The 57,671-nt window shown below is 68.8% G+C and carries 41 protein-coding genes, 6 pseudogenes and 2 riboswitches (2 of these 49 running past the window's edge); of the genes and pseudogenes, 27 read left to right on the top strand and 20 right to left on the bottom strand.

Going from position 1 to position 57,671, the window contains the following annotated elements; all coding sequences use genetic code 11:
• Both ACF088_RS05900 and ACF088_RS05905 read left to right on the top strand, forming a co-directional pair.
• Nucleotides 1–91: the 3' portion of a class I SAM-dependent methyltransferase gene (locus ACF088_RS05900; RefSeq protein ID WP_392374170.1), read on the top strand. The gene continues 470 nt to the left of window position 1, outside the view; the window shows 91 of its 561 coding nt (coding positions 471–561); its start codon lies off the left edge, out of view; its stop codon occupies nucleotides 89–91.
• 32 nt (nucleotides 92–123) lie between these two features.
• Nucleotides 124–501: a hypothetical protein gene (locus ACF088_RS05905; RefSeq protein WP_392374171.1), complete on the top strand. Its 378-nt coding sequence runs from the start codon at nucleotides 124–126 to the stop codon at nucleotides 499–501.
• A gap of 405 nt (nucleotides 502–906) precedes the next feature.
• On the opposite strand, the gene ACF088_RS05910 is transcribed toward ACF088_RS05905, so the two are convergent.
• Nucleotides 907–1,359: a VOC family protein gene (locus ACF088_RS05910; RefSeq protein ID WP_392374172.1), complete on the bottom strand. Its 453-nt coding sequence runs from the start codon at nucleotides 1,357–1,359 to the stop codon at nucleotides 907–909.
• A 632-nt stretch (nucleotides 1,360–1,991) separates the two neighbouring features.
• On the opposite strand from ACF088_RS05910, the gene ACF088_RS05915 reads away from it, so the two are divergent.
• Nucleotides 1,992–2,669, top strand: a complete 678-nt coding sequence (locus tag ACF088_RS05915) for an HdeD family acid-resistance protein (RefSeq protein ID WP_392374173.1) — start codon at nucleotides 1,992–1,994, stop codon at nucleotides 2,667–2,669.
• 145 nt (nucleotides 2,670–2,814) lie between these two features.
• On the opposite strand, the gene ACF088_RS05920 is transcribed toward ACF088_RS05915, so the two are convergent.
• Nucleotides 2,815–3,603, bottom strand: a complete 789-nt coding sequence (locus ACF088_RS05920) for a calcium-binding protein (protein ID WP_392374174.1) — start codon at nucleotides 3,601–3,603, stop codon at nucleotides 2,815–2,817.
• A 318-nt stretch (nucleotides 3,604–3,921) separates the two neighbouring features.
• Between ACF088_RS05920 and ACF088_RS05925 the strand changes: the two are divergent.
• A pseudogene (locus tag ACF088_RS05925) lies at nucleotides 3,922–4,084 on the top strand (site-specific integrase); the annotation flags it as partial.
• 130 nt (nucleotides 4,085–4,214) lie between these two features.
• On the opposite strand, the gene ACF088_RS05930 reads toward ACF088_RS05925, so the two are convergent.
• The 5 genes from ACF088_RS05930 to ACF088_RS05950 form a co-directional block, all read right to left on the bottom strand.
• Nucleotides 4,215–4,514, bottom strand: coding sequence for a transposase (locus ACF088_RS05930; protein WP_392374175.1), 300 nt, complete (start codon nucleotides 4,512–4,514; stop codon nucleotides 4,215–4,217).
• Between the two features lie 153 nt (nucleotides 4,515–4,667).
• The gene (locus tag ACF088_RS05935) at nucleotides 4,668–5,066 is read right to left on the bottom strand and encodes a VOC family protein (protein WP_392374176.1); all 399 of its coding nucleotides are present in this window, start codon (nucleotides 5,064–5,066) and stop codon (nucleotides 4,668–4,670) included.
• 117 nt (nucleotides 5,067–5,183) lie between these two features.
• Nucleotides 5,184–5,669 (bottom strand): VOC family protein, encoded by a 486-nt coding sequence (locus ACF088_RS05940; protein ID WP_392374177.1) that lies wholly within the window; start codon nucleotides 5,667–5,669, stop codon nucleotides 5,184–5,186.
• 224 nt (nucleotides 5,670–5,893) lie between these two features.
• Nucleotides 5,894–7,513, bottom strand: coding sequence for a benzoylformate decarboxylase (gene mdlC, locus ACF088_RS05945; RefSeq protein WP_392374178.1), 1,620 nt, complete (start codon nucleotides 7,511–7,513; stop codon nucleotides 5,894–5,896).
• An 878-nt stretch (nucleotides 7,514–8,391) separates the two neighbouring features.
• Nucleotides 8,392–9,477 carry a Gfo/Idh/MocA family protein gene (locus ACF088_RS05950; protein WP_392374179.1) on the bottom strand — a complete coding sequence of 362 codons (1,086 nt, stop codon included), beginning with the start codon at nucleotides 9,475–9,477 and terminating at the stop codon, nucleotides 8,392–8,394.
• Nucleotides 9,478–9,621: 144 nt separating this feature from the next.
• Between ACF088_RS05950 and ACF088_RS05955 the strand changes: the two genes are divergently transcribed.
• Nucleotides 9,622–10,017, top strand: coding sequence for a winged helix-turn-helix transcriptional regulator (locus ACF088_RS05955; protein ID WP_392374180.1), 396 nt, complete (start codon nucleotides 9,622–9,624; stop codon nucleotides 10,015–10,017).
• A 288-nt stretch (nucleotides 10,018–10,305) separates the two neighbouring features.
• A complete protein-coding gene (locus ACF088_RS05960; protein WP_392374181.1) occupies nucleotides 10,306–11,505 on the top strand; it encodes a hypothetical protein in 1,200 nt (399 codons plus the stop codon).
• 279 nt (nucleotides 11,506–11,784) lie between these two features.
• Here the strand turns inward: ACF088_RS05960 and ACF088_RS05965 are convergent, their stop codons facing one another.
• Nucleotides 11,785–13,053, bottom strand: a complete 1,269-nt coding sequence (locus ACF088_RS05965; protein ID WP_392374182.1) for an FAD-dependent monooxygenase — start codon at nucleotides 13,051–13,053, stop codon at nucleotides 11,785–11,787.
• 311 nt (nucleotides 13,054–13,364) lie between these two features.
• Here ACF088_RS05965 and ACF088_RS05970 point away from each other — a divergent pair.
• Nucleotides 13,365–13,472, top strand: a pseudogene (locus tag ACF088_RS05970) (IS5/IS1182 family transposase); the annotation flags it as partial.
• Nucleotides 13,473–13,599: 127 nt separating this feature from the next.
• Here the strand turns inward: ACF088_RS05970 and ACF088_RS05975 are convergent.
• Nucleotides 13,600–13,803, bottom strand: a pseudogene (locus ACF088_RS05975) (dihydropteroate synthase); the annotation flags it as partial.
• A gap of 197 nt (nucleotides 13,804–14,000) precedes the next feature.
• On the opposite strand from ACF088_RS05975, the gene metF reads away from it, so the two are divergent.
• Nucleotides 14,001–14,912, top strand: a complete 912-nt coding sequence (metF, locus tag ACF088_RS05980) for a methylenetetrahydrofolate reductase [NAD(P)H] (RefSeq protein WP_392374183.1) — start codon at nucleotides 14,001–14,003, stop codon at nucleotides 14,910–14,912.
• 508 nt (nucleotides 14,913–15,420) lie between these two features.
• Here the strand turns inward: metF and metE are convergent.
• Nucleotides 15,421–17,739, bottom strand: a complete 2,319-nt coding sequence (gene metE / locus ACF088_RS05985; RefSeq protein WP_392374184.1) for a 5-methyltetrahydropteroyltriglutamate--homocysteine S-methyltransferase — start codon at nucleotides 17,737–17,739, stop codon at nucleotides 15,421–15,423.
• 165 nt (nucleotides 17,740–17,904) lie between these two features.
• Nucleotides 17,905–18,133: riboswitch (cobalamin riboswitch) on the bottom strand.
• A gap of 185 nt (nucleotides 18,134–18,318) precedes the next feature.
• Nucleotides 18,319–18,520 (bottom strand): annotated as a pseudogene (locus ACF088_RS05990) (malate synthase A); the annotation flags it as partial.
• Here ACF088_RS05990 and ACF088_RS05995 point away from each other — a divergent pair.
• The 8 genes and pseudogenes from ACF088_RS05995 to ACF088_RS06030 form a co-directional block, all read left to right on the top strand.
• Nucleotides 18,510–18,671, top strand: a pseudogene (locus ACF088_RS05995) (short-chain fatty acyl-CoA regulator family protein); the annotation flags it as partial. The pseudogenes ACF088_RS05990 and ACF088_RS05995 overlap by 11 nt on opposite strands.
• Before the next feature lie 99 nt (nucleotides 18,672–18,770).
• A riboswitch (cobalamin riboswitch) is annotated at nucleotides 18,771–18,957 on the top strand.
• Nucleotides 18,958–19,154: 197 nt separating this feature from the next.
• Nucleotides 19,155–20,654, top strand: a complete 1,500-nt coding sequence (locus ACF088_RS06000) for a CoA-acylating methylmalonate-semialdehyde dehydrogenase (protein WP_392374185.1) — start codon at nucleotides 19,155–19,157, stop codon at nucleotides 20,652–20,654.
• A 5-nt stretch (nucleotides 20,655–20,659) separates the two neighbouring features.
• A complete protein-coding gene (locus ACF088_RS06005; RefSeq protein ID WP_392374186.1) occupies nucleotides 20,660–21,808 on the top strand; it encodes an acyl-CoA dehydrogenase family protein in 1,149 nt (382 codons plus the stop codon).
• Complete coding sequence (locus ACF088_RS06010) at nucleotides 21,805–22,890, top strand: enoyl-CoA hydratase/isomerase family protein (protein WP_392374187.1); 1,086 nt, start codon at nucleotides 21,805–21,807, stop codon at nucleotides 22,888–22,890. The genes ACF088_RS06005 and ACF088_RS06010 overlap by 4 nt, the downstream gene beginning before the upstream one ends.
• On the top strand, nucleotides 22,887–23,840 hold the full coding sequence (gene mmsB / locus ACF088_RS06015) for a 3-hydroxyisobutyrate dehydrogenase (RefSeq protein WP_392374188.1): 954 nt from the start codon (nucleotides 22,887–22,889) through the stop codon (nucleotides 23,838–23,840). The genes ACF088_RS06010 and mmsB overlap by 4 nt, the downstream gene beginning before the upstream one ends.
• Entirely contained in the window at nucleotides 23,837–24,628 is a 792-nt protein-coding gene (locus ACF088_RS06020) for an enoyl-CoA hydratase (RefSeq protein ID WP_392374189.1), read from the top strand. The genes mmsB and ACF088_RS06020 overlap by 4 nt, the downstream gene beginning before the upstream one ends.
• Before the next feature lie 295 nt (nucleotides 24,629–24,923).
• Nucleotides 24,924–25,184 (top strand): trypco2 family protein, encoded by a 261-nt coding sequence (locus ACF088_RS06025; protein WP_392374963.1) that lies wholly within the window; start codon nucleotides 24,924–24,926, stop codon nucleotides 25,182–25,184.
• A 704-nt stretch (nucleotides 25,185–25,888) separates the two neighbouring features.
• Nucleotides 25,889–26,035, top strand: coding sequence for a hypothetical protein (locus ACF088_RS06030; RefSeq protein ID WP_392374190.1), 147 nt, complete (start codon nucleotides 25,889–25,891; stop codon nucleotides 26,033–26,035).
• A 3-nt stretch (nucleotides 26,036–26,038) separates the two neighbouring features.
• Here the strand turns inward: ACF088_RS06030 and ACF088_RS06035 are convergent, their stop codons facing one another.
• A complete protein-coding gene (locus tag ACF088_RS06035; RefSeq protein ID WP_392374191.1) occupies nucleotides 26,039–26,269 on the bottom strand; it encodes a hypothetical protein in 231 nt (76 codons plus the stop codon).
• 209 nt (nucleotides 26,270–26,478) lie between these two features.
• Here ACF088_RS06035 and ACF088_RS06040 point away from each other — a divergent pair, with 209 nt between their 5' ends.
• Nucleotides 26,479–28,527: an N-6 DNA methylase gene (locus tag ACF088_RS06040; RefSeq protein WP_392374192.1), complete on the top strand. Its 2,049-nt coding sequence runs from the start codon at nucleotides 26,479–26,481 to the stop codon at nucleotides 28,525–28,527.
• Between the two features lie 73 nt (nucleotides 28,528–28,600).
• Here ACF088_RS06040 and ACF088_RS06045 read toward each other — a convergent pair whose 3' ends face one another.
• Entirely contained in the window at nucleotides 28,601–30,112 is a 1,512-nt protein-coding gene (locus tag ACF088_RS06045) for a serine/threonine-protein kinase (protein ID WP_392374193.1), read from the bottom strand.
• Between the two features lie 180 nt (nucleotides 30,113–30,292).
• Here ACF088_RS06045 and ACF088_RS06050 point away from each other — a divergent pair, with 180 nt between their 5' ends.
• The 5 genes from ACF088_RS06050 (at nucleotide 30,293) to ACF088_RS06070 (ending at nucleotide 43,444) form a co-directional block, all read left to right on the top strand.
• Nucleotides 30,293–32,059, top strand: coding sequence for a PD-(D/E)XK nuclease family protein (locus ACF088_RS06050; protein ID WP_392374194.1), 1,767 nt, complete (start codon nucleotides 30,293–30,295; stop codon nucleotides 32,057–32,059).
• Nucleotides 32,056–33,246, top strand: coding sequence for a hypothetical protein (locus tag ACF088_RS06055; RefSeq protein ID WP_392374195.1), 1,191 nt, complete (start codon nucleotides 32,056–32,058; stop codon nucleotides 33,244–33,246). Before ACF088_RS06050 ends, ACF088_RS06055 begins: the two co-directional genes overlap by 4 nt.
• On the top strand, nucleotides 33,239–36,946 hold the full coding sequence (locus ACF088_RS06060) for a hypothetical protein (RefSeq protein WP_392374196.1): 3,708 nt from the start codon (nucleotides 33,239–33,241) through the stop codon (nucleotides 36,944–36,946). Before ACF088_RS06055 ends, ACF088_RS06060 begins: the two co-directional genes overlap by 8 nt.
• A 77-nt stretch (nucleotides 36,947–37,023) precedes the next feature.
• A complete protein-coding gene (locus ACF088_RS06065) occupies nucleotides 37,024–40,083 on the top strand; it encodes a pPIWI_RE module domain-containing protein (RefSeq protein WP_392374197.1) in 3,060 nt (1,019 codons plus the stop codon).
• A gap of 778 nt (nucleotides 40,084–40,861) precedes the next feature.
• On the top strand, nucleotides 40,862–43,444 hold the full coding sequence (locus tag ACF088_RS06070; RefSeq protein WP_392374198.1) for an ATP-binding protein: 2,583 nt from the start codon (nucleotides 40,862–40,864) through the stop codon (nucleotides 43,442–43,444).
• Nucleotides 43,445–43,663: 219 nt separating this feature from the next.
• Here the strand turns inward: ACF088_RS06070 and ACF088_RS06075 are convergent, their stop codons facing one another.
• Nucleotides 43,664–43,750, bottom strand: coding sequence for a group II intron maturase-specific domain-containing protein (locus tag ACF088_RS06075; protein WP_392374966.1), 87 nt, complete (start codon nucleotides 43,748–43,750; stop codon nucleotides 43,664–43,666).
• An 838-nt stretch (nucleotides 43,751–44,588) separates the two neighbouring features.
• On the opposite strand from ACF088_RS06075, the gene ACF088_RS06080 reads away from it, so the two are divergent.
• A complete protein-coding gene (locus tag ACF088_RS06080; protein WP_392374199.1) occupies nucleotides 44,589–46,058 on the top strand; it encodes an MDR family MFS transporter in 1,470 nt (489 codons plus the stop codon).
• 314 nt (nucleotides 46,059–46,372) lie between these two features.
• The gene (locus tag ACF088_RS06085) at nucleotides 46,373–46,507 is read left to right on the top strand and encodes a hypothetical protein (RefSeq protein WP_392374200.1); all 135 of its coding nucleotides are present in this window, start codon (nucleotides 46,373–46,375) and stop codon (nucleotides 46,505–46,507) included.
• A gap of 245 nt (nucleotides 46,508–46,752) precedes the next feature.
• Here the strand turns inward: ACF088_RS06085 and ACF088_RS06090 are convergent, their stop codons facing one another.
• The 4 genes from ACF088_RS06090 to ACF088_RS06105 form a co-directional block, all read right to left on the bottom strand.
• The gene (locus ACF088_RS06090; RefSeq protein WP_392374201.1) at nucleotides 46,753–47,979 is read right to left on the bottom strand and encodes an MFS transporter; all 1,227 of its coding nucleotides are present in this window, start codon (nucleotides 47,977–47,979) and stop codon (nucleotides 46,753–46,755) included.
• Between the two features lie 464 nt (nucleotides 47,980–48,443).
• Nucleotides 48,444–49,526 carry a hypothetical protein gene (locus tag ACF088_RS06095; protein ID WP_392374202.1) on the bottom strand — a complete coding sequence of 361 codons (1,083 nt, stop codon included), beginning with the start codon at nucleotides 49,524–49,526 and terminating at the stop codon, nucleotides 48,444–48,446.
• A gap of 142 nt (nucleotides 49,527–49,668) precedes the next feature.
• On the bottom strand, nucleotides 49,669–50,856 hold the full coding sequence (locus ACF088_RS06100) for a cupin domain-containing protein (protein ID WP_392374203.1): 1,188 nt from the start codon (nucleotides 50,854–50,856) through the stop codon (nucleotides 49,669–49,671).
• A gap of 83 nt (nucleotides 50,857–50,939) precedes the next feature.
• On the bottom strand, nucleotides 50,940–51,080 hold the full coding sequence (locus ACF088_RS06105) for a hypothetical protein (RefSeq protein ID WP_392374204.1): 141 nt from the start codon (nucleotides 51,078–51,080) through the stop codon (nucleotides 50,940–50,942).
• 812 nt (nucleotides 51,081–51,892) lie between these two features.
• On the opposite strand from ACF088_RS06105, the gene ACF088_RS06110 reads away from it, so the two are divergent.
• The 3 genes from ACF088_RS06110 to ACF088_RS06120 all read left to right on the top strand — a co-directional run bounded on the left by ACF088_RS06110 (nucleotide 51,893) and on the right by ACF088_RS06120 (nucleotide 55,212).
• Nucleotides 51,893–52,552, top strand: a complete 660-nt coding sequence (locus tag ACF088_RS06110) for a YceI family protein (RefSeq protein WP_392374205.1) — start codon at nucleotides 51,893–51,895, stop codon at nucleotides 52,550–52,552.
• A gap of 718 nt (nucleotides 52,553–53,270) precedes the next feature.
• Entirely contained in the window at nucleotides 53,271–54,083 is an 813-nt protein-coding gene (locus tag ACF088_RS06115) for a GntR family transcriptional regulator (RefSeq protein ID WP_392374206.1), read from the top strand.
• Between the two features lie 358 nt (nucleotides 54,084–54,441).
• Nucleotides 54,442–55,212: a glycosyltransferase family 2 protein gene (locus ACF088_RS06120; protein ID WP_392374207.1), complete on the top strand. Its 771-nt coding sequence runs from the start codon at nucleotides 54,442–54,444 to the stop codon at nucleotides 55,210–55,212.
• 671 nt (nucleotides 55,213–55,883) lie between these two features.
• On the opposite strand, the gene ACF088_RS06125 is transcribed toward ACF088_RS06120, so the two are convergent.
• Together ACF088_RS06125 and ACF088_RS06130 are read right to left on the bottom strand one after the other, a co-directional pair.
• Nucleotides 55,884–57,233 (bottom strand): alpha/beta fold hydrolase, encoded by a 1,350-nt coding sequence (locus ACF088_RS06125; RefSeq protein WP_392374208.1) that lies wholly within the window; start codon nucleotides 57,231–57,233, stop codon nucleotides 55,884–55,886.
• 18 nt (nucleotides 57,234–57,251) lie between these two features.
• Nucleotides 57,252–57,671 (bottom strand): annotated as a pseudogene (locus ACF088_RS06130) (transposase); its annotated part runs 79 nt beyond the window's last position; the annotation flags it as partial.

Consider the following 57,671-nt stretch of genomic DNA (forward strand, 5'->3'; position numbering starts at 1 on the left):
CCTGGCCTCGGGAGCCTGGGACGAGAAATACGGCTTTCACCGTACGCAGCCCGAACTCCACGGGGCGGTACGGCTGATCGTCGGGCGCTGACTACTCACCCCTCACCCCTCACCTCTGGCCCCTTGGCCCCCGATCCTCTGCCCGCCCCGCGAGCCCCGCTCACATGGGCAGCCGGAGTGACGCTGGCCGAGGACCTCTGCACCCGGCAGCCCCTTCCGGCCTTCGACCCCGCGGCCATGGATGGCTACGCCGTTGCCGAACCAGGCCCCGTGGCGGCTGCCGGCTGGTGCGGTGCGCGCGAGCGCCGCCGAGGGGCCCCCGGGGACTGGCCGAGGGTGAGGCCGTGGAGATCTCCACCGACGCGCTGGTGCCAGCGGCGCCGAGGCGGTGATGCCGCTGGAGCACGCAGTGCGGGCCGGGGCGCGACGGAACGCGGCCCGGTGCAGGCCCCGGGGAGGCACATCCGCCGGGCGGGCGAGGACGCTTCGACGGGTGCTTAGGCGGCTGCTGGCCGAGCACGGTGCCGGGTGGGTGGTGGACGCGGTCCCCGTCCGCCCCGGACATCCGCAACTGCTCGCCCAACTCCCCAACGACCACTGGGATCGTGGGCCTGCCCGGCAACCCGTACGCGGCCCGGACCGCTGCCCGCACCTTGCTTGCCCCGCTCCTGGCCGGCCTCACCGGACGTCCGATGCCGCGCTGCCCCGCATCCCGCCGGCCGGAGAGGTCCGCCGAGAAGCCGGACCGGTACGGGATCTCGATGCCTGGTGGCCTTGGCCTGTGCGCACCGGAGAGCCGGCAGCGTGACGGAACATTCCTGGGTGGGCAGCGCCATGGACCTGCGGACCTGCGGACCTGCCGAGCTGCCGACCTGCGGACCTGCCGAGCTGCCGAGGGAGGGTGAACTACCCGGAATCGGTGTCGGTGCGGGCGAAAATACCTTCCAGCATTCCGGTGGCCTGCCCGACCTCGATCAGGTAGCCATCAGGATCGCGCAGGTAGCAGCGGACCTCGGCACGCCGGTCGATCGGCGGAGTCAGGAACTCCGCTCCCTTCGCGCTCCATTGGGCGTAGCAGGCCTGGATGTCGGCGACCCGCAGGTTCATGAAGCTGGAGACGGTGTGCGGCTCATCGGGTGGGACCAGCGTCACATCGGGCTTGTCCGGGGTGGGGCCGCCGCCCGGATTCATGATGATCCAGCTGTTGGCGAGCTTGACGATGCAAGGATTCTCCTCCAGGACGACCTGCCCGCCCATCACCTCGCTGTAGAAGCGGCGCGAACGCGCCACATTACGCACCGTCAGGAAATGTGTCATCAGCAGCCCCTCACTCGGGGCCGGAATACCGTCGTTGCCCATCTCCAGCCTCTCTCCACTGACCGCGATATCCGGATATCCGGCGCATTGTCAATTTCACGATCCCGACGCCGCCGGTGCACACCACTGCGGGCACCGTTCCGCCCGTACAGCCCCCGCCCGTACAGCCCCCGCCCGTACAGCCCTCGCCCGTACAGCCCTCGCCCGTACAGACCGGTGCCGTCCAGGGCGCGTTTCCCCTGGTCGGGTCGACCGACCGGGCCGTGCCGGTTGATGGAGGCACCGCGACAGGGCGTCGGCATCCCTCGGGGGAACTCGGGGGAACTCGTCAGCGCCCACCAGCGGGAGACCGGCGGCGGCGCACCCATTCACCGGGACGGAGAGAGCTCAAGGTGACCGACATGCTTTGGCGATGGCAGTGAGCCCCGTGGCGGCGCTTCTTTTACGGACAGCCGAGACGGCCGCTGCCTTCCATGTCATCGCGCCACGGTGCCCGCTGCAACCCGTGGACGCGCGGCCGGAGCCCAAGCGGCCTTTCTGTCCCCTCGGGGACGGTATGGCGCCCGGCGGTACCGACGGGACCTGTGAGCGCCCGCCAGGCGGGACGGGGCCAGGCGGGTGACGATGTAACTGGATCCCTCTGACCGTGCTCTTTCCTGGAGGAGGCAGACGGCATGACATACCCCTCCGATTCCGCAGGTACCGGCCCTCCGCACGGCACCGAGCCCAGAGATGTCCCCCCGGCCGGGGGCCTGGGCGCCCTGGCGAACATGGGATGGCAATTCCTGCTCACCATGGGCCTGGCCGCGATCGCCCTGGGCGTCGTCGCCCTGGCCTGGCCCAGCCAGACCCTGCGGGTCGTCGGCGTGCTCTTCGGCATCTACCTGCTGGCCACCGGTGTCTTTCAGCTGGCCGCTGCCTTCGGCACACACGTTCCTCGGCACCTGCGGGTGTTGCATTTCGTCGCGGGCGCGCTGTTCATCCTGCTGGGCCTGGTCTGTTTCCGGGGCACCCTGGAATCGATTCTGTTGCTCGCGCTGTGGATCGGCTTCGGCTGGCTGCTGCGCGGCATCATGGTGACCGCCACAGCGGCATCCTCCGAGGAGATACCGGCGCGCGGCTGGCAGATCTTCTCGGGGATCATCACCACTTTGGCGGGCGTCGTGCTGATCGTGTTGCCGTTCGGCTCGATCGCCGCGCTGACCTTGGTGGTGGGCATCATGGCCATCGTCGTGGGTGCAGTCGAGGTCTTCCACGCCATCAAGATGCGCGTCGAACTCGGCCGCCTCACCCAGGGCACCGCCACCAAGCGGCGGCCCATGTTCCACTCCCGCCCCCACCCCCAGCACTGAGTCGGTCTTCTTCTCCTGCGTCTCCAGGGAGAGGGAGACGGCAACGCGCAGGGAACGGGGGAGCGGACTCACGACGGCGAAGCATTTCCATCTCTCCGGCCTGAGCCTTCTGCGCTTGCTGGAGGATGGATGACCCTTCCGAGGGTTACTTCACGTCGACGTAGTCCGCCGCGGAGGCGACCGCCGGGGCGGTGGACGTGCCTGCGAAGGAGTAGCGGAAGTAGCCGTCCGCCGTGGCCTTTGTCGTCGTCCTCAGGTTGCCCTTGCTGTCCGTCGTGACGGTCTTGAGGGTCTTGTAGGTGCTGGTTCCCTTCTTCTTGAACTGGAGCTTCACCGGCTGCTTGGTGTAGCCCCCGTACTTGTAGGTCTCCCAATTGGCGCGGTTCAGGGCGCCTGCGACGGTGATCGTATTGTTCTTCTTCACCGGTTCCGGCGAGGCGTTGACGCTCAGCCTGGAGTTGCGCAGGACCTTCGCCTTCGCGGCGGAATCCTTGGTGATGTAGTCACCGTCGTTGGCCAGGGCGTGGGCTCTCACGGTCCAGGTCCCGGCCGTGGTGTTGTCCTGGGGATGGATGCGCGGGTTGATTTTCAGCGTGTAGGTGCAGGTGGTCGTGGTGAAGCTCTGGCGCACGCACTTGCCCGCGATGGTGTCGGGCGTCACGAGACCGTAATAGTCGCCGTTCGGGAGGGGGGTGTGCCACATGACCGGGAAGGTCCTTCCGACCTCGATGCCCGAGTTGTCCGTGGCCGTCACCGAGATGCTGAACGTCTTCACGTCCGTGGTCCCCAGGACGATGTCCTTCCCTCCGTTGACGACCACCTTCGTGATCTCGATGTCACCCGAGAAGTCATCCGCCTGGGCGGTCGCCGGAATCGTGAGCGCGGACAGGGCGAGTGCCCCGGCGAAACCTGCCACGGTGGTGCGGTGATGCATGAAGGTGTCTCCCCCATGTTCCAGCGCCTCAGGTACGTCCCAAGGCGGAGCTGACAATGCCCCCCAGTACGGGTGTGGCACGGACATGACCATCAGGTCGCAGGAATGGTTGCCCATCGATCACACGGCTGTCAGGACGAGCGCGGGGCTCACGCCATCTTCCGGCCTCGGTTTACTGGTGTGCTCTCGTATGCAACTGTCACCAGTTCACCGAGGAACCCGGCCTGTTGGTGACCGTGTGTGAACGCCAGCGATGTATCGGCTCCATGCCGGCCCCGGTGTCCTAACTCAGAACCAGCCGCGAAGCAGGCCGGGACGCGACCGCTTGCGACCGTGGCCGGCGAGGAGATCGGCGAGGCGCTGGAGCTGCTCTGGGGCAGTTCTGCAGTGAACACCTGGAACGCCCGCCGGGCGGGCGGTACTCTCCTGGCTCGCCTGGTGCCGTGAGCGCGGCCACGACGCACCCGTGGTGCCGGCCTTCAAGGCGGGTGACCTCGTGGATGGCGTCGGCTCACCTTCGCCTGCGCGGAGAGGACGGGCGGGAACCTCGGCGGTCTCTACTGCCGGAAGGCTCACCTCCGCCTGCGCGGAGAGGACTCTAGGGTCCGTCTTCAAACGGGTCTTGCCCAGAGCAGGAACGACGCGAGGGTGACCGCTGTTTCGTAGGAGGTGGCGGTCCTGTCGTATCTGGTGGCGATCCCGCGGAAGCCCTTGAGGTGGTTGAAGCAGCGTTCGAAAGTGTTGCGTCGACGGTAGATCTCCCGGTCGAAACCGGGCGGCCGGCCGCCGAGACTGCCACGGTTTCGGCGGTGCTTCTTCTGGTCGTCCTTCTCGGGGATCGTGGCGGCGATGCCGCGTCGTCGCAGGGAGTCGGCGTGGCAGTGGGAGCGCCTGGAGGCCGTGTTGCTCAAGTTTGCCGGTGATGGGACCTAAAGCCCAGGGACCGGCGGTTGGCACGCCTGGAACTACGGCCGCAGCCTGTGCGCCGCCCACCGCTCGCATCCCTGCCCGTTCCGCCCGGACGGGGTATGAGCCATTGCTGTGGATTCTGCGTCGCTCCACCGTCACTCGGGCAGGTTCAACTGCCAGGAGACGCCGAAGCGGTCGTTCACCCAGCCGAACTTGGCGCTGAAGCCGTACGAGTCCAGCGGCATGAGCTCCGTGCCCTGTTCGGCGAGGGCGCCGTAGAGGCGGTCGAGCTCGGCCTCGGTGTCGCACTCGACGAACAGGGATACCGCCGGAGTGAACCCGAAATTGTGCTTGACATGGCTGTCGATGCACATGAACCGCTGTCCGGCGAGCGAGAACGTGGCGCGCTGGACAGTGCCGGCCTCGCCGGGGCCGGCGGCGCCGTAGCGGGAGATGTCGACGACCTCGGCGTCCTCGAACAGCGACAGGTAGAAAGTCAGTGCTTCCTCCGCCCTGCCCTCGAACATGAGGAAAGTGGTGATCTTCTGTGGCATCGAGGCCATGGTGCTGCCCTCCGGGTGCTGGCGTTAGTCCTTGGAGGATGAGGCTAGGACCTACCTCTGGCACCGGCCCCACGGACACTACGTAGTCGGGACCTCCGGTCGGGCTGCCTACGGCGAGGCGGGCCGCACCTGCTCGGCGCTTTCCTGCGGGTCCACCATGCGCATGACCTCGCCGGGCTCGCCCGAGGTGTGTTCCTCGATGGTGTAGAAACGCACCTCGTGACCGTCGGGGTCGTGCAGCCGTGGCAGCATCCATCCGCGCAGACCGCGCCAGACGCCGCCGTGCGGCTCGTCAAGGGCTTCCAGGCGAGCGGCGAGCGCCGCGATCGCGGCGCTGTCGGGGACCGCGATCGCGAAGTAGTCGAAGCCGGCGGCGGCCTCGGCCCGGTCCGGGGCGAGCCGTAGCACCAGGTCCGGTCCGCCGTCCGGGTGGCTCAGCACGATCTCCATCAACGCCCCCTGCTCGATGAACTCGGCCGCCCGCCGGTAGCCGAGCGTGCGCCCGTACCACGTCTCGGAGCGGGCGAGATCGCGTACCGGCAGCTTCAGGTGGTGGACGCCGACGAGGCTCGGGATGTCAGCTTCCACGTTCATGGCTCACCTCAGAGCGCGTTGGCTCGGCACTCAGGGGTCGAGGCCGATCGTGACCAGTTTGCCGTTCTCAGCCAGCCGCCGCACCCGCTGGCAGCCTGCCCCGATCGTTGTGCGTAAAGAAGGGTGCGTTCACCCATGTCCCGACCGGGCCCTCCGCTCGGCCGGCAGCGACGGACGGGGCGGTGGGGGACACTCGCCGACCGTCTCTGCCGGGTTGGGTGGGCTCAGGTCAGGCGGGGGGCGACCTTCTTGACCCTGTTCGTCCGGACGTTGATGAGGGTCGGGCGTTCCCGGTCGTCGACTCCGGCGCGGAGCATCTCGGCGACCTGGTCGGTGTCGTTGGCTTCGTGCGCGTCGATGCCGTAACTCGCGGCGGTGGCCGAGATGTTCAGCTCGGGCAGGTCGAGTCCGGGGATGCCGGTGGCGCTCTCGATGTCGGCGAACTGCTTGAGGACGCCGTATTCGTCGTTGGAGGAGACGACGATCGTCAGTGGGATCTTGTAGCGGGCCGCGGTCCACAGGGACGTGATCGCGTAGTGCATCGACCCGTCGCCCATGAGGGCGATCACCGGGCGGTCCGGGGTGCCGAGTTGGGCACCGACAGCGGCGGGCAGCCCGAATCCGAGGCCCGCGCCGACAGCGGACAGGTGGGAGAGGGCGGCACCGGGCCGTACGTATTCCGTGATCGGGACCTCGTTGGAACCCGCCTCACTCACGAACAGGGCGTCCGCCGGGGCGGCGTGGCCGACGGCCGTCCACAGGTCCGCGGCCTGCATCGGGGCCTCGGCCCGTTCCGGGCGCGCCACGTCGGGCCGGGCCTGGGGGGCCGTGCGCGACGATTCGGAAGTTTCGCCCAGCAGAGCCTCCACCGCGGCCCGGACGTCCGCCACGTAGGCGTCGCCGATGGGTGCGCGGGCGGCCTCGTCCGGGTCGCTCGTGATGTGGATGAGGGAGGTGCCCTCGGGCAGATACGGGCCGGGGATGTAGGGGTAGTAGCGGAAGGCCGGCCCGCCCAGGACCACGACGAGGTCGTGCCCCTTCAGCTCTTCGGAGATCCAGCCGGCGCCGGGCGGAAGCAGGCCCTGGTACAGAGGGTGGTTCTCCGGGAACCCGGACAGCCCCGGGAGGGGCGAAGTCCACACGGCGGCCTTGCTGCGCTCGGCCAGCTTCACGACCAGGTCCCAGGCTCCGGCGTGCTCCAGGTCGCCGTGGACGACGAAGGCGGGCGACTTCGCGGCGGAGAGCCGGCCGGCGATCTTCTTCGCCAGGTCCTTACGGAAGCCTCCGGCGTGGGTGACCTCCCGGTCCCGGATCACCTCGATCTCCGCGGTCTGGGCGTCGTTGAGTTCGTAGGCCATGTCGTCCATCGGCAGGGAGACGAAGACCGGTCCGGTGGGCGGGGACATCGCGATATGGATGGCGCGGGCGAGGACCGCGGGTACCTCGCTCGCGATGGCCGGTTCGGCGGACCATTTGACGAACGGACGCGGGACCAGGACGGCGTCCTCGTTGGTCAGGAGGGTCTTCTGATTCTGCATGGTACGACGCTGGTTGCCCGCGGTGACGATGAGCGGGGTCTTGTTCAGGTAGGCGTTGTACAGGGCGCCGATGGCGTTGCCGAGGCCGGGCGCGGTGTGCAGGTTGACCAGAGTGGGACGTCCGGTGACTTGTGAGAAGCCATCGGCCATGCCGACCGGCACCATTTCCTGCAGCCCCAGGAGATAGCGGAAGTCGCTGGGGAATTCATCCAGCAGGGTCAGTTCGGTGGAGCCGGGATTACCGAACCATGTGTTCAGCCCGTGCTGCCTGAGCAGATCGATGGTGGCTTGACGGACAGTCGGCACAGCATGTCCCTTCGTCGCGCACTTGCGTCGTCGTTCCGATGACCGGTCGGCGATACCCAGGAGTTCCGGATCCGGCCGTCGGCCGAATGCAGAGCCGGTAGTCGGCATGGACGCCCGCCGCCAGGAATTGTTCGCGAATTTAGCAGCGCAAGAGAGAAATCCGGTGTTGCCGCTCGCGCGCTGTCCGGTACCTGCGGGTGGTCGGGAGGCTTCGGCGTGGTGGAGCGCCGGGACACGGCCCTGGGCGACCACCAGGCCGCCATCGACCGTCTCCGCCCCCCGGCGTCCTCCAGCGACGACCCCGGGTACGCAGCCGGGCCCGCCTGTGCCCTCAAGCGCCGCGGGCCGTCACCGGGAAGCCGAGCAATGGCGCGGCAGTGCGGCAGCGCGCTACGACGAGCTGGCCCTGCGTCATCCGGACGCCTTCGCCGACCACGCGGCCGACTTCCGGCGACAGACCAGTGGCTCCCACCCGACCTCGCGATCCACCCGGCCCGGCCCGCCCGCGCCCACCCGGACTGCGCCCACCTAAAGCTGACCAGCAGCGAACCGTTCATGGCATCGGGCTTGCCGGAGATGTCATCAACGCGGTCACCTGAGCAAGGAGATCGTGGCTCCGCCAGTGCCGCGTACGGGCCGGCCGTTTGGTGGTGTGCGCGGGGGAGCGCCGCTCTCGTCCGCCATCGCCGCACGGGGAACCGAGCAGACGGGGTGTCCGGCGTCCAGGTCGTTCGTACCGTGGTGCGCTCCACCTGGACGCCAGGGACCACGCCCGCTGCACGGTGTGTGGGTCGACGGCACACGGGATGAGGGCTGGGGACGGGGCGGCGGGTGCCACTGCGCGAGCGCCGCGTATCGAACGTCCTTGTGCGAAGCCGTCACCGACGGGCAGCGGCTTCGATGTCCGTGATCAGCCGGTGCATGCGCAGTGCGTGGGTGAAGTCCGGAACCTCATGGGTGCCCTTCGTCAGGTCCTCGGCGAGAGCCGCGTACATGGCAGCGACGTTGCGGGCGGGCCCGGCCGGGACGGCGGCCGGGTCGGTGTCCTGCCAGGCGGGCACTGCCAGTGGGCCCACCTGTGTCGCGGTCCCGTGGCCCCCGGCGAGGGTCAGCTCGGTGCTCTGGATGTTGCCGTCGGCGGACGGACTGGTCAGCAGGAGATCGCCGGAGGTGCCGTTGATCTCCCAGCGCAGGCCCCCCGCGCGGGATCGGCCGCCGCGGTAAAACACCGACGCGACGGCACCCGATGGCAATGCCGCGGATACTGCCACCTGGTCGGGTGCGGTCACCGGCACGGTCGTGTTCTCCTCGGCGATCAGGACCTCGCGGCGTCCGACCGCGAGTCTGGCGGTGACGCGGGCGAGGTCGCCCAGGACGTAGGTGAGCGCGTCCAGGGCGTGCGCGGTGGACACCGACAGTGTGGTGACGCCGTTGGTGACGTCGAACAGATAGGCGTGCCGGCGATCGGTCACTGCGTCCCAGCCCCCCGCGGACCCGATCAGGGTGGTCGCCAGCACCCGGCCGAGGTAGCCCTCGGCGACCAGTTCGCGCAGGTGCCGCACAGCCGGAGCGAATCTGGCCTGCAATCCGATGACGGTCCGCACGCCGGCTGCGTCGGCCAGCTCAGCCAGGTGCGTGGCCTCCTCGACGTTCACACCGAGCGGCCATTCGCTGTAGACCATCTTCCCGGCGGCGAGCGCCTGCTCCACGAGGTCATGGTGCTGGGGCACCTTCACCACGACCACCACGAGATCGACTCCGGGGTGGTCGATCAATGCCCGGGGGTCGTCGAACGCGTCGACGTCGAACGCGGCCGCTGCGGCGTCCGCCGAGGCGCGCCGGCTGGTGGCCACAGCGCGCAACCGGTAGCCGGGCACGGCCCGCAACGCAGGAATGTGCGCGTTCACCGCCCAGCTCGCCGTGCTCGGACTGGCGCCGATGATCCCCACTCCGATCTCTTTCACGTCCACTCCACTCCACTCCACACCATTCCTGGTATCCGATGCGCAGCCTGGTATCTGATCTATACCGGTACTGCGATCATTGGACCGGTCGGCGAATCCGACAAGAAGGCAGTTCAAAGTGCCCTGGTATCACCCGAGGAACCGATGAGAGCGACCATGGACGAGTCCGGGAACTGGCACACGGCCGCGGAGCGGGCGGCCTTTGTACGCGACATCCTCGACCGCATCGGCGACAAGTGGTCCGTCATCGTCATCTGCCGCCTCGGGAAGGGTCCCCATCGATTCAACGAGCTGCGCCGGGCCAGCGACGGAATCACCCAGCGCATGCTCAGTTCCACCCAGCGCGCCCTGGAACGCGACGGCATCGTCACCCGTACGGTCCACCCCACCGTGCCGCCCCGCGTCGAATACGCCCTCACCGAGACCGGCCGCACCCTGCTCGACGTCGTGAAGGCCCTCGCCCGCTGGACCGACCGGCAGGTGGACGTGATCCGTGCCGCCCGCGCGGACTACGACCAACGGACGCCCGCCACGTCCTGACGTAGGCACGATCGGGCTCGTGCCCCCAGCGTGCCCGATCGAGGGGCGCCTGACGGGGAACGCCGGGGCATGCCGGCGAGTGTCGCAGGAACGCGCAGGTCACCGTCTCGCCAGGTCAGCGCCCATCCACTTACGCGATCTTCCAACTGGTGCTGTACAGGAGCGAACTCCACATGGCCCCTGGGGCACTGTCCAGGAGCAGCAGTCAGCCGTCGGAACCCCTCGTAACCCATACGCATCCTTCCAGCTGTGAACACGCGAAAACTCCGGTCTGCGAGCTTCACGGCCGTGACCGCCACCCTCGCCATGACTCTCGTGTACGGCTCCTCCGAAGCGTCGGCGGACACCACGAGCACACCGAAGCCCAGCGGACGAGCCGGTCTGACCAGCTATCAACTCGCCCCCGGTCTCCTCAAGACCACCAACTCGCCACCGGGGAACCCGACACAGGTGCACGGCGTTCTCGGCATGCCCAAGGGGAAAGGACCGCACCCGGTCGTCGTCGTCATGCACGGCTCCCATCACAACTGCGCCTACTCCGACAAGCCGCCCTACTTCCCCCGTAAGCCGGTCAAGGCTCAATGGCCCCTGGTCTGCGCCAAACCCGGCGATGCCGGCAACCCCAACCTTGGTCCTGACTACCTGCGCCATGATGTGGGTCTGTCACATGTCGTGCAGGCACTGACCCGCAAGGGATTCGTCGCCGTGTCCATCGACGTCGTCTCCCCGGAAACATGGTGGTCAGGCGAGACCCACCCGGAGAAGGGCTACACGGAACTGATCAACGCGCACCTACGGCTGCTCTCCGATCTCAACAGGGGCGTCAACCACGGCCTGAACATCCCAGGGGTGCAGGGGCGGATCGACACCTCCCGCGTGGGGCTGGTCGGGCACAGCCGGGCCGGTGGCTACGTCCTGTCACCGAAGGCCGCCAAGCGCGCCGGCCTCTTCGGCGCCGTGGCCCTCGAACCCGCCGCAGGGGCCGAGAAGCCGACGCACAAGGTCCCCGTCCTCAATGTCCGCGGAGGGTGTGACGAGGACGTCCAACCGAGCGCCGGCCTGGAGGAGATGAAGGACCTGGCCACGTCGGGCTCGACGAAGGTGGCGGCGGACGTACTCCTCGCCGGTACGGGCCACCGGATGCTCAACACCAACCTCCCCCCGACGGACCACGAAGGAGGGCGGGGTCGGGGACTGTCCGGCCTCCAAGGTCGCCGCACCGGCGGCAGCCCAGGCCCAGGCCGCTCAGATCACCGCTTCCTTCCTGGACCAGGCGCTGCACGGAGCGAAGTCCTACCAGCTCCCGGCACTCAATGGCCTCGCCCCCAAGGGGGGCAATCTGCGCAAGGCAGGCCCGGCCGTCACCTTCCGCCGGGCCCCGCAACAGACCTTCACCGACCCTCATGCGATCCGCGAGGTCACCTCGAAGCAGCGACTGCTGCCGGCGATTCCGAAGGACCTGAGGGTGAACAAAACACCGGGAGCTGACATCTGACAGCTCGAAGGGAGAACCTGGGCAAGCCCGTCACCATGGCTTGCCCGGGCCACCCCGCGCCCGGGCCACGCACACGGGCCTGCAGGCTTCCGAGGCACGGGGCCGCCGCCCCTCGCACTCGTCACCGAGTACGGCCCTGGGGATCAATCGGACCGTGGTGGGTGCTGGGATGGATCATGGTCCGGCTGTAGCCGGGATGACGCTGACGCGACAGTTCGGACTACCCACAGCTGTCCCACGGCAGTCATGGAGGCCCACTCACGGGTGCGTCCTCACCGTGCCGGATCCGTGGCCGCGTCCGCGGCCCCTCCTGAAACGGTCCACGAGGCACGGGAGTTGACCTGTGTCACTGTCGCCCGGGTCAGCTCCTTGTAGTTTCTCGCCATCTCCGTGGCCTCGTCGACGGGCAGAGCCCCGCCGCGCTCCGCGGCCCGCGCGATGATCTTCTCCGGTCCCAGCTCGCGATTGGCCAGGACGATCGCGTTGACCGTCGGCCGGCGCATCGTGTCGTAGCGGCGGAGCGCGGTCACGGGGTCGTGCTCCCGGGCCAGGCACCAGGCCAGTACCCGGGCGTCGACGACGGACTGTGATCCGCCGTTCATGCCCATCGGGAACATCGGGTGGGCCGCGTCGCCGAGCAGCGTGACCCGGCCGAAGCTCCAGCGCGGCAAGGGGGCGCGGTCGAGCATGGGGTACTCGAAGATCGCCGATGAGCGCTCGACCAGCTTCGCCAGGTCGACCCACGGCAGGCTCCAGTCCGTCACGCCGGTGAGGGCTTCCGCCGTCGTGATGCGGCGGTTCGAGCGGTCCAGCGGTGCGGCGGGCGTGCCACGGCGCACTTCGAGCACCCAGTTCATCAGGGCGTCGCCGCCCTTCGTCACCCGGTCCTCGATCGGGTAGGCGACGAACTTGGCACCGGGGGTGCCCCCGGCCACCACGATCGACCGGCCATCGAGGAGATGAGGGTACGGTGCGACCCCGCGCCACATGTGGACGCCGTTGCCCTGCGAGGGGCCTTCGGCCGGGTACAGCTGGGCGCGTACCGCGGAGTCGATGCCGTCGGACGCGATCAGCAGGTCGGTGTCCTCGGCCACGGGTGTGCCGCCGGTCCGGTCCAGGAAATGGGCCCGGACGCCGTGCGGCGTCTGCTCGAAGCGCTGGAACAGCAGACCGGTGCGGATGCAGTCCGACCCCAGGCGCTTGCGCACCGCCGCCAGCAGCATCAGGTGCAGACGGCCGCGGTGTACGGAGTACTGCGGCCAGCGGTAACCCGCCGCGAGCCCCAGGGCTTCCTCCCACACCGGCTCGCCCGCCCGGTCGCGGTAGCTCAGCCGGTGCGGGGGCAGCGCGATGGCGGCCAGTTCGTCGGCCAGGCCGAGTTCCGCGAGTTCCCGTACCGCGTGCGGCAGCAGGTTGATTCCCACGCCGACCGCCTCGATGCTCCGTGCCGCCTCCCGCACCTGCGGACGGAAGCCTGCGGCGTGCAGGCTCAGGGCGCAGGTCAGCCCGGCGATGCCCCCTCCCACGACGGTGACTCGCATCGGCCGTCCCTCCGTTCTCCCGTGGCCGGGAATGTTGTTGGGAATGTTGCCGGGAAGCACAACGCACATTCCGGCCGCCGGGTTCCGTCAGGCGCCGACGGGGCGACGCCTGCACGTCACACCGTTCCGGGCCCGGACCGCGTCAGGCCGGAACGCCGCCCGTGCGGTCCAACTCCGCGCGAAGCGCGACCACTTGCCTGTTCAGTGCGAACTCGAAGCGTTCCTCGTAGGTACCGGCGGTGACGTGCGCGGCGGCCTCTCTCAGCGCCGGGTGGTCGGCCGCGCAAGTCCGTGCGGATGCCGCCGGGGCCATCGAGTGGCTGGCGCCGGTCGACTCCACAGTCGTGCGGGCCCACCAGCACGCCGCGGGTGCGAGAAAAGTGGGGCTCTGCGGCCCGGTGCTCGGCCGGTCTTCGGGTGCCCGCATCGACGCGGGACGGCCCCGCACCAGGTCGGACCACGTCCTCGGTGACAAGGGCTACCGCCCCCGCGCGCAGGATCTGGTCTTGGCGAACTCCCTGACGCGCTCCGGCTGCTGAGGGCATCGGCGCCCGGACGGGTCGACTCGCCACCGACGTCCACGAGGTCGGCGCCTTGGGCGACCAGCTCCCATCCGTGTGCGACGGCCCGACCTGAATCGAGCCAAAGTCCTCCATCCGAGAAGGAGTCCGGGGTGACGTTGACGACCCCCATCACCCCACAATGCCCCCACTCGGGCAAGCCTGGCAGCAAATTCTTGTCAGTGCTCATGCCGGTATTGTTGCTGGTTTGGTCTCTGCGTCGAAACTGCGATGTGGTGGCGACGGAAAACGCTGACTCCAGACGCCATTCCCGGCTGGACCTGAAGGATGCTCGCGTCGGCATGGGCGATGGGTATCCACCGTCTGACGAGTATCAATAAGTGGACAAGTCGCAGGTTGCCATCGGTTGGCCGCTATTCTGCACCCATGGCTCTCGGTATCCCCAGCACAAGGGCGGATCACGCAGTATCCATCCGCGACCTCCTCGCTGCGGGAGGCCGTTCATACTCCTTCGAATTCATGCCACCGCGTAGCGCGGAGGCCGAGGCTGGACTGTGGACGGCGATCCGCAGGTTGGAGGCGCTCGCACCGACCTTTGTCTCGGTGACCTATGGAGCCGGCGGTTCGACACGTGGCCGCACCATCAACATCACCGGCCGGATCGCCCAGGAGACCACACTCACCCCGGTCGCCCATCTCACGGCGGTCGACCACAGCATCGCCGAACTGCGCAACATCCTGGGCCACTACGCTGACCAGGGCGTACGCAACATCTTGGCGCTGCGCGGTGACCCGCCCGGCGACCCGCTCGGTCCATGGGAGAAGCATCCCCAGGGGGTCGAGTACGCAGCGGAACTGGTACAGCTGATCAAGGAGTCCGGCAACTTCTGTGTGGGGGTCGCGGCGTTCCCCGAGATGCACCCGCGCTCGCCCGACCGGGACAGCGACATCCGCCACTTCGTCGACAAGTGCCGGGCCGGAGCCGACTACGCGATCACCCAGATGTTCTTCGACGTCGACAACTACCTGCGTTTGCGCGACCGGGTGGCGGGCGCCGGCTGTGCAACGCCGGTCATCCCGGAGATCATGCCGGTCACCACGATCCGCTCGCTGCGCCGCATCCCCAGCCTCAGCACCGCTGCCTTCCCGCCACAACTCGCCGAGCGGATGCTCGCAGCCGAGGACGACCCCAAGGCGGTCAGGGCGCTCGGCATCGACCACGCCACCGAGATGTGCCGCCGCCTGATCGCTGAGGACGTTCCAGGCATCCATTTCATGACCATGAATTTCTCCAAGGTGACGACGGAGATCTACCAGAATCTCGAACTGCACCAGTGAGCCGCTTGCGGGGTTCGAGGGCGGCCGGATACTGAATTCCTTCCTGCACGGACCGCCGCTGGCCGCGGGGGCCGAGGCCAGGAGGCCCCGAACAGTTCTATGGACACCGGGCAGCGCAGAATGTTGCGGCGTGCGCAATGCCGGGAAATGTGTGGAGGCACCGCGAATTACCCGGTGGCGCACATCGCACTTCAGCAACGTCTGTGCGGAACCGGGTTATGTGTGCAGCAACACGAACTCTGGGTCGGGTCGGCCCTGGATTATTGGTCAGCGGCGCCCTTCCCGTTCATCGGAACCGCAAGTCGCATTTCGGGTGCCGGGGTACGTGCGGCCGGATATTTTTCGCGCGTGACGTAGGTGTCGCGGGGTGCCATGGCGACCATCGGGATGCCGTCGATGACAACGTGCTGAGGTTGTCTTCTCAACGTGGGATCTCCCTCGCGCAGCTGCATGGCGGCCCGGGACGGCCGGGAGGCGCGGCTGCGTTCCCTCCCGGCCGTCGGCGGAATCAGGAGCCGGCGAGCTCCGTTCGGACGGTACGGGCCGCCGCGACCAGGTTCTCCAGCGAAGCGCGGGTCTCGGGCCAGCCGCGGGTCTTCAGGCCGCAGTCCGGGTTGACCCAGAGGCGCTCGGCGGGGATGGCCTCAAGTCCCTTGCGGAGCAGGGCAGCTGCCTCCTCGGGGCTCGGGATGCGCGGGGAGTGGATGTCGTAGACACCGGGGCCGGCTTCGCGGGGGTAGCCGTGTGCGGCCAGTTCCCGGGCGACCTGCATGTGGGAGCGGGCGGCCTCCAGGCTGATGACGTCCGCGTCCAGATCGTCGATGGCCTGCACGATGTCGCCGAACTCCGCGTAGCACATGTGGGTGTGGACCTGGGTGCGGTCCTGTACCCCGCTGGTGGACAGGCGGAACGCCTTGGTCGCCCAGGCCAGGTACGCGGCGTGGTCGGCGGCGCGCAGGGGCAGGGTCTCGCGCAGCGCGGGCTCGTCGACCTGGATGACCGACGTTCCCGCAGCCTCCAGGTCAGCCACCTCGTCGCGCAGGGCGAGGGCCACCTGCCGTGCGGTCTCGCCCAGCGGCTGGTCGTCGCGGACGAAGGACCAGGCGAGCATGGTGACCGGGCCGGTGAGCATGCCCTTGACCGGCCGGTCGGTCTGCGCCTGTGCGTAGGAGGTCCAGGGCACCGTCATCGGCTCGGGGCGGGAGATGTCCCCGGCCAGGACCGGTGGGCGGACGTAGCGGGTGCCGTAGGACTGGACCCAGCCGTGCCGGGTGGCGAGGTAGCCGGTGAGCTGCTCGGCGAAGTACTGCACCATGTCGTTGCGTTCGGGCTCGCCGTGCACCAGCACGTCGATCCCGGCCTTCTCCTGGAAGGAGAGGACCTCGCGGATCTCGTCCTTGATCCGGTCCTCGTAGCCGGCCGTGTCGATCCGTCCGGCCCGCAGATCGGCGCGGGCGGTGCGCAGCTCGGTGGTCTGCGGGAACGAGCCGATGGTGGTGGTCGGCAGCAGTGGCAGCCCGAGGTGGGCACTCTGGGCGGCGGCCCGGTTGGCGTACGGCGCGGAGCGGCGGCCGTCGGCGTCGGTAATGGCGGCGGCCCGAGCGCGCACCGCCGGGTCGTGGGTGATCGCGGAGTTCGCACGGGAGGCCAGGTCGGCGCGGTTCGCGGCGAGTTCGGCGGCGATGGTGTCGGTGCCCTGGGACAGGCCCCGCGCGAGCGTCACCAGTTCTGCGGTCTTCTGCTTGGCGAAGGCCAGCCAGCGGACGATCTGCGGGTCGATGTCGCGCTCGACGGCGGCGTCCAGCGGCACGTGCAGGAGCGAGCAGGAGGCGGCCACGTCCACCCGGTCGGCGAGGCCGAGCAGGGTGCCGAGGGTGGACAGCGACTTCTCCAGATCGTTGATCCAGATGTTGCGGCCGTTGACCACGCCCGCGACCAGGCGCTTGCCCGGCAGTCCGCCGACGGCCGCCAGCGCGTCGAGGTTGGCGGCGGCCGCGTCGGTGAAGTCGAGTGCCAGACCGTCCACCGGCGCCTTGGCCAGGACGGGCAGGGCGTCGCCGAGCCGGTCGAAGTACGAGGCGACCAGCAGCTTCGGACGGTCGGTGAGGGCGCCCAGGTCGCGGTAGGCGCGCGCGGCGGCGTTGAGTTCGGCCGGGGTGCGGTCCTGGACGAGGGCGGGCTCGTCGAGCTGCACCCACTCGGCCCCGGCGGCGCGCAGGTCCGCGAGCACCTCGGCATAGACCGGCAGCAGCCGGTCCAGGAGGGTCAGCGGCTCGAAGTCGGCGGCCACCCCGGGCGCGGGCTTCGAGAGCAGGAGGTAGGTGACCGGCCCGACGAGGACCGGCCGGGCGGTGAGGCCGAGTGCGAGGGCTTCCTTGAGCTCGGCGACCTGCTTGGCCGAGTCGGCGGTGAAGACGGTGTCCGGGCCGAGTTCGGGGACGAGATAGTGGTAGTTGGTGTCGAACCACTTGGTCATCTCCAGCGGCGCGACGTCCTGGGTGCCGCGGGCCATCGCGAAGTAGCCGTCGAGGGCGTCGGCCGCGACGGCGTCGCGGTGGCGGTCCGGGACAGCACCGACCATGACGCTGGTGTCCAGCACATGGTCGTAGTACGAGAAGTCACCGGTGGGCACCTCGTGGATGCCGGTATCGGCCAGTTGCTGCCAGTTCGAACGGCGCAGGTCCTTGGCGGTCTCCAGCAAGGTGTCCGCGGTGACGCGGCCCTTCCAGTAGCCCTCGATCGCCTTCTTCAGTTCCCGGTGCTGTCCCTGGCGGGGGTAGCCGTACACGGTGGCCCGTGCTGCCGCGGCTGCGGGCTTCGCTGTCACGGAACTCTCCTTCGCGGATACGTTTCCTGAAAGTCCCGGAGACGGAACGAGGCACGCGAAGGGATGACGAACCGGACGGATCCACGGTGCACTCGCGACGCACGTGTCCGCCTGGTATGTACGCCGACCCGCCCTCGAGGTCACCGGGATATCCGTCCACACATGGGGTGTGCACGGGCAACGGGCAGGTCTTCGGACTCGCGGGCGCGCCTGCCGGAGTCTTCCGGCGGGCACCTACTGGCCGTCGCTTCCCGGATCCGCGGCCCGGATCCAGTGCGTATGACGGCGGTCGTTCCCACTCACCGCTGCGGGGCAGTCCCGGATTCTCACCGGGTTCCCTCTTACGACGCGGCCCGTCTGGCGGACGGGGCGAACCAATTGCCCGGCCAGCGTAGGACGTGGTGCCCGTATCGGACACCTCTGTTCACATGCCGGACTGTGAGTTGAGACACCGGCGCGACGGGATTCACCCGCGACAGGGCGCGGAACGGCTCCATTGGTCCGTTCCACGCCCCGTTCCGCACGCCCGATGGGCCCCTCGGCCCGGTGGCGATCCGGGCACCCTCAGCCCTGGTCGTAGGTGTAGGCCCGCAGGAAGGGCGAGGTCATGGTGACCTTCGTCCGGTCGGCGAGCGAGAAGTCCGGGCGGTGCGCAAAGGTCTATCAGGCTGAAGAGGTAGTCCCAGCGGTCGGCGTTGAGGCCCGCGCTGTGCTCGCGCGGCTCGTAGAGGATCTCCTCCATCGCAAAGGCCGTGGTGACCGTCTCGATCATCGACAACGCCTCCGCCGCCACCCCGATCGGCATGGGCTACCGCATTTGCGGACGCACCGACTGCCCGCAGCGGGCGGTACCACCGCTGGACCGCCGGCTAGCGGTGGACGAGAACAGCGGCACGTTCGTGCCGTACCCGACCACTGAACCGGACGTCTGACGGCGCGTTCGGCTGCCGGAAACACGCGGTGGCCGCCGGTGTCCTGGGTGCGGATTTCAGCGTGCGGTCCGTGGCGGGGTGGACTTACTAGGACGTCCAACTATATGTTCGGGGCAAGGCCCGCGGTGCAGGGAAGCCGGTGTGAATCCGGCGCGGTCCCGCCACTGTGACCGGGGAATGCGCTCCCCGAACAAGACCGGCCACTGACGGAGAAGTCCGTCGGGAAGGCCGGGGAGCGTGTGCTGATCCGGGAGTCAGGATACCGGCCGCGGGGTGTTCCGTGTTGTCCACGAGGATGGAGCAGACACGCATGGCACCGGTGTGCACCCACGCCCTCGACCGGCGAAACCAACGGCTACCGATCACCGACGGCTGACGGTCGCCCAGCCCTGCGCTTCTCGCGCTGCCCGCGCGCACGTCGTCCGGCGTCCGTGCCGGGCCGGCGCGCCATCCCCGGACTCACCTGACGGAGAGCAGGCTTTCATGGTCCGTGAACTGGCACATTTCATCGGCGGCAAGCACACCCCGGGCACCTCGGGGACGTACGGCGATGTGTACGATCCCAACACCGGTGAGGTGCAGGCACGTGTCCCGCTCGCCGGCCGCGCCGAGACCGAGGCGGCGATCGCCGATGCCGCCGAGGCCCAGCGCGAGTGGGGCGATCGGAATCCGCAGCGCCGAGCCCGAGTGCTGCTGAAATTCCTCCAACTGGTCGACGCGGAACGTGAGTCACTCGCCCGACTGCTGTCGTCCGAGCACGGCAAGACGGTGGCCGACGCCCACGGAGACCTGCAACGCGGACTGGAGGTCGTCGAATTTGCCGCCGGCATCCCGCATCTGCTCAAGGGCGAGTTCACCGACAACGCCGGCGGCGGGATCGACGTGCACTCCCTGCGCAGTCCCATCGGCGTCACCGCCGGCATCACCCCGTTCAACTTCCCGGCGATGATTCCGCTGTGGAAGGCCGCCCCCGCCCTGGCCTGCGGCAACTCCTTCATCCTCAAGCCGTCGGAACGGGACCCCTCGGTACCGCTCCGGCTCGCCGAACTGTTCGTGGAGGCAGGTCTCCCGCCGGGCGTCCTCAATGTCGTCAACGGCGGCAAGGAAGCGGTCGACACCCTGCTGGAGGACCCCCGGGTCGGCGCGCTGGGCTTCGTCGGCTCCACCCCGATCGCCGCGCACCTCTACGCCACCGCGGCCGCGCGCGGCAAGCGTGCCCAGTGCTTCGGCGGTGCCAAGAACCACATGATCGTGATGCCGGACGCCGACCTGGACCAGGCCGTCGACGCATTGATCGGCGCGGGCTACGGCTCGGCGGGGGAGCGCTGTATGGCGATCTCCGTGGCCGTCCCCGTCGGCGAGAGGACCGCGGATGCCCTGGTGGAGCGGCTGAAGGAGCGGATCGGGCAGCTGCGTATCGGCCGCAGCGACGACCCCGAGGCCGACTTCGGGCCGCTGGTCAGCCGGGACGCCGCCGATCGGGTGCGCCGCTACGTCGACATCGGCGTCAACGAGGGCGCCGAACTCATCGTGGACGGCCGCGGTTTCACCCTCGCCGGGCACGAGAACGGCTTCTTCGCCGGTGCCTCGCTTTTCGACCGGGTCACTTCGCAGATGCGCGTCTACCGGGAGGAGATCTTCGGCCCCGTGCTGTGTGTCGTGCGGGCCGCCGACTACGAGGAGGCGCTGCGGCTGCCCAGCGAGCACCCGTACGGCAACGGCGTCGCAATCTTCACCCGCGACGGCGACACCGCCCGCGACTTCACCCGCCGGGTCAACACCGGCATGGTCGGTGTGAACGTGCCCATCCCGGTGCCGGTCGCCTACCACACCTTCGGCGGCTGGAAGCGATCCGGTTTCGGCGACCTCAACCAGCACGGGCCGGACGCGATCCGCTTCTACACCCGCACCAAGACCGTCACCTCGCGCTGGCCTTCCGGGGCCAAGGAGGGCGCGAGCTTCACCATCCCGACCATGAAGTGAGCGCCATGACCACCACCATGCTCACCGACGACCAGCTCGCCCTCGTCGAGGCCACCCTCGACTTCACCCAGGACCACCTCACCCCGAACGCCGTGCAGTGGGACCAGGACAAACACTTCCCGGTGGAGGTACTGCGCAAGGCCGCGGGCATCGGCCTCGGCGGCATCTACGTCCGGGAGGAGGCCGGCGGCAGCGGGCTCAGCCGGGCCGACGGCGTCCTGATCTTCGAGACGCTGGCCTCCGGCTGCCCCTCCATCGCCGGCTTTGTCTCCATCCACAACATGGTCGCCTGGATGATCGACCACTACGGCGACGCCGCCCAGCGCGAACGCTGGCTGCCGAGACTGTGCGCCATGGAGGACCTGGGCAGCTACTGCCTGACCGAACCGGGCGCCGGCTCGGACGCCTCCGCACTGCGCACCCGCGCCGTACGCGACGGCGACGGCTACCTCCTCACCGGCGTCAAGCAATTCATCTCCGGCGCCGGCGCCTCGCAGGTCTACGTCGTCATGGCCCGTACCAGTGACGACGGCCCACGCGGCATCTCCGCCTTCCTCGTCGACAAGGACGACCCCGGACTGTCCTTCGGAGCGAACGAGAAAAAGATGGGCTGGAACGCCCAGCCCACCCGCCAAGTGGTCCTGGACGGTGTCCGAGTGCCCGCCGACCGGCTGCTCGGCCGGGAGGGCGACGGGTTTCGCATCGCCATGAACGGGTTGAACGGTGGCCGGCTCGGCATCGCCGCCTGCTCGCTCGGCGGCGGCCGCGCCGCACTGGACGGCAGCCTCGTCCACCTCGCCGACCGTGAGGCGTTCGGCGGGCGCCTGCTCGACGCGCAGGCCCTGCAGTTCCGCCTCGCCGACATGGCGACCGAACTCGCCGCCGCCCGCGCCTTGGTCCACCAGGCCGCACAAGCACTGGACCGCGGTGACCCGCACGCCCCGCAACTGTGCGCCATGGCCAAGCGGTTCGCCACCGACACCGGCTACTCCGTCGCCGACCGCGCCCTTCAACTGCACGGCGGCTACGGCTACCTCACCGAATACGGCATCGAAAAGATCCTCCGCGATCTGCGGGTGCACCAGATCCTGGAAGGAACCAACGAGATCATGCGCGTCATCGTGGCCCGCGGCCTGACGGAGGCACTTCGATGACCGGCACCGACGAGTCCGTCCTCCTGACCACCGAGGGCCGCACCGCCCGCATCACGCTCAACCGGCCCCGTGCCCTCAACGCCCTTACCCACCCGATGGTCGAGCGCATCGACGAAGCGCTGACCACCTGGGAACAGGACCCCACCGTCGAAACCGTGATCCTCACCGGCGCGGGGGAGCGCGGTCTGTGCGCGGGCGGTGACATCCGCTCCATCTACGAGGACGCGCACGCCGGCGGAAAAGCATCGGCAGCGTTCTGGCGCGACGAATACCGGCTCAACGCCCGTATCGCCCGCTACCCGAAGCCCTATGTCGCCCTCATGGACGGCATCGTGATGGGTGGCGGCGTGGGAGTCTCCGCCCACGGCGGCATCCGCATCGTCACCGAAAACTCCCGGATCGCCATGCCCGAGACCGGCATCGGCTTTGTCCCCGACGTCGGCGGCACCTACCTGCTGGGCCTGGCACCCGGCGAACTCGGCACCCATCTGGCGCTCACCGGCACACCGGTCGGCGCCGCCGACGCCCTGCTCTGCGGCCTCGCCGACCACTTCATCCCCGCAGACCTCCTGCCCCACCTCCTTGCCGACCTCACCACCACCGAGGTCTGGGACGCCCTGGAACGCTACGTGCGACAGCCACCGCCCGGCGTGCTCGCCGAACAGCGAGCCTGGATCGACTCCTGCTACCGCGCCGGCACAGTGGAAGAGATCATCACGCGCCTGCGCGCCCACCCTGCTCCCGAGGCCGCACGGGCCGCCGAGACCTTGGCCGAGAAGTCGCCCACCGCCCTCAAGGTCACGCTCGCCGCACTGCGACGTGCCCGGCGGCTCGGCCCCCTGGAACGCGTACTGGAACAGGAGTACCGGATCTCCTGCGCCGCCCTCTCCTCGCACGACCTGACCGAGGGCATCCGCGCCCAGGTCATCGACAAGGACCGCGCCCCCAAGTGGTCACCGGACACCCTGGCCGACGTCACCGACGCGGACGTGGACCGCTTCTTCACACCACCCGACCCGTCCGGACCCGAATCGGGACTCGGCCTCGCCCCACTCGCATCAGCGCAGGAGGTGCCCTGGTGAACGGCGACACCCGCACCATCGGCTTCATCGGCCTCGGACACATGGGCGGTCCGATGGCCGCCAACCTCGTCAAGGCCGGCCACCGAGTGATCGGTTTCGACCTGGTGCCCGACCTCCTCGCCGCCGCTTCCGATGCCGGAGTCAAGGCGGCCGCCTCCTCGGTGGAGGCAGCGACCGCAGCAGACGTGGTGATCACCATGCTGCCCGCGGGGCGTCACGTCCTGGACCTGTACCGGAACGAGGGGCTGCTGACCGCCGCCCGGCCCGGCACGCTGTTCATCGACTGCTCGACCATCGACGTCGCCGACGCACGCTCCGCCCACGAAGCCGCTGTCGCCGCCGGGATGCGCGCTCTGGACGCTCCCGTCTCCGGCGGCGTCGTCGGCGCCGAGGCCGCCACCCTCACCTTCATGGCCGGCGGCGCCCAGAGCGAGTTCGCAGAGGCCGAGCCGCTGCTCGCCGCCATGGGCGAGAAGGCCGTGCACTGCGGCGGGGCCGGCGCGGGCCAGGCCGCGAAGATCTGCAACAACATGATCCTCGGCATCTCGATGATCGCCGTCAGCGAGGCATTCGTCCTCGGCGAACGCCTCGGCCTGTCCCACCAGGCACTCTTCGACGTGGCCTCCACCGCATCCGGGCAGTGCTGGGCGCTGACCGTCAACTGCCCCGTGCCGGGCCCCGTCCCCACCAGCCCCGCCAACCGCAACTACCTCCCCGGCTTCGCCGCCCCTCTGATGGCCAAGGACCTCGGCCTGGCCGCCAATGCAGCACGCGAGAGCGGCGTACCCACCGAACTCGCCCTCAAGGCAGCAGAGTTGTACGCCGCCTACGCGGCCGGAGCAGGAGCCAACAAGGACTTCTCCGGCATCCTGCAAACCGTGAGGGGCAGAACCACCCCCGAGCACGGCCCCGCACCCCAAAACGACGCGAAGGGTGGTACCCCCGCATGACCCATCCCCAAGAGACGGCATACGAGACCATCCTCGTCGAACGCAAGGGCCGCACCGCACTGGTGACCCTCAACCGCCCCAAGGCTCTCAACGCCCTCAGCCTCCAGGTCATGACCGAGGTCGTCGCGGCCACCGAAGCCCTCGACCGCGATCCGGACATCGGCTGCATCGTCCTGACCGGCTCCACGAAGGCGTTCGCAGCCGGAGCCGACATCAAGGAGATGGCCCCCCAGAGCTATCTCGACATGTACCTCAGCGACTGGTTCGCCGCCTGGGACCGCCTGGGACAGCTGCGCACCCCCACCGTCGCCGCCGTCTCCGGCTTCGCCCTCGGAGGCGGCTGCGAACTCGCCATGCTCTGCGACATCCTGCTGGCCGCCGACACCGCCGTATTCGGACAGCCGGAGATCAAACTGGGCGTCATCCCGGGCATCGGCGGCTCCCAGCGCCTGACCCGCGCCGTCGGCAAGGCCAAGGCAATGGAGATGTGCCTGACCGGCCGCACCATGGACGCCACCGAGGCGGAACGCGCCGGTCTCGTCTCACGGGTCATCCCCGCGGCCAACCTGCTCGACGAAGCCCTCACAGTCGCCGAAACCGTCGCGGGCATGTCCCTCCCCGTCGCGATGATGGCGAAAGAGGCGGTCTCCCGCTCCTTTGAAACGACGCTCACCGAGGGCGTCCGCTTCGAACGGCGGCTGTTCCATGCCGTGTTCGCGACGCTGGATCAGAAGGAGGGTATGACCGCCTTCGTCGACAAGCGGCCACCGGAGTTTGTCCACCGCTGAGAGACGGAGTGCCTTCGGTGTGGGTCAGGCCGCAGGGGGCAGGGCCTACACCGAAGGGGACAACGCCGAGACCTCGGGAAGCTGATCGCTGACCATTTCGAAGTCAGGAGACGTCGAATTCGGAGTCGTACTGTGGTGCGACAACTAGCATCGGGTCTCCCCCCCTCCGGAGGCTGCGGAGGGGGGGACCGCGGCGTGCTGCATGCGCGATGAGCGACGTCCCCGATCTGCCGCCCGATGCCAAGCCGCCACGGTTCGCGAAAGGGAAACGGCATAGGTCGTCTGACAGGAAGCCATCCAAGCGACGTATGGCGAACTGACGGCTGCGGCACACGGGGGCGCCAATAAGCCCCTGCGCTTTCAGTACAGCAGCATTGAGCTGGAGATGGCCATCGCCATGAGCGACTCACGAGAGCGCCAGGGCAGACTGAAGGTCTGGGTCTTGGATGGCTTCCGTAAGCGGATTCGCGGCAAGACCTTGACGCACATGGTCTGGGGCACCATCGAGCCGCACACCTCCGCCGGGGGAGAGGTCGTCTACACGGTGTACGAGTGATCACCTCCAGGGCGCCTCGACCTGGTCCGGGTTCCAGACGTCCTCGCTGGTCGAGTCTGAGGTGTGGAGGTTGGGCCGTGGTGGCGGTATCGCACGACACCGCGGCCCAACGGGCCGATGTGGTCGAGCAGTGCTACGGAGCGCTGGGCCGATCCCGGTAGATCGCGGCGAAGTCGCAGGCGGCGTAGGTGCCGCTCGAAGCGCCGCCCAGGCGCAGGGTGCTCCGGCCTTCCGAGCGCAGCAGCTTCACCGCGACCGCGCGGTTGAGTTAAGGTCCGGCCCGGTCCAGACCTCGCGCCCATGCCGCCCCTGCCGAGGACGCCGGTCAGCTCGTACCGCTGTTGGATGACTCGTCTCACGTTCTCCCCCGACCCCGTGACCGATCAGCCTCGTCCGCATGCGCAGGCGCGCGGTGTGTCGTCCCGCTCCCCGGTGACGCGGTGTTCATCGCGTGCAGCACTGATGCCCGCCACGGACCCTGGGGAAGGGAAGACGGCCGCCGAGGATCCTCCGGGCCGAAGGCACGGGGCGTGCGCGACCCGGCGGCGGTGCCGGGCAGCCACGGTCGCAGGGTTGTCGTACACCTCCGCCGCCGAAGCCGGCCGTGCTTCCGGATCCTTGGCCATCAGGGCGGCCAGCAGTGCCTGCAGCCCGGCAGGCGCCTCGAGGCCGAGCCCGGCGAGGGGCGGCGGTGCGCCGTTGAGATGGCCACCGATCACGGTCAGCGGCTGATCGGAGCGCAGTGGCGGGAACGGCGGCAGACTGGAGAGCGGATGGTGCAGCAGGCAGCCGACGCTCTAGAGGCCGCTCCGGCCGTCCGGGGCCGGGTGTCCGGTGATCAGATCCGGTGAGGCTTACAGCAGATTCACCACCTGCCCGCCGGTCGACGCCAGCCCGGGACCGTCGTCCGACATCAGCTTCACAAGCCGAAGTCGAGGGATCTTCGTCACGCCGTCCCGCCGGATCATGACGCTCTCCGGCCTGAGGTCGCGATGGACCAGGCCCGCCCCGATGCTGCCCCGGCCGAGTGCGCGGGTGAGCCGGTAGCGGTCCTTCAGGGCCGTGCCCTCGTGGACGGTGTGCACGATCACTCTTGCCAGCCCTGGCGGAGCCACATGCGTGTGGGGTGCTGGTTCGCGGACACCTGCATGGATATGCGTGGCGCGAACCTGTGAACAAAGTCAACATGCGTTAGCCTGGCCTCGGGAGCGGGAAAGGTGCGAGGGGTTGCCTGCTCAGGCGCTCCCGCAAGCCGACTCTCCGGTTCCGCTCAGCCGACGCCTCTGGAGAAGTGATGACCTCGCCCCCCGCCGTTCCTGTGACCCTGGCCGAGATTGCCCGGCTCGCGGGGGTGGGACGGGCCGCCGTGAGCAACTGGCGCCGCCGCCACGACACTTTTCCGCCGCGGATCGGCGGTACCGATGTGAGCCCGCACTTCTCCCTGACGGACATCGAGAAATGGCTCAGGGAGAACGGGAAGATGGGGAAGGCCACGAGCCGCGAATGGCTCTGGCCTCGGTTCGAGGCCCTGGGTGACCGTGACGAGACCGGGCTCGCCATCGTCGCCGCGGGACGGCTGCTCGCCGGGAAGGAGAGCGACGGCGGCGGGCCCGACGACGCCGGATCGGGCCCGGTGCGGGCCGCTGTGGAGCTGGGGCGGCGCGAGGGTTCGTCCGACATCCTCACGTTTCTGCTGCGCCGCTGGCTGGACACGCACGTACGCCAGATCACCACCACTCCCGGGGTGCTGGCCGACCTCATGGCCGATCTCGCCCTGCGGGTGCGCGAGTCCGCCGCCGGTGAACATCGCGAGGACCCCGTCACAGTGCTCGACCCCGCATGCGGCGCGGGCCATCTGCTGGCCGCCGCCGCGACGGCCGTCCCCGCCGCGCTGAACCGGCCCGCCGCGCTTCTCGGCTGCGACCGTGATCCGGTGCTCACCGCTCTCACCGATATGCGGCTCGCACTGCTGCAGCGCCCCGGGGCGCCCGCGCCCGTGGTCGCGCCGGGGGATTCCCTCCGCGCGGATCCCCTCGTCGGTACACAGGCGGACATGGTGCTCTGCAACCCGCCCTCCAACGAACGAGACTGGGGGTACGAGGACCTCGCCACGGACACCCGGTGGGCGCACGGCATGCCGCCCCGCACCGAACCCGAGCTCGCCTGGGTGCAGCACTGCCTCGCCCGGCTCCGCCCCGGAGGCAGCGCCGTCCTGCTGCTGCCGCCGACCGTGGCCGCGCGCAAGGCCGGCCGGAGAATCCGCGGATCGCTGCTGCGCACGGGTGCCCTGCGGGCCGTGGTGGCGCTCCCGCCCGGATCCGCCGCACCGCACAGCGTCTCGCTGCACCTGTGGGTGCTGCGGCGGCCTGCCGCGGGGGAGAATCCGCCGGGTCCGGGGGAGCTCCTGCTCGCCGACGCCGCCGCGCGGTTTCCCCGGTCCGCGGCTCGGGAAAACGGCCCTGAGTGGGGCGAACTCGGCGCTTTCGTCCGGTCTGTCGTCGCCGACGCGACCGGCGGCGGGACAGCCGGCGGGGCAAGGGGCAGGTCGGCGGCCAAGGAGCCCGATACGACCGCCTGGGCCGCGCTCGTCCCCGTCATCGACCTCCTCGACGACGAGGTGGACCTCACCCCCGGCCGTCACATCACGTCGGCCTCGGGACACGCCGGACCCCGGCTCGCGGACTCCTGGACCGAGGTCGGCGAACTGCTCGACGGTCTCCGAACCGAAAGCGCCCGCCTGGCCGCCCTCGATCTGACCAGCGGCACGGCGGATCAGCCGAACGCCACCGTCGGCGAACTCGCCCGGGCCGGGGTGCTCACCCTCCGCTCTGGCCGCCATCCGGCCGAAGCGGCCACCCCGGAGCTCCGGCACGCGAGGATCCCGCTGCTGACCATCTCCGATCTACTGCTGGACAGATCCCCCGGCGGATGGGTGCACCCGGACGACGCCGTTGTCGTGGAATCCGGGGACGTGGTGGTCGTCGGTGTCTCCAGGGAGTTTTCGGCCTGGGTCCACGAAGGCCCGCCGATGGCGGTGGGCCCGCAGATCCACGCCCTCCGGGTCGACCCGGACGTACTCGACCACTGGTTCCTAGCGGGTTCGCTCAATGCGTCGGCCAACGCCCGCCACGCCGGTACCCATGCGTCGAGTTCCTCCCGGATCGATATGCGCCGACTCCAGGTGCGCCGACTCGCCCTGCCGGAGCAGCAGCGGTACGGCGACGCGTTTCGGCACCTGGCCGCCTTCGAGCGGCTGGCCGAACGGTTGGGGACCGTCGCCAAGGAGCTGGGACAGGACCTCGGCGACGAACTCGCGGCGGGACGCCTGGTTTACGGGAAGTAGACCAGGTCATGGGAGGCAGACACCTGCCGGGGAGTGCCGGACCGTGCCGGGTGCTCCGGCGGACCCAGTGACGTCACTCCCGCCCGGGCGTCGCACCGGAATCCAGTCCACCGTCCCGTGCGGCGAGCAGTTCGGAGATGCGGTCTGCCGCCTCGCGGCGCTCCGTCTCCACCTGCATGGCGTACGGCTCGGGCAGCGCCGCCGCCGTGTAACCGGCCTCGGTGGCCACGTTGATCGCCGCCCCGGTGTCGCCGTCGGACTCCAGCCGGCAGCGGGCGGCACGCAGCCCGAACACCGCCCGATCGGCCCGCTCCCGGGGGTTGTTGCCGCGCACCAGGTCGTCCGCGATGTTCTCGTAGAGCCGCGCGGCGGCACCGAAGTCTCCCGCGAGCCAGAGCCCCCCGGCGGTCAGCTCCCAGACCTGCCGGACCAGCGGGCGGCGTCCCCACTCCTCGCGAACGCGGGACACGAGCCCGGCGAGTTCGCTCACCGCGCCCCCGGGCTCACCCTCCTCCAACTCCCGCTCGGCCGCCGAGCAGAGCAGCTCGATCGCGTCCGGGTCCAGCCATCCCCCGTCCTCGTCGTCCCTGGTCCCCCCGGCCGGCTCCTGCTCGGGTGACCGGTTCGCGGCCGTGTTCTCGTCGAGCGCCCGGAAGGGGCGGGTGGGGTCGTTGGGGAGCCACGGCCGGGGCTCCGGGTCGCCGGGCCGGGGGGTGAACTCACCCAGGACATCGAGGATCTCCCGCATGGTCGGGCGCTGCTCCGGTTCCTTGGCTAGCCCCCGGAGCACGAGCTCGTCCAAGGCGTCGCCGATCCCCGCCGCGAGGTCGCTCGGTCGCAGCGGCGTCGTACGCAGATGCTGGCGCTCCACCGATCCATCCCGGTCATTGGTGACGAATGGGGGCCTTCCGGTGAGGAGTTCGTAGAACACGCAGCAGAACGAATAGACATCCGTGGCCGCGGTGGCCTCCTCTCCCTGGATCTGTTCCGGTGCCTGATAGCCCGGTGTGCCGAGGGTGGAACCCGGCTGGGTGAGGGTGGACTCGATTCCGAGCTGCTTGCCGATGCCGAAATCGATCAGGAACCCCACACCCCGCTCGGAGATCATCAGGTTCTCCGGCTTCAGATCTCGGTGCACCACGTCGCGCTCATGGGCATGGACGAGGGCGCCGGCGATCTGAGCGGCGGCGGATACGGCGACGGTGGGCGGTAACGGTGTGTACTCATTCAGGAAGGTGCGCAGATTGATCCCCACCACGTGGTACATGACCAGGTAGGGGACTCCGCCATGCGTTCCGAAGGCGTACTGCTCGGGGATGTTGGGGTGTCGCAGGAATGCGAGGAGACCTGCCTCGCGAATGAACCTGAGGCGCCGATGTCCGAGTTCTTCCTCCTGCTCCTGGGTGTCGAGCTGACGGAGGTCCTCGGTGTCCAAGCGCAGAAACTTCACGGCGACCTGTCGGCCGGTCTTTCGGTCGTGGGCCCGCCAGATCTGGGCCATCCCTCCCTTGCCGGCCGGATCGACCAGTTCGTAGCGGCCGTCGATCAACTCCCCCGCCCGCACGTCGTCCCAGCCCGCTTCCACCCTCTGTGCCCCTCAGTAGTCGACCCGAGTGCTCTGCCTGAAGGCGCAGCGTACCGTGTATCGAATGGGGATGATGTCACGTAACGACTTAGTTCACAGAGTGTGTCATGCTGTTTGAGTGCTTCGGTGGTCCGTGTTTTTCGGTTCACCCCGTCCGTGCCGCCCTGATCAGGGGGAATCATGGAGAATCCACTCGGAACCACCGGCGAGAGCTGGCTGGTCAAGGTCAGTTCGACCCATGCCCGGTCCGATCCCGACGTCTGCCCGTCCCATCTGCGCACCGCAGTCCGGCCGCTGCTCAGCGCGCGTCTCCCGGATGCCCCCGGCACGCCGCCCGTACCCCGCACAGCTGAACAGCCCACACTCCTGGAGGACTTCGGTGCCGGCCCCCTGTTCGCCGCGCTGGACCTATGGGAGCACAGGCATCGACACCCCGGGCGCGTAGTCGAGGAATTGCGCCAGACTCGTGGCGCATTCCGTGGGCGCAAGGCGGCCGCGCACCCCTCCCTCATGGCGTGGACCATTCATGCGTTCGAGCGGTATGTCGCCGCCCGCACCCGGGAACAGCATGCGGCGCTGGCCGCCGGATTGCCCCCCACCACCCCCGTACAACTGGACTGGACCGTGCGCACCGCGCTGCGGGAGCACCCCGACGACCGAGGCGCGCGGCAGTACGAGCACAAGACCTGGGGCCGTCAGTACGCCTCGGCCGACGGCGCGGTAAGGGACCTGTGGATCCCGTCCTTCGGCCGCGCGAAGACCGACCGCCCGGCGGCGGAGAAGGCCGCGATCGCCCATGTCGTCGCACAGGGCCTGCCCGCCCGGCGGCGTGCCCGCCTCGCCCACCCGCCCGCGACCTCCCTGGTGAACCCCACGCCGCCGGAGCGTGTGCGGGTCTTCGACTTCGGCTGCGCGGACGGCAGCGTCACACCGCTTCTCGACTGGGGGCCGGACACCGTGCGCGAGCTGTTCAGGCGTGACGCCGCGCCCGCCTTCATTGCCGCTACCACCGGCACCGGCGTACGCCCCGGGGCCGGCTGTGTCCGCTGCAAGGTCATCGGCCACTGCGCCCAACTGCTGCGCACTCCGGAGCTGTGGGGGCCGCCCCGTGCCTCCATACCGCCCCGTGCCGCTCGTCGCTCCATCTCGGCCTGGGACCTGCGACTCCACGGCGAATGCCCCGCCCAGTACCACCTCGTGCGCCACCTGCGACTCAATGATCTCACCCCCGAGAACTCCGGGGCACGCCGTGGGCGCGTGGTGGACGCCGTGCTGAACGCGCGGCACGCACAGCGTCTCCCGCACAGCTGCCGGGAACTTCCCCCAGCGTGCGAGAGCATGCTGCCCTCCGCGCATCCGCTGGAGGAACCGCTGACCCGAAGCGCCCTGCGGATGCTGGACGAACACCGCGCGCTCTGTCCGCTGGACGGACTGGCCCCGGGTGAGAAGGTGCTGACACAGCACCGGGTCACCGCGTATGTCCCCGAGCTGGATGTCGTCGTCCTCGCCGTGCCGGACCTGCTGTACACCCGTCGGGGACGGTGGATCTGGCGGGAGACCAAGACCTCCGCCGCACCCCTGTGGGAAGGCCGCCCGCTGCTGCGCTCCTTTCCGCAACTGGCCCTGGCGGTTCTGTTGTTCGACAAGGGCGCCTTGGGCGACGGGCCGCGCCGTGGCCGTGTCGAGCTGGAGCACCTGCGGGAGGGCGTGGGGGAGAGCCGCCTCGAAGCCATCGACCCCAGCCGCCCCGCCACGGTGGCCGAGGCCCGTGAGGTGATCGCGGATCTTGCCGAGCCCCTGCTGCGGGACACCTCGTACGAACCCCGCACCGGCCGCCACTGCCACACCTGTCAGGTGCGCACCTGGTGCGAGCCGGGTGCCGCGCACACCGCGGACCCTTCGGGCGACATCCGCGACGTCACGCCGGGGCCGGAGGAGGCAGCGTGAGCGGCTATGCCGGGACGATTCCGGACTGGCTGGAGAACCCCGACGTGATCCTCCTCCGTGACGTCGCCACGGCCGTCATGCAACTGGACGAAGTCGTCCAGTTGGACTCCTTCACCCTTCCCTATCCCCCCGAAGCGCAGCGCGCGCTGGACGGGCTGGTCCTCGCCTGCCTGCGTGGCGGGGCGCGGCCCCCCGCCGGGGTACCGGAGATGATCCACTGGTGCCGGACCCGCCCCTTGAGGCGCTGGCCCCTCGACGCTCTGCCTCCCGGCCTCTTCAACAAGAACAACCGGCTCATCGACCCGGACTCCGGGAAACCGACGCAGCTCTGCGGCGAGCTGGAGGTCAAAGGGGCCGGGAACAGCACCGGCCGCCAGTACGTCGACTTGGTGATCCGCGAGGCCATGAGCGCCTGCCGCGCGGCGAATTTGCCCCAGTCGTACACGGCCTTCCGCCGACTGCTGGTCGCCCGGCCCGTCCTGACCGAGGCGGAGTGGCCGGACATCAGCACGGACCTCTACCTCGACCCGGTCCAGTTCCTCATCGACGAGATCTACGCACCCGTCCCGGCGGGCCACGGCAGGGACGGCGCCGCCGTCGCCTGCGCACGCTGTCTCACTCTGCTGACCCCCCTGGTCGGGAACGGCTGGTGGTGTGAACGCGACCGCTGCCGGCACCTGGGTCCCCCACCCCTCGGCCGACGGCTGCCCGCCGACGAGGTGGGGGAACTCCGGCAGCTCCGGCGCCCGCTCCGACAGTTCGTCACCGGTCCCGGACACGCCGAGGTGGAGCTGGAGGGGAAACTGCGCGGTCTCGGCCTCGCCGTCGAGATGTGGCCCGGCTTCGACGCGTACGACCTGAGGGTCACCTTTCCCGACGGTCACATCTGGGCGATCGACGTGAAGGACTGGACCCACCCGGGGTTTCTGGGCCAGGCCGCCACCGTCGTACGGCCCGAGCCGCCGTACGACGAGGCGTGCTGGGTCGTGCCGCACTTCCGGGTCCGCGAGCGCGGCGACTACCTGGAGACCTTCGCCCGGGAACGCCCCGCGCACGCTGCCGGGCTCCGCCTGCTCAGCGACGAGCAGGCGGTCGAGATCGCCCGGAAGCGCCTGCGCGGCGAGCGAGGCCCGGGCGCGCGCCTCGCACCGGAGACCCTCATGGGGAAGGGAGCTGATCGTGCGTGACCGCAGCGGCTGGTACCAGCATCTGGCCAAGGACCTGAAGCCATGGCCCGCGGAGTACCGCGGCATCAAACCCGCCCTGCTCTGCCAGGTTGAACTGGGCCTGCGGTTGCTGGAGACGCTGGGGCCCGGGCGGGCGGCGGACGGGGTCTGGGTCCTTCTCGGCGGCTACCCCTTCGCCTCCGCCGCCGGAATGGTGACAACACCCGGGGACCAGCTCGCCCTGACGGCGGCTCGCCACCTCCTGTGGCCCATGCGGCGGCGACGCCTGTGGCAACAGAGCCTGGAGAGCTATCGGCAACTCCCCGAACAGCTGCGCGGCTACCGCGTCCCGGCCGATGGCGGACCCGCGCGCCGGGTCGCGCATCCCGTGGCCGCTCATCGCTTCGACGTCTACGACAACGCGCTCGGACGGGTCCCGGACTTCGCGACGAACCCACTTCCGTACGCCGGGGAGGGAACCCACCGCTTCAAGGAGCGGCGCCGGTACTCCTCCGTCACCGTTCCTCCGGATTTCGTGCTCGCTCCCGCGCCGGGACACGACCTCGTGGCCCCCCGCCCCGGCCCCGGCGGCCTCATCGAGATCCCCCTCGCCGAACTGGACGACACCGCGGAGTGGATGGACGCGGAGGAAGAACGCCTCGGGAGGCCGCCCGGCCAGTGGCGTGAGCGGCTGTCCCGCCTCGAACTCGACGTCCGCACGACGGACGGAACGGACTTCGAGCCGGCGAGCACCCTCACCCTGGACGGATTGACGCATCTGGTGGGCATGGTCGGAGCCGGGAAGTCGACCCTCATGACCCTGCTCGCGGTCTGGGCGCACCGGCGGGGTCTGCGCACCACCCTGGTGGTCGGCGACGTCGCCGAGCAGCTCAGTCTGACCCAGCTCCTCCAGGGGCTGGGGATGCGGGCGGCACTCGTCCAGGGCAGCACCACCCGGCCCAAGCACACCCAGCGCCTGCACCGGCGGCTCGCTGCGCGCGGGGAACGCTCGTTGCTCGACCACACCGACCGGACCTTCGCCCACCTGAGCACGGCCTGTCCGCTCGACGCGCTGCGGGCTCTGGAGACCGTCGAGCCGCTCCGCTTCGCCGACGCGCCTTGTGGCGCGCTGCATCCGGTGCACCGCGGCGTCGATGAGGCGGACCAGGAGGAGGACGCACGGTCGCACTCCGCCCAGGTCACCCGGGAGCTCCGGCGCGCCCGAGGCGTGCGTCCGGACGGCGGTGCCGGTGGCTCCACCGGCCCTGAGTCCGCCGACACCGAGGAGATGGAGGTCCCCAGGAACCCACACGCCTGCCCGCTGTGGAGCGCCTGCCCCCGGCACTCCTCCTCCCGTGATCTCGTGGACGCGCTCATCTGGGTCGCCAACCCCGCGAGCCTGGTCCAGACAGCTGTTCCGCGTCAGCTCAACGCCGAGCGCCTGCGCTATCTGGAACTCGCCTGTCTGCGCAGCGACATCGTCGTCGTGGACGAGGCCGACCGCGTCCAGACGCAACTCGACCAGATGTTCGCGCCCACGGCCACTCTGGTCACCACCGGCCCGGAATCCTGGCTCGACCGGCTCCAGACCCATGAGATCGCCGAACTCTCCAGACAGGGACGGCTGCAACTCTCGGACCAGGACGTCGAACGCTGGTCGTCCGCCCTCGATGTCGTCGGCTCCGCCGCGGATCGGCTCTACGCCATGCTCATCGGCGTCCCGGCACTGCGGAAATGGGCACAGATCGACTACTTCAGCCCCTGGACCCTTCAGGAACGCCTGCTCAACGCCTGGTACCCGCCGCCACGCCGGGCCGCCGAGGACGAGGACACGCCGGACGAGACCGAACTCTACGACGACGAGGAGGCCTTGGACCGTCCGCCCGAGGCGCCCCCCGCCCCGGAGGGCACCCCCTGGGCCGCTCGCCGGGACAGGCTCACCAAGGTCTTCGACGTCTTCCGCGACGACCCGCTCGGTGATCGCGGGCCGTATGGAACCCCCGCCGACGATCTGGCGAGGCTGGCCCACGACATCCTGCACACCCTCCAGGAGAAGCGGACGCGCGAGCGCGTACGAGCCCTGCTCGACACCCTGCTCGACGGCGCGCCGAAGCCCTGCGAACGACCGCCGCTTCCCGGCGAGTCACCACAGCACGCCTCCGAATTCAGTGAGGAGTGGCTCGAACTCAACGCCGAAAGGCTGGAGTTCACTCTGGTGCTCGCAGCCCTCCACCAGCGGCTCGACCGGGTGACCTTTCTGTGGCCACAAGTCGAGGCCGCCCTGCGGCTCGACCCCGGAGAACACGAGCTGACCAGACGCCCGCCCCTGGACTACGCGCCCCTGCTGCCCGAGTCCCCTATGGGCAACGTCCTCGGCTTCCAGTTCCTGCTCGACGAGCGTGACGGCCGGGAAGGACGGCGCACGGGCACCCTCCGTTTCTTCCGGTGCGCGGGGGTGGGCCGCGAGCTTCTCCTCTCGTTGCCCGGGCTGGGTGTCGATTCCGACCGGGGAACGAACGGCCCGAACGTCCTGCTCATGTCCGGGACGAGCTGGGCGGGCACCTCCACCCGGGCCCATGTGGTCGCGCCCGTCCGGGCCGTGCTCAAACCGCAGCCGGAGGCACTGCGCTCGATCGGCGACACTGTCTTCCGCACGGAGTTCATGTACAACGACGCCGGACAGCCCATCCGCGTCTCCGGGGAGGACCTGGAGAAACGCGAGGACGTCCTGCGCCTGCTCGTGTCGAAGCTGGCGCGATCCAACCGGGACCGTACCCCTAGCCCCCTCCAACGCGAACTGGCACAGATTCCCGACCTGCGCCGCAGAAGAGCCCTCCTACTCGTGGGCAGCTACCGGGAGGCCGCAGTGGTGGCCGCGACGCTCTCGGAGATGTCCGCCTGGCGGGACCGCGTCCGGGTGCTTGCCGCGGACGACGCCGCGCTGGAGGCGTCCCTCGCCTCGCAGGCACACTCCGAGGGGCCCGCGAACGCGACCGTTGTGCGCCGCGGCGACCTGGCCGCCTTCGCGGACGATCACCGTGCCCAGATCCTGGTCGCGCCCCTGCTCGCGGTCGAACGCGGACACAACATCCTCACCGTTCCCCAGCGCCCCGGAGAGGAGCGGGTGGCCGCGTTCGGCACCGTGCTCTTTCTCGTCCGCCCCCACCCCCGCCCGGATGACCTCTTCCTCTCCGTCTTCGCCGTCAACGACTGGGGCACGCGGTTCATCCGCAACCACCCCGGCCTGGCCGAGGGCACCTTCGCCGAACTGGTCGGCGAAGGTGCGGATCTGGACCGGGCGGGTAGCGCCTTCCGTACAGCCGCGCGCGGGGTGTGGCGCCGCCTGCTCTCCCGCTCCTACATGTACTCCAGGCTGTCCGACGCGGAGAAGGAGTCCTTCGCATGGGATCAGCTGGTCACCCTCTGGCAGGTGATCGGCCGCCTGGTCCGCGGGGGGGTTCCCGCCAGGGTCGTCTTCGTCGACGCCGCATTCGCTCCCCGGCTCGCTGCGGCGGACGACCGCGCGGCCGCGGGGCGCCGCCCGCGCTGGCAGAGCGATCCCGGCCTGTTGACCCGTCTCCGAGACGTGCTGGCCCCCTACTTCGCCCCGGACCCCGGAGTCTGTGCCGACCCCGCCGACCCGTCCCTGGTCAGGCTGCTCTACCGGCCGCTGTACGACGCCCTGTGCGGGATCGGGACTTCGCCGGCCAGAAGGCGCTGACCCGTGCCATGTCCGGCGGAACCCGTGCCGGACGGCCACCGACTCACCACCACACAGACCCTCGATGGAGCATCGCCGTGTACCGAGAGATCCGCCGATCCGCCTACCACCTCGCCGACCCCGCGACCCCGTGGACCGAGGACTACCGTGCCCTGCGCTTCCCGGAACGCTGGCAGAGCACGCTCATGACGCTCCACAACCACGGCCGCCCCGAGGCCGAGTGGCAGCGGGGCCTGCCCACCAGAAGCCTGGACACTGCACTGCAGACACTCGCCCCCGAGGTGATCGTGCGGCCGCGGGCCCGCCCTCCCATCGGCGAGGGACCCATGCCACCCGAGGACTTCTGGATGTACGTGCCCGCGGACGTGCCCGATCCCCTACCGGGCCGGGCCGGCGGTCAAGTGCTCAACGCCTGGCTCCGCACGCTCGTGCCCCGGCGGTCCGAGTACAACCCGGAGATGCGTGCCCTCCTCCTGCGGTGCAGCGATGAGCTGACGGACATCCCGTTGAGCTGGGAGAGCGTACCGGGGGTGGACCTCCTCGGCGCACACCCCACCGACGGCGGGACGGCCGCACCGGAGACCCGGCAGTTCCAGCTCGCCACCGACGCGCTCGCCCGCCGCATCCGCGGCCTCGACCCCTATCCCTTCGAAGGGGGGGAACTGCGCTTCCGGGCACTGCCCCGCGGCCCCCGCGACCAAGGGGCTGAGCTCATGTCACAACCCCTGTGCCGCACCATCAAGCGCAAGGAGTGGTGGTTCTCGATCACCCTCAACATCTCGCTGCACACCGCCCCCTTCGACCCGCGGCCGCGGCTGCATCTGCACTGGGGCGTACGCCGCTGGGCCACCCACACGAGGTCCGACACCGGACGGCTGCCACTGCCGTACGGTCAGTCCACCACCGTCCATCTGCGACCCAAGATCCCCTGGCTGCCCGGAGTGCCCGCGACCGAACGCGGCGCCCTTGCCCGGCTGCGGCGCGACCGTGCCTCCGACGGCTTCACCTGGGCCGAGAACGATCCGGCCGGCATCCTGCACCAGCTCAGCGTCGTCGGACGGTTCCCGGCTCCCGACCGGCTGCTCGCCGACCCGGCCGACTGGATCGGCGACGGCCCCGGCGTCCGGGCTGCCGTCGTCCACAGCAACCACATGGGCGTGCACGAGGTCGGCCCGGGACTCATGCCCCATCAGAGGTCCCAGCTCACCGCCTGGGCGGAGGCGGCGCTGCCCGCGGGCGTGGTTCGCCTGCCTGATCTGGTGCGCGGCCGGGGCAAGGGCATCGGCGCACCCGCCAATCGGCGCCCGAAGCCAGTGGGTGAACCGGCGAAGAAGGCCGAGGAGGCACGCGCCGCACTGGTCCGAAGCCGCGCACTCGCGGTCCTCGCCGACCGCACGGGGCTCACGTCCGAGCCGGCCGCCGGGCAGGCGCACGTGACGGTCCGACTGCTCTGGCGGACCGCGGAACTTCGCCGTCACGCGGTGCGGGAGTTCGCCAGGACACTGGGCCTTGATGGCGACGGCGGGGCACACGCCCTGCCGGAACAGGCATTCGACGACGCCCGTCCCAGTCAGCCCGCAGTGCTCGAATGGCGGACCCCGGAGCTCGTGGTGCAGTTGCGCTGCCTGCCGCTCACCGACGGGCTCGGGGACCGGCTCGTCCTCGACCCTGCCGTCAGGCGCAAGGGAGAGCGAGCGGCCCGCGCCCTGGCCGCTCGCCGCCGGAAGCTGAGCGGCTGGCTCCGTGCGGACGGCGCCGACCTGAAGTGCCCCGGCCTAGCCCTGGTGGAGATCGCTCACCGCAGCACCTTTCGTGAGGCCGACACCGATCCCAAGTTCGCCAATCGCCTGGGGTGTGCCGACGCGGGAGTGCTGACCCAATTCGTCGTCACGCCGTCCGGGGAACGGCGGATCGCCAACGCCGATACCGTCGAACACCGCGCCCACCATGCCTGGCTGGACGGCTTCCGCCAGCTCGGTGTCCGCGTCCTGCCCGAACACACCCTGGGCGGTGATCTGCCGGACGGTCTTCAGTACGCCGCTCTCTGGATGGTCAAACGGCGCAAGGACGGTCCTACCCGGCTGCCGAGGCACCTGCCGGTCGCCGTGCTCGTCACTCCGCTCCCCGAAGGTAGCGGGCTCTGCGTCGTCCGCGGATGGGACGATGACACCCGCACCTGGATTCCCTATCCGCACTTCTTGCTCGGGCTGGTGAAGAAGGCCGAGATCGACCCGTACGCCCCGGGCGAGACCGGCTCCGGCGGTACGGCGGACGATGCGCCGCGCATCACCGCGAAGGCGCGGCGGACCAATCTGTCCGAGCAGCGCAGGGAAACCGCGCGCTTCCTCCAGCGCATGCTGCACTCGCTCCGCAATCACCCGACCGTGCTCATCACCCATGCACAGAACAGCAGGTCGCACTGGCCCTGGCTGCAGGATGGACAGATCGAACCGGACATGATCAGGATCGGTCATGCCCCGCCGGGAGGCATCGACGACGAGCTCCGTCTCGTCCGGGTGCGCGGGCGGGCCGGCCGCGAGACGGCTCAGTGGTGGGGCTTGGCTGAGCCGGGGAAGGCTCATGGTCAGCCGGCAGGGTTCTGGGCGGTTCGACCGAGTGGCGACGCACGCCGCGAACCCGGTGAGCGGGTGTTCCACAGCAGCACGGAACGCCCCGGAACCTTCGCGATCTCACCGGCACTGGACAGGCTCGCCGCGCGGGTCAACGCCGCAGGAAACCTCACCTCCCAGGCAGGCACCGGAGCCTGGAACCCGACGCTGGTCGAGATCGCCGTACTCGGCTGCCATACGGAGCGGGACGCCGAGCCGCCGTCACCTCCCGTGCCCGACGAACCCGAGGCCATCGCCCTCGCGACGCACCAACTGCGCATGGCCCCCGACTATCCGGTCGCGCTCTCCCTTCCGCTTCCTCTGCATCTCGCCGGACTCGCTCAGGCGTATGTCCTTCCCACCGTCGCGGCAGACGAGCCGGGAGCGGAGACGACGGACGGGGAGACCGCGGCTGACCCTTCGGATGAGAGGGCCGAGAGTCCTCCGGACGCCCCGGACCCGGATGCCGCCTACCCACCCGGTCCGGTCGTGGAGCCCGAGGCACCCGACGAGCCTCCTCTCCTCTGATTCCGGCACGGGATGCCCGGTGCCGGCTGCGGCCCGGGTGAACGGTCCATGCTCCGTTCACCCACCGGAAGGCGGGCCGGGAACTCTCCCGGCCCGCCTCTCGCCGGTGCCGCTCAGGCCCCGCCTCCACCCGGTTCCGGCGTTATCGTTCCGGGCTCCGGTGGGCCTGTCCTAATCGAATTCGGAAAACAGCGCCGATTCGCGGGCGAGCTCAGCCGGCGACCGGACCGGCTTCCAGACCCGGCCGTGCCATGCGGCGGAGGCCGCACTGGGCGTCGGACGGGCATTGCGCCGCCGGGAGGAAATCGTCCCCCTGGCGCAGCGCCTCGGTGCGGGCCGACTGACACGGTGTTCGATGTGGCTTCGATTCACGAACTTCTCCTTGTCTGGGTTTCTGCTGCTCAATCACCAGGTTGGACTTCTCCCGCATTCGACAATCGGTCGAGGCGTTCGAATAAATGACCCAGTGAATCCCCGCTCCGCCGAAGTGGTCGGAGTGGAGTGGTCGAAGACTGGCAGATCGACTCCGTCGCGGCCAAGCCATCAGCGTTAGGTGAACGTTAACAACCCGCTATTGAGGTATGGCATGCTTTCCCTCCCGATGTTCGCGGATCTGCCGCGCACGGGAAGAGAGCGAGGCATCATGGAGTTCCGGTTACTGGGTCCGGTGACCGTCCTCCGGGCGGACCGGGCCGTCAGCATGAGATCGCGAAAGGTGTCCGAACTGCTGGCCGTTCTGCTCGTATCACCCGGCCATCGCGCGTCCCATGCCGTGGTCATGCAATATCTGTGGCCGGGGGAGCCTTTGAATTCGAATCGAATTCGCCAGAACTTTCACCAACTTCGGCTGTCCGTTCCGGAGATTTGCTCCGAGAGCAATGAGCGGGGGTTCTGCCGGATTCACGTCCAGTCGCAGGACCTCGATCACCTGCGCTTCCGTGGATTGCTGCGGGCGGCGGATTCCACGCGTGACTCCTCGGTGCGACTCAAGTCGCTCCGCGACGCGATCGACGAGTGGCGGGGGATTCCCTTCGAGGGAATGCAGGGTGCCGCGTTCGAGCGGATACGGCATGAACTGATGACGGAGCTCCGGGAGGCCACGATTGCCTGTGTCCTGGCAGAACTGGAGTGCTCTCAGTCGGGGGCCGCACTCGACCGGGCCGATTCCGCCCTGACCCGCTGGCCGACAAGTGAGGCGTTGCTCGAACTCAAGGTGCGCGCACTGCGCACGCTCGGCAGGCAGGACGAGATCCCGCCGCTCCTGGTCGAGTGGGAGCGGGAATGCGGCCGTCCCACCGCTCACCTGCTGCTCGCGGACGCGTCGGGGGAACACGATCGGGGGAGTACCGCCTCTCTCCGTGCGATGGCCCCTCCGAGGCCCCGTCAGCTTCCCCTCGGACTGGTCGAGCTGGTGGGGCGCCGACGCCGGCGCGAGCGGCTGACAGAGGTCCTTCTGGGTCGAGCCCAGGGGCGGTCCCGGCTGGCTGCCCTCTCAGGAATGCCCGGCGTTGGAAAATCCGCGCTCGCCGTCGAGGTCGCGGTGGCGCTCGATCAGTACTTTGCCGACGGCATCCTTCACGTCGATCTCGGAGGGGTCACCCCCGAGGGGCTGCTGCGCCACGAGCACGTGATCGCCCGGCTTCTGAACGATCTCGGAGTGCGCTCGGCGACCCCGACGCTGGACGGCATGGTGTCCGCGTACCGCACCGCACTCGCGGACCGCGCGGTCCTCCTGATTCTGGACAACGCGCGCGACGAGGAGCACGTCCGTCCACTGCTCCCCCCGGCCGGGCCCAGCGCGGCGATCGTCACCGGTCGCCGCCACTTGCACGGGCTGGAGATCCGGGAGGACGCCGAACTAATCGCTCTCGAACCACTGGACCGGGCGGACGCCACCGAACTCCTTCGCATGCGGCTCGGTGAGGACCGCATGCGCACAGCCGCTCCCTTCGTGGCCGACATCGTGGAACACTGTTCGGGTCTCCCGCTGGCGCTCGGAATCATGGCCGCGAGAATTACCCGGCGTCCCGCGCGGGCACTGCCGGACATGGTCCGTGAGCTGCGGGTGGAGAGCACCCGGCTGCGCTCACTCGATCTGGGTTCTGAGAACCTGAGCGTGCGCCTGTCGCTTGACGCGTCCCACCGGCAGCTCTCCGCGCCGGCGTCGAGGCTGCTGCGACGTCTGGCCATCCATCCGGGCCCGACGATCAGCTGGGCGGCACTGCGGGCGATGGACCCCGAGGACGAGGCCCACGTCAGTGAAGCGACCGACGAGCTTCTGCGGATGAGCCTGGTGACCGAGCCCTCTTTCGAGCGATACGCCCTGCATGATCTGGTCCGGGTTCATGCCGAAGCGCTGACCTGCGAGTGGGCCCAAGTCGAGCGGATCCGTGTGGTCAAGCGAGTGCTGCACTTCCTGCTGCACCATGCCTGGGCCTGCGATCGCCGGCTGGAGCCCGGGCGTGGCTTGCCGATCGACCGGCCCGGCACACTCAGGGTCATGGCTCCGGCCGACGCGGCGGAGGCAATGAATTGGTTCGAGACAGAGTACTTGACTCTGACCGCCGCCGTCGGACTGGCCCAGCGCCACGGACTCGACCGCTACACATGGTTGTTGTCGATGACCCTGGTGACTTTCCAATGGCGGTCCGATCGCCACCTGGACGCACTCGCCGGTCTCACCCGTGCTCTCCCCGCGGCGACACGGGAGTCGGGCCCGGCCGATGTCGCCATGGTGCGCCGCATGCTCGCGGGCACTCACCGGGCCGTGGGGAATGTCGCGGATGCCGTGCGGGAGCTGAACAGCGCGGTGCGGATCAGCGACGACGACGGAGACATGCTGGGGGCGGCGCTGGGGCGCCACGCCCTCGGGGTCCTGCTGCGGGAGAGCGGTGCACCCGGGGAGGCGTTGGAGCACTTCGGTGCGGCCCTGTCAGCCTTCGAAGAACTCCACGACACCCTTGGCCAAGGGGCTGTGCTGAACAGCATCGGCAGTGCGCGATACGACCTGGGACACCATGACGAGGCAGTGGAGCACTGTCTGCGGTCCCTGTCCCTGCTGGCGGGCACGGGCGACATCAACGGGCAGGCGCATGCGCACTTCAGCCTGGGCCGCATCCGGATGGCGCGGGCAGATCCCGAGACCGCTGTCGCAGAGTTGGTGCGTGCCCGCGTGCTGTACCGGTCGCTGACCTATGGGAGCAGGGAGGCCAGGACACTGGTCTGGCTCGCGAAGGCGCTCCGCGCCGCTGGACGGATCACCGAGTCGGCTGAGGCGATGGGGCAGGCCAGAGCCGTACTGAGAAGGGTGGGCGAATTGGATATCGACGCAGCCCTCGACCGGCTCGCCCGCCTCCCGTGACCGGTTCGGTGAGCGGCTGAGGAGGGCATCACCCCCCTGCGCACGGCCTGAGGTCCGTTCTTGGCAGCACCCCGCCGAAGAACCTGATCATGCAAGTGCCGTGACGGTCCCAGCCTTCGGTTTGCCGCCGACCTGTCGAAGTAGCGGAAGGTGACCCAGTGCTTCGGCTTGTCCGGGTATATGAGTGCTCACTTGTAGGCGAGCTTCCACACGTAGGCGTCAAGGGCATGGGAAATGCGGCTGGACAACGCGCTCCCGGTGGTAGGCGGCCCATCCCCGGATGATCGGGTTGAGCTTGTGGATCATCGCTTCGGCCTTGGCCCCTCACAGGGCCTTGACTTCGGTGGCCAGCCGTTTCCGGATGCGTCGCACGGCTGCTGTGCTGGGCGAGGGCTGTCGGAACCGGCCGGGAAGGCGACCGTCGGCAGGCTCCGGCGGTGAGGGGAAGGGAAGGGGGCGGTCCAGCGACCCTCGGTTAACTCGACGACGACCGGGCCGTTGCCCTTCGCGGTACCCGTCGCCGTCGCAGTCGAAGCGGGGGAGTTTGGCGTGCTGGACACGAGGCGCCGGGATGGCTCTCCTCGCGGGTTGTCGATCCCGAAGTGAGACTTGCGGCGATCCATCACTCGCTCTCCCTCCCCGTCCCGGCTCGGCCCCGGCACCCGCACGCGGGCCACAGGGCCTGCCGGGCCGGTGGGGCAGCACGTAGACGATGGCGTACTCGCAGGTGGGCTAGGCGGCCTCGATGCCGCCGCAGACGGGGCTGGTCACGGTGGCGTGGGCGAGTTTCGGGCTCGCCTGGCTCCGGGTGGCGGGATGGCGGGGTGACGAGGTGGCGGGGCGCTCCTCCCCGTTGCTCAGGCGGAGCGGCTGGTGGTCTGCGCGGGCGTGGAGGGCCTTACGGCCGGGCGGCGTCGTAGCGGGTGTCGATGAAGTGCGTGTCGTCGGTCACAGCGTCGCCGACGGATGCCTTCGTGAGCGGGTGAAAATTCGGGTGAGATCGGCGCGTCGATGCGAAACACTCGCGCCGACCGATGAGTTTTCCCAGGCATGCCGGTCTCTTCCTACAATCACCACCCATGCTCGTGCCGACAGCCCTTGGCTGCGAGGCGACTGTGACCAGGAACCCCAGTGAGGTGCTGCCATGTCAGCTGCGATCCAAGAACGACCGGCCGTGCAGTCGGGCCGCATACCGACCGTGGTGCGGCTACTGGTGCTGGCCACCTTCGTGGTGATTCTTAACGAGACGATCTTGATCAACGCCATCCCGCGGTTGATGGACTCGTTGCGCATCACCCAGCAGTCGGCGCAGTGGGTATCCACCGCGTTCATGCTGACCATGGCCGCCGTGATTCCGATCACCGGCTGGTTCCTGCAGCGGGTCACCACCCGCCGGGCTTACGGCATCGCCATGGGCGTTTTCCTCGCGGGTACCGCTCTGTCAGCCGTCGCGCCGTCCTTCGAGGTGCTGCTGCTGGGTCGGATCGTGCAGGCCGCAGGGACAGCCGTGATGATGCCCCTGCTGATGACCACGTTGATGATCGTGGTGCCCGAGCAGGACCGCGGCCGGGTGATGGGCAACGTCACCCTGGCGATCTCGGTGGCGCCCGCGCTCGGACCTGCCGTGTCCGGGCTGATCCTGCAGGTCGGCTCCTGGCGCATGCTGTTCGTGGTCGTCCTGCCGATCGCGGCGCTGGTGACCCTGCTCGGGCTGCGCAAGGTGGAAAACATCAGCGAGCCGCAGGTGAGCTCCGTCGACTGGCTCAGTGTCTCGGTGGCGGGGCTCGGCTTCGGCGGCCTGGTGTACGGGCTGAGTCTCCTCGGGGAAACCGGCGGCAGGGTCGGGCTCGGCATCGGCATCGTCATCGCCGGGGTCGCGGCAATCGCGGTTTTCGTGATCCGCCAGCTCAAGCTGCAACGCACCGGCGTGCCCCTAATGGACCTGCGAATCCTGGGGAACCGCACCTACGGCCTTTCCCTGGCCCTCATATCCGTCGGTTTCCTGGCGATGCTCGGGTCGATGATCCTGCTGCCGCTGTACCTGCAGAACGTGCGCGGGCTCAGCCCGCTGGAGACCGGCCTGCTGGTCATGCCGGGCGGTCTGGCCATGGGACTGCTTGGACCGACCGTGGGCAAGATGTTCGACCGGTTCGGCAGTCGGCCGCTGGTACTGCCCGGCTCGATCGGCATGGTGCTCGCCCTCGCTGGATTCACCCAGGTTTCGATGACGATGCCGTTCTGGCAGGTGCTGGCACTGCATGCGCTGCTGATGGTGAGCCTGGCGGCGACGTTCACCCCTGTCTTCACGCTCGGGATGGGCGCGCTTCCCCCGCATCTGTACTCCCACGGCAGCTCGATGCTCGGGACGTTGCAGCAAGTCGCCGCAGCGTTCGGGACCGCCCTTGTGGTGACCGTGGTGACCGCGCGCACCGGTCACCTGGTCGCCGACGGCGTCGCCGCCGTGCCCGCAGAGCTGAGCGGGATGAAGCTGGCCTTTGGCGTCGCCGCGGCTCTCACCTTGGTGACGATCGTCGTTGCCGCGAAACTGCCGCGCCGGATCGCTGCCGCCGGTGCCGAAGACGGCAGCGCCGTGGACCAGCTCACCGGATCATGAGGGCTGGGCGCAGCTCGGACCGCCCGAGCTGCGGAAACCACAGCGCCGACCGTGGGAACCAACCCACCGGTACGTAGCCCCGAGGCCCGCGTCAACGCCGTCCACCCCGGATTCACGCTCGACACCGGGAACACCGCCGGCACCCCGCGGCGACGGACCACGCGCGGGCCCCAACCCGCCTGGCCCCGGGGGCGCTGTACCGGGCATCCGGCACAGCACCGCACGGGAGCCCAAGGCGACACCCAGCCGCTCCGTGAGCTCGTCAACACCTACCCCATCGGTCAGTGGTCCCGCCGAACCCCGAGAGAGAAAGCATGCACACCCTCGCCTCCGGAGCCGGAATGGCCGGGCCGGACCTCGCTGCCCACCTCGCCGTCCGCGGCCACCGGGTCAGCGTGGTCGAACGCTCGGCGTTCCCGCCTGTCACCGGATCACCCATCGACAACTGATGAAGGCCCCTCTTTGCCGTTGCGGCGGCAGGGCCCGTCGAGAGCTCTCACGGTGACGGCGAGCGGCCGAGGCGTTGTCGGCGTACGGCCAGCCGGGGCGATTTGTCGGCCACGGAGCATCGGCACCGGAGCGCCGGCACCGGAGCGCCGGCACCGGCCGCCTTCGCGATCCGCCCCGGGATGCCACTGTTGCCGGCAGGCGAATTCGGTGCAGCGGGCGGGGGCGTGGCACAACGATGGGTCCCTCAGCCGACGGGGAGGGCTGCTTCCGGCGCCGTAAACGTCCGTGTGCGCAAGGCCCAGCGGGTGAGCGGCCGAGTGGCGAGGCCGCAGAGCGCGAGGACGACGCCGAGTACCACCCAGCCGGGCTTGCCCCATTGCAGACACAGAGCGGTGAGCACGACCGGTGATGCTGCACGTACCACGCCGTCAGCCAGGTTGAAGGCTCCCTGGTACTGCCCTTGGGAGTGTTCCGGGGCCAGCACGTAGCTGATTTCGAATGCCCCCGCGGCCAGGCCGAGTTCCCCCGATGACAGGAGGAGCACGCCGATGAGCAGCAGCATCGTGGCGACGGGGGCGGAAACCCCGGCGGCGAGCGCGAGGGCGATACAGCCGGCGAGGGACAGGAACCCTGCTCCGCGGAGCGCGGTGGAAGCGGCCAACGGGCCTCTCACCCAGCGGGTTGCTTTGACCTGGAACAGCACGACCACTGCCGTATTCACCACCAGCAGTGCGGAAAGCCACCACCGGGGCGCCGCGGTGTGCGACACCAGCCAGAGCGGCAGGACCAGGGACACCACGTCGTACTGGAACCCGATGACTCCGCACAGCAGCGACAGGGCGAGGTACGGTCTGTCCCGCATGGCCTCCATGCGCCGCGCACCTGGAGGGCGCGGCACCGGCTCCACGGAGGGGATCTTGAGCAGCAGTCCGGCCGCTGCGAGGAAGCTCAGCCCGTTCGCCAGGATCAGAAGGGTGTAGCCCGCCGTCGAGTCGAGTTGGAGCGCGACGCCGGCTGCCGCGGCACCGATGCCCATCCCGAGGTTGGTGACTGCTCGGAGATGGCTTCGGACGCGGGTACGTTCTCCGGGCTCGCTGATCCGTGCGACGAGGGCGCCGCCGACCGCCTGGGCGCCGCGCTGGCCGATGGCGGCGACAGTGACCAGCGTGAGAAAGGCGGCGAAGGAGTGTGCTATCGGGAACAGGAACATCGCCGTCGCCTGGACACCTTGGGTGGCGACGTACAGTCCTCGGGGCCCGACGTGATCGGCCACCGCGCCGAGGGGGAGGCCCGACAGGATGCCGACGAGCGTCGCGATGGCAAGGCCAGTGCTCACGCCCGGCACACTCAGTCCGACGACGCGGGTGAAGAACAGCATGCTGCCGGCAAGATAGAGCCCGCTGCCGACGGTGGTGACGAAACTGGCGGTCGTCAGGAAACGTACCGGGCCACGGATTACCTCGGTCGTCATATACGCCTCTGCGGGGCGCCGTTGGTCTCCTGCTTGCACACGTCGCTTTCCTTCGAATCGAGTTCGGATGACTGCTTGTGCCCGGGGCCGGTTCCAGGGCTCAGTCCGGTTCTGAGGGGCGTTCCTTCTGTGTTTGCACCCGGCACCACTTTGGCGGAGAGCCGACGCCGGGGCAGAAGGCCGGACTGCTTTCTCCGGTGACGTCGTCTCGGTGATTCGCTGTTGTGCTCCGTCGGGTCTTTGCACGCCTGGCGGTGTCACGAGACGGATGCCGGGCGGCCAGCAGCAGGAGAGTCGGCCGCAGACCTCCGTACGAGGGATTGCCTGCCGAGGTCCGCGCCCGTGCCCGCGGCGGGGCGGGGCAGCAGGGCAGGCAACAGCCGACGTGCAGGAGGGTCCGCAACTGTCCGCTGGTGCGCCCTCGCGCCGTACTCGGCAGAGTGGGTCTCTTCCCTCGCGAGCTGCTAAAACGATGTCCAAGGGCGGGCCAGTTGCTGGCGCATGGCCGACAGACACTCGGCCCGGTAGGCCTCCAGCCCCGGTGCCGCCGCCCGTTTCCTGCGGTTGAACTCGCCGGTGTTCACCCAGGTAACGACCAGCTCCGCCAGGGACGGAACGTCGCTGTACCGCGCTGTCATTCCGTCGGTATGGTCACTCAACGGATAGAAGGCCGGCATGAGCGCGGGAAGACCGAACCGAACCATGTCATTGATGTTGCCCGTGACACAGGTCTGGCCGCGAGTCTCGATGATGCCGTTACGCGTGAGGTACTCGGAAACCGGCAGCATGAGGAAGTCAGCCTCCGCGAGGGTCCGGTCGAACTCCTCCTGGGCGACGTAACCGGGGTGATCTCGTAGTTCGACCGAGGGACCGACCGCCTTCCTCGCCGCTCCGACAGCAGCCTTGGTCTCCTCGGTGGCGTGCTCTCCCAGAAAATCGACTCGCAGTCGCCTCGTCAGCCGTGGGGCGGCGACTTCCAGTGCGGACAGAACCTCGGCGTGGTTCCTGCCGGAATACATTCTCCCCGGGATGCAGCACCGCACCTCGTCCCGCACGAACTCCGCAGGCGAATGCTGCGGGTAGGCGATATTGATTGCGCGGCTCCGCAGCGGGTCGCCGGATTTCATGAGCCGGAGATCCGGCAGAAGCACGCCTGCCGCGCCTTCGAGAACGAGCTTCGCGATGGCAGCGCTCGGCCGGTTGCCGTCTGACGAGGTGAACGTGTTGAGATTGTGCACCAGGCAGTGCCAGGTGGCCGGCATCGCACTCGCATCGGAGAGCAGACCGCACAGGGCATCGACCGGGGTGACGATGAAAAGGTGATCCTGTGAGGCAATCGAGGGCCTGCATTTCTCCAAGAATTCAGCGTACGGCAGACCCGGGGGACACACTTGCCACCCGACTGTCGAGGACTCGGCGGCCTCCGAGTATGCAGCGCAGAACGGGTTCGTGTAGACGGTCGGTTTCGCCCCGACGTCAATGGCTTGCCGTATGAGGCTTTCGAGGACCTCATTGTGTGCGCTGAGCTCGATCAGACCGATCTTCATCGAGTTGTCTCCGTCAGTGATGAGCGCCCCGCGGGGTCAGGAGTCAGGACCTTCAAGAGGAACCGGTCCCGTGGCATGGGTCCGTGGATCATGGACCACTTGCCCGTCGTGCCGCAGGCCGGGCTGGGATGCCTGGCGGTGCTCACCCCGACGGGAGGCGCTCTTCCAGAAGAATTCCTTCCTCGACCAGCAGCCGCAGCAGTGGGGCGACGTCTTCGGCCGGGTCGAATTCCGGGGCCCATCCGATGGCTTCCCCGAGGGTGAACGACTCGCGGCGGAAAAGATTCTCGATGAGTTCTGCAGGGGCCCCGTCGAGCGTGATCTTCCTCGTGCCGAACAGAATGCGGTGCTGTTCGGACTCGGCATCGTAATCAACCTTGACGGGGTTGAAATGCGCGTGCCGTAGACGCGTGCCGGTGTCCGTGGAGAGCGGATGGAACCCGGACTGGCTCGGGAGGCTGACCTCCCGGTGGCGACTGTCCTGGGTGGTCAGATGATGGGCGATGTACGCCTTCACCAACTGCTCGTCGTCGGCCAGCGCGGCGAGTCTGCCCATCAGTCCGCGCACGTGATCGGCGAGTTGGGCGGTGTCACCTCCGGCCACCGGCGGGAGGTTGCGCCGCCATTCCTCCCCGTCCATCAGCTGGTCCGCCAGCCACTTCAACCAGTAGACGCCGGTGCGGCAGGTCACCCCCAGCGTCAGATGCAAAGAGGGTTCGTCACCGGCCACCGCGTAATGCCAGTGGCCACGTGGGATGTAGAGCACGTCCCCCGGACGGAGTTCGGTCTCGATATACGGGGGCCCCTTGGGCTCGCCTGTGTCGGCGGAGACGTTGTTGTATTTGTCGAGCGGGTACCTGTACGTCTCCTCGGAGACGACCCAACGCTTCGTCCCTTCGATCTGCAGGATGAAGACTTCATGGTCGTCGTGGTGCTGGTCGAACCCCTGCTGCTCAGGCCAGGAGCAGTACATATTGACCTGGCTCCGGTGGCCGATCGCACGCTCGATCGCCGATGCCAGTTCGGCAATCGCGGGAAGCCTCGCCTGCAATTGGTTGATGATGAGGGTGTAGCCGTCCCGGCAATGCCTGATCCACTCCTCAGGCGTCTCAGGCTTGTCGGAGATCTTCCTGCCTATTGCCGCCAGGCGGATTTCTTCGCCGAAACGGAGACGATGGAAATTGAGAAGGTGGTTGAGCTGATCCCATGAGAAGAGCGGGCGGAAACGGTCTCGGTCCTGCCCGCGTAAGACGACGCCCCGGGTTGTCCAGTTCTCGCGAAGGAATTGATCGAGAGTCATCGGGGTAAGCAGGGATTCAAGATCGAACACGCCATTCCTCACGGTATAAAGGGTGGTGCCCGGTGACTCCAGGAGTCACCGGGCGGGTCAGGACAGTGACTTGACTCCTGCCCTTACACGTCCTTCTGGTCGACTTCGAGGTTCGGCACGCTCTTGACCTGGGCCGTCTTCACCGTCTCCACGGAGAATCCGATCCTCTTCGGTCGACGGGCCGCGTGGAGTTCGCTCTTGGGGGCTTCGGGAACCTTGGCCATCGATGACTCCTCGAGTAGGGGACTTGCCCTTTCATTCCTACTACTCGCTGTCGCCGACTGCGGAAAACGTGTGAAAGATCACGGGCCGATGCATTGAGCCATCATCGCAAAGGCCCTTGCGAAACTTGGTGATCGTGTGATCTGAGGGGCGGACAAGTCCCACGGGCAGGGAATAAGGCATTACGGGCCCGTCGCACGGTCCGGCGGCGCGAGGGGCATTCCCCCGCTGTCCCGGGGAGGCTCCCACCTGCAGTGGTCTCGGCGTCGAAGGCAGCACGTCGGGGGCGGCACCGGGGGCACCGGTCATGTCATGCGCTAGTTGGTGGAACTTCGTCAGGCGGTCGCAGCGCGACATCGAGGAGGCCGACGACGGCCGCGAGTTGCCGGGAGGCGAGCCGTTCGGCTCCGGCCCGCAGGTCGGCCGCCGGGGGGAAGGCGCCGGCCGCTCGGCTGGCAGGAGCAGCGGGTGCGGTGTGAGGGGTGCGGAACCGAGCGGGCGCGGGGGCCGCAGCCGGCCGACCTGCCCGACCGGAGCCCGATCAGAAGCTGTGGCGCATCGACCGCACCGCCGACTGCGGCGTCTTCCAGGACGCGGCCCGCGGGACGGAGCGGCCTCGCGGGAATCGAGCGGCGCTGGGAGGACATCCTGCGGGGCATGGGCTGTCCGTCAGCGCATTCCCTGTTCGTGTCGATCCTGTGCATCTTTGCAGTCGGGGGTATGGAATCCGGACGAGGCCGCCCATCTCGCTGTGTAGCGCCTGTCTATGCCGTGATAGCACGGAGTAATCCAATTCGAGGGAGGCTACGACCGCATGGGCATCTTCAGCCGTCGCCAGAGCGCGACTACCGAGCCGACGCAGGCTGTTGGCCCCCGTACGCCCTTCCCGGCGGCCGACGCCGCCGGAGTCGCGCTCGACCCCGCACTTCGTGCGCTGACCGGGCAATGGACCATCGACCGCCCGCACAGTCGCATCGGATTCTCCGTGCGGCACGCGATGGTCACGACAGTGCGGGGTGCTTTTGCCGATTACGACAGCACGCTGTATTTCGACGGAGCCCGGCCCTCCCGGTCGCGGGCCGAACTCGTCATTCGGGTCGCCAGCGTCGACACGGGCGTAGAACAGCGGGACGCACACCTCGTCGGCACCGACTTCTTCGATGCACACAGCTACCCGGAGATGGTGTTCCGCAGCACCTCGACGGTCCACGAGGGCGCAGAGAGCTTCCGTATGACGGGGGATCTGACTATCCGCGGCATCACTCGGCCGGTCGAGCTGCAACTCGACTACCTCGGCTCGGTCTTGGACCCGTTCGGCTACGAACGGGCCGGCTTCGACGCCACCACCACCATCGACCGCACCGATTGGGGCCTGGTCTACAACCAACGCCTGGAAGCGGGCGGCGCCATGGTGAGCGAGAGGGTTCGGCTGCAATTCGATATCTCCGCGATCCGGTCCATGCCCCCGGCGTAGTCGCCCCGGAAGGTCCCTGCGCTCCGTACGCCCACACCCTCAACGAGGCGAGCTGCGTGCCGTCCCCCGGAACTGGTCTGACATACAACGTTCGCTGACGCACTGTGCTCAGGGCCTGACGACCGACACCGCTCAGCCAGACCGGTGTCGAGCAATAAGCAGCCGGCGGTCTCGACCGGGGCGCGCCCCGATGGCGGTCCGGACCCCGCCGCGCAGCAGGTCGCGGACCCGGGACCTGCTGCGCCTCTCCGCCTCGCTTCCTCGTCCGCCTGTGGCTTGGTGGCATGCCGTCGAGGGTTCGACGAACGGCACGTCACCGGCCGCGAGGGCCGGATCCGCCCTGGTGGCCACCCTCCACGGCCGGATGATGCGAACGTAACCAATGCCACGACCCGACCCGACCCTTTCGCTGTGCGGTCGATATGTCTCCACCTGTCGGCCCTGCGGGCCTGGCTGTCCAACTGCCCGGAGAAGTCGGCGGCGGGGGCGGGGCGGGGGCGGGTGAGCTTCACGAGGCGGAGCTCCTTCTGGCAGCGGTCCGCCGCGCAGACGAGACACCCAACGAAGAGGCCTGTTGCACCTCCCTGGGCTGAACTTTCCTTCCTGGGAAGGTCACGCAAGAGTCTTTGACGGGCTTCTCGGCGTCGTGACCACCTTCCACCTTCCACCTTCCTAGGAAGGTGTTGCTTCGATGTGGTCGATCTGCGAAGGTGTGGCCATGGCCAAGCCCGCGACGGGCGCCGTCGGCGGCGCACAGAAAGTTGTCGCCGCGCTCCTGGCGCAGATCGAGAGTGGAACCCTGCGTCCTGGCAACCAGCTGCCCACCATTGCCGCCTTGGCCGAGAAGTACGGCGTCAACAAAAACACCGCCAGCAAGGCTGTGGTGAGCCTGAAAGCGAAGGGTGTCCTGTCGGGACCGGCAGGCGGAAACACCTGGGTGCGCGTATCGCCTCCGCACAAAAAGCGCCAGAACACCCGCTATCATGCGGAGAAATCAGCAGTTCAGCTGCCGGAATCCGAGCGCTCGGTCGCGGGGGTGTCCGAGGCCGACTCGGGAATCTCCCTACAGGACCTCCATGAGGACCGTGCAGACTATGCGGTCATCGAGGCGCCCCCTGAGATTTACGATGCCCTGGCACTGCCCCCGGGAACGCGAGTTCTGCGCCGCACCTATACCAGGCGTCATGCCCAGAAGGCAGGCGCCGGCCGCTCGGTAAGCTACATCCCGTATGACCTGGTGAGTGGCAACCCAGACCTGCTGGATCCCACCCGCGAGCCCTGGCCCGGAGGGACGATGCACCAGCTCTACACCATTGGAGTGGAGCTGGACAGGATCGTAGATCATGTAACGGTGGGCATGCCCACATCTGAAGAAGCGCAGGCTTTTGATATTCCGCCGGGTGTACCACTCGTAAGAATCCGCAAGGTCAGCTATTCGACGGAAGATAGGCCCGTCGAGGTCACCGAGATCCCCATTCCCGCAGATCGTATCGAGCTGATCTACACCACACAGCTGGAGCGTTGGAGCTAATGCCTGTTATCAGTGTCCTGCCCCCCGTCCAGAACGGGGGGCAGGACTATCTCCTTGAGGCGTATGAGTCGTCGCTGTGTTCTCAGGCCGTGCCCTCGGGGTGGGAAGGGGTAAGGAATGTGCACGAGGCCGGGGGCGTGGCTCTCCTATTGCTCTGTGAGGCTGTCTCGCAGGGGTGGATGATCGATGAGCCTGGCGCCATCCACCGCAAGCACTCCCAGCAGCTGACTGCTCAGCCCGCGCACTGGGACCCGGCTGAGCGGACAACGCTGGACGAAGGACTTCTGCCCGGTTTGGCGGCTCTCCGCGGTCCAGGCCGGCCCTGGAGTCCGTCGCAGGGCTTTACAGGACGGCTCTCATGAATACGCTCATCTCGATCGTCACCCCGGTGCATGGTGAGGGGGCGCACTTTCTTTCGGATGCGTACGCGTCGCTACGTGCGCAAGAACTTCCTGACGGCTGGTCATGGGAGTGGTGTGTGCAGGAAGACGGAGCCGACGTCCATGCTTCGGCCCAGCTCCCGACGGACGATCCGCGCGTCCACATCTCAGCGTCTCGCCGTGGCGGCCCGCATGTGGCACGGACCATGGCGTTCGCCCGGTCAACTGGTGTGTACGTGAAGAACCTGGACGCTGACGACCAACTCACTCCCGGAACTCTTGCACGCGACATCGCCGTGTTGGAGAAGCATCCAGCGGTGGGGTGGGCCACGTCCCGAGCGATTGATCTCCTTGAGGACGGCAGCACCGTTTCCTTCGAACTCGGTGACCCGGAGCCCGGTCAGCTTCCACGGGGGAGCGCGTACGGGTTCTGGGCCGAACACCGTCGCCCCCCGATCCACCCCGCCACGCTGTGTGTCCGACGCCCCCTCCTGGCGCTGCTCGGCGGCTGGATGGCTCTGCCGGCTTCCGGTGACACGGGTCTTTTGCTCGGACTCGATGCTCTGGCAGACGGATGGTTCATCGGCGAGACCGGCCTCCTCTACCGGAAACACGGAGGTCAGATCACCACGCATCCTGATCACCAGGCCGGGCCGGAATGGGAAGCCCGGATGTCGTTGATCCAGGAGCACGCTGACGCCCTTCGAGCTTGGTCCGCCGTCACACCCGGCGCCGTTAGCGCTGACTAACCCGCCTCGTCGCTGAAGGCCATGCTCTGACCCCTACTTGGCGCCCGCGCAGAGACGGTCCAGCGCCGTACGTACCGGACTTCGTCAGGTCGGAGTGCAGCGGGAGTGGCCACTGGACATGCAAAAGGCTTGTGTGCGGCCTGACCTGACGCACCGGCGGCAGCCTGCAAAGGCTCTTCCGGTCCTCCCGGTCCTCCCGGTCCTCCCGGTTCTTCCGGCTCTTCCGGTTCTCCCGGCTCGTCGTGCGCTCGCGCACTTGCGGAGAAACAGAATGATCCCTGGCTGCGGATGTCTGTCGTTCTTTCTCTGACCAACATACCGACTGTGGCGTGAGTGCATCCTTTCGCTGATGTACTCACGGCACGGTTCCACCAATCGTCAGGGCGCAGCACGTTGAGGACCGTTCCGGCACCGGTCTGTACCCCCGCAGCCGCGAGGAGCGGCCAGAACCGGGAGGGGTCGCCGATCTTCACGCAGTTCCGTTCGTGGGCGAGTGCATAGGTCGCGAAGCTGCTCTGGCTGAAGAAATGCCCGTAGACCGCTGCACCCTTGCAGCGCCGCGGCGGCCGTCGCCTCCGCGAGTGGGCTGGCCGGATGGTTCGGCTCTCCTGGAAACCCCAGCGTGGTGGCCATGTGCCTGAGAAACTCCTCACAGAATGATCTGGACACACTCACGTAGGTCGCTCGGTTGAGCGGAGCGGACGCGGTGGGTGCGAGTGAGATGAGCCCCACGGGTGCTCGTCCATCAGAACGAGGAGATGTTCCAAGACGGCCCCGTTGCTGGTGCGTAGGCCGTCGTGTTGGTACTCATCGGTGAGCCACGGCTTGAGGCCGGGGATGATCTGGGCGGTGCCGAGCGACAGGTCTCGGTCGAGGTACATATCGTCGTGGTAGATGGCAGCGACGACGGGAACAGTATTGTCTCGCAGGCGATCGATGTCGTAGAGCGCAGGCCAGGCCGGGCGTTCGGCGATCAGGTGGGCAGCCTGGCGGAACGGGTGCAGCACCGGGTCGGTATCGAACATCCAGGGGTAGATCATTTCCCCGGTGAACAGAATGGGCGCGCCTGAATCGAGCGCGGCTACGGCGTCGAAGGCGGGGAACTCACCGCGGATGCGCTGAGCTGACCAGAGAGTGGCTTGCGTCCCCTGTGCGTAAGTGGCTTCGTGCAGCAGGTAGTACAGCGGTCCGCCGGCTACGTCGGCCAGTTCGCGGTCGACCTGGAACAAGAACGCATCTGACGGTTCGGTTCCGCCGGTGAAGGGGTCTTCGAGAAGATAGTGCAGGCGAAGGCTTCCATCGGTGCCGCCGAGTATGTTGCCCAGAGCCTGGAAGGTTTCGACGGTCAGCGGTCTGCCGCTCGGCAGGATCACCCGGTGGTCGCGCAGGTAGCGGGCGATGGCTCGGGCTTGGTCCACGTCGCTGGGAAACCGGTCGTAGTGGTCGGTGTTCTTGATGGTGACCCTGGGATACAAGGCACGGTAGACGTCATCCGCGGTCGCCCTCACGCCAGGAAGTCCTCCGGTGATGAACGCTTCGGCGAGCCCGTGCGGAGCCAAGGACAGGTAGGTGATCGTGCACAGGCCGCCGAAGCTCTGGCCCAGTACGCTCCAGGGCCGGTCCCCTATGAGAGTCCGGCGGATCATCTCGGCATCACGCACGATCGCGTCCGCGCGGAAGTGCGACAGGTACTCTGCCTGTGCGCCGGGATCCCGGATCTGAGCCAGAAGCCGGCGGTCGACGGGAGTGGAGCGGCCGGTGCCACGCTGATCCAACATGAGCACGCGGAAGTTCCGAAGGGCGTAGTTCAGCCAGCCTTCACCGCCCAACGGGCGAGGGCCGGCCGATCCGGGGCCGCCGCCCAGGAACAACAGCCAAGGGAGATCGCGGCCAGCCTGACCTGCGGCGTGTATCTCACGCGCATACACCTGGATCTGCCGGCTTGCGGGCCGCTGGTGGTCGAGGGGAACAGTAAAGGTGTGGTCGACGTGCACCATGCCGAATCGGTGGGACGTAGTCATGTCGTCATCCTTGGGCTTTCACGCCTCGGTAGGGCAATGATTTTTGAGGCGACGCCGGCAGATGAGGGCGCATCCGGGGGAGGAAGGCTTCATGGAGGTCGTCGCGTATCTCCCAGCGGATCCGCAGGCGCCGGAACCCGTGCAGGTGGGCGAACGCGCGCTCCACGATCCAGCGTTGGGTGTCCATATTTTTTGCCGGTTCCGTGCTCGGAGTCCCGGCGGGCGATCAGTGGCTTCACGCCGAGATCCCGGACCAGCCGACGGTACTTGTCGTGGTCTTACCCTCGGTCACCCGGTACCACGGCCGGGCGGCGCCGGGGCCGGCCTCGCTTGCCCCGCACCGGCGGAACCGCCTGAAGGAGCGGGATATCAACTGGGCGACGTCGTTGTGGTTGCCACCGGTCAGGGTGGCGGCGAACGGGATGCCAGTGGCGTCGG

The organism is Streptomyces sp. NPDC015125 (assembly GCF_043080045.1).
In the GTDB taxonomy this organism is placed as follows: domain Bacteria; phylum Actinomycetota; class Actinomycetes; order Streptomycetales; family Streptomycetaceae; genus Streptomyces.

What these genes read in the sequence shown, in the direction of transcription:
- ACF088_RS05910 (WP_392374172.1), bottom strand. Translation starts at nt 1,359, where the DNA reads ATGGGCAACGACGGTATTCCGGCCCCGAGTGAGGGGCTGCTGATGACA.
- ACF088_RS05915 (WP_392374173.1), top strand. Translation starts at nt 1,992, where the DNA reads ATGACATACCCCTCCGATTCCGCAGGTACCGGCCCTCCGCACGGCACC.
- ACF088_RS05920 (WP_392374174.1), bottom strand. Translation starts at nt 3,603, where the DNA reads ATGCATCACCGCACCACCGTGGCAGGTTTCGCCGGGGCACTCGCCCTG.
- ACF088_RS05935 (WP_392374176.1), bottom strand. Translation starts at nt 5,066, where the DNA reads ATGCCACAGAAGATCACCACTTTCCTCATGTTCGAGGGCAGGGCGGAG.
- ACF088_RS05940 (WP_392374177.1), bottom strand. Translation starts at nt 5,669, where the DNA reads ATGAACGTGGAAGCTGACATCCCGAGCCTCGTCGGCGTCCACCACCTG.
- ACF088_RS05955 (WP_392374180.1), top strand. Translation starts at nt 9,622, where the DNA reads ATGAGAGCGACCATGGACGAGTCCGGGAACTGGCACACGGCCGCGGAG.
- ACF088_RS05965 (WP_392374182.1), bottom strand. Translation starts at nt 13,053, where the DNA reads ATGCGAGTCACCGTCGTGGGAGGGGGCATCGCCGGGCTGACCTGCGCC.
- metF (WP_392374183.1), top strand. Translation starts at nt 14,001, where the DNA reads ATGGCTCTCGGTATCCCCAGCACAAGGGCGGATCACGCAGTATCCATC.
- ACF088_RS06000 (WP_392374185.1), top strand. Translation starts at nt 19,155, where the DNA reads ATGGTCCGTGAACTGGCACATTTCATCGGCGGCAAGCACACCCCGGGC.
- ACF088_RS06005 (WP_392374186.1), top strand. Translation starts at nt 20,660, where the DNA reads ATGACCACCACCATGCTCACCGACGACCAGCTCGCCCTCGTCGAGGCC.
- ACF088_RS06010 (WP_392374187.1), top strand. Translation starts at nt 21,805, where the DNA reads ATGACCGGCACCGACGAGTCCGTCCTCCTGACCACCGAGGGCCGCACC.
- ACF088_RS06020 (WP_392374189.1), top strand. Translation starts at nt 23,837, where the DNA reads ATGACCCATCCCCAAGAGACGGCATACGAGACCATCCTCGTCGAACGC.
- ACF088_RS06030 (WP_392374190.1), top strand. Translation starts at nt 25,889, where the DNA reads ATGGCCACCGATCACGGTCAGCGGCTGATCGGAGCGCAGTGGCGGGAA.
- ACF088_RS06040 (WP_392374192.1), top strand. Translation starts at nt 26,479, where the DNA reads ATGACCTCGCCCCCCGCCGTTCCTGTGACCCTGGCCGAGATTGCCCGG.
- ACF088_RS06050 (WP_392374194.1), top strand. Translation starts at nt 30,293, where the DNA reads ATGGAGAATCCACTCGGAACCACCGGCGAGAGCTGGCTGGTCAAGGTC.
- ACF088_RS06070 (WP_392374198.1), top strand. Translation starts at nt 40,862, where the DNA reads ATGCAATATCTGTGGCCGGGGGAGCCTTTGAATTCGAATCGAATTCGC.
- ACF088_RS06075 (WP_392374966.1), bottom strand. Translation starts at nt 43,750, where the DNA reads ATGATCCACAAGCTCAACCCGATCATCCGGGGATGGGCCGCCTACCAC.
- ACF088_RS06080 (WP_392374199.1), top strand. Translation starts at nt 44,589, where the DNA reads ATGTCAGCTGCGATCCAAGAACGACCGGCCGTGCAGTCGGGCCGCATA.
- ACF088_RS06085 (WP_392374200.1), top strand. Translation starts at nt 46,373, where the DNA reads ATGCACACCCTCGCCTCCGGAGCCGGAATGGCCGGGCCGGACCTCGCT.
- ACF088_RS06090 (WP_392374201.1), bottom strand. Translation starts at nt 47,979, where the DNA reads ATGACGACCGAGGTAATCCGTGGCCCGGTACGTTTCCTGACGACCGCC.
- ACF088_RS06095 (WP_392374202.1), bottom strand. Translation starts at nt 49,526, where the DNA reads ATGAAGATCGGTCTGATCGAGCTCAGCGCACACAATGAGGTCCTCGAA.
- ACF088_RS06105 (WP_392374204.1), bottom strand. Translation starts at nt 51,080, where the DNA reads ATGGCCAAGGTTCCCGAAGCCCCCAAGAGCGAACTCCACGCGGCCCGT.
- ACF088_RS06110 (WP_392374205.1), top strand. Translation starts at nt 51,893, where the DNA reads ATGGGCATCTTCAGCCGTCGCCAGAGCGCGACTACCGAGCCGACGCAG.
- ACF088_RS06115 (WP_392374206.1), top strand. Translation starts at nt 53,271, where the DNA reads ATGGCCAAGCCCGCGACGGGCGCCGTCGGCGGCGCACAGAAAGTTGTC.
- ACF088_RS06120 (WP_392374207.1), top strand. Translation starts at nt 54,442, where the DNA reads ATGAATACGCTCATCTCGATCGTCACCCCGGTGCATGGTGAGGGGGCG.
- ACF088_RS06125 (WP_392374208.1), bottom strand. Translation starts at nt 57,233, where the DNA reads ATGACTACGTCCCACCGATTCGGCATGGTGCACGTCGACCACACCTTT.